We start from the raw sequence: 57,201 nt of genomic DNA on the forward strand, positions 1-57,201 counted from the left end.
CGTCCTCCAGGTCGAGGATGACCGCGTCGGCTCCCGAGGCGACCGCCTTGGCGAACCGGTCCGGACGGTCACCTGGCACGTAGAGCAAGCTCAGCAGCATCACAGCACCCCCCGCTCGCGCAGCGCGGCCAACTCCTCGTCGGTCACGCCGAGCGCCCCTAACACCGCGTCGGTGTCCTGACCGTGCCGCCGTCCGGCGTGCCGGATCTCGCCCGGCGTCTCGGTGAGCCGGAACGGCACGTTCTGCATCCGTACCTCACCCAACTCCTCGTCCGGCACGGTGCGTACGGTGCCGAGTGCCGCGTACTGCGGATCGGCGAGGATGTCCCGCACGTCGTAGACGGGCGCGACCGCAGCCTGCGCCTCCTCGAACGCGGCCACCACCTCGTCGCGGTCCCGCTGTGCCACCCAGGCGCTCACCGCGGCGTCCAACTCGTCGGCGTGCGCGGCCCGGCCACTGCCGGTGGCGAACCACGGCTCGTCGACCAGCTCGGGTCTGCCCACCAGCCGCAGCACCCGTTCGGCGATGCTCTGCGCGCTGGTGGAGACCGCCACCCAGCGCCCGTCCGCGCACCGGTAGGTGTTGCGCGGGGCATTGTTGTTGGACCGGTTGCCCAGCCGGGGCTGGACGTAGCCGAGCTGGTCGTACCAGGTGATCTGCGGCCCGAGCATCGCCATGATCGGCTCGATGATGGCGAGGTCCACCACCTGCCCGGTTCCGGTGGCGTCCCGGGCCCGCAGCGCCAGCATCACCGCGTACGCGGCGGCGAGCGCGGTCACCGAGTCGGCCAGCCCGAACGGCGGCAGCGTGGGTGGGCCGTCCGGTTCGCCGGTGGCCGCCGCGAAGCCGCTCATCGCCTCGGCGAGCGTGCCGAAGCCGGGCCGGCGCGAGTACGGGCCGACCTGCCCGAACCCGCTGATCCGGGCGATCACCAGCCGTGGGTTGACGGCGTGCAGCTCGGCCGGGCCGAGCCCCCACCGCTCCAGGGTGCCGGGGCGGAAGTTCTCCACCAGCACGTCGGCGTCGGCGAGCAGCCGGCGCAGCAACGCGGCACCGTCCGGGTCGGACAGGTTGAGGGTGACGGTGCGCTTGTTGCGGCCGAGGACCTTCCACCAGAGCCCCACACCGTCCCGGGCCGGGCCGTGCCCCCGTGACGGGTCCGGCTTGACCGGATGCTCCACCTTGATCACGTCGGCGCCGAAGTCGCCGAGGAACGCCGCCGCGAGTGGCCCGGCGAAGAGGGTGGCCAGGTCGACGACTTTGACCCCGTCCAGCGGCGCGGTCACCGGGTCACCTCCGGCTCGTCCACCAGATCCGCCGCGCAGCGGAAACCGACCTGGTCGGAGCGGGTGAGACCGGCGCCGGTGAGCAGCAACTTCACCGAGACGTCCGCCGGTTGGGGGCCGCCGTCGAGATACCAGTCGGAGCCCTCGGCCCGATAGGCGGCACCGCCCTTGAGGATGGCGAAACGGGTACGCCCGTCGGAGTGCTCGCTGTCGGTCAGGTTCCACACCAACGGCTCACGCCGTACGAGCAGCCCCGCCTCGGCGGCGACCTGCCACTCGTCCTCGGTGGGCAGACGCAACCCTGCCCACTCCGCGTACGCCCTCGCGTCGGCCAGCTCCACCCCGGTCACCGGGGCGTCGGCCGGTCCGCACCCGGCCGTGAACCGCTCCGGACGCATCGGCCGGTAGCGCGAGGCTCGCAGGAACTCGGCGTACTCGCCGTGGGTTACCTCGTGGGTGGCGATGGCGAACCGGCCGAGTCGCACGCTGCGGCGCAGCGTGCCGGGGTGGTGCAGCCGGGGCGGCAACGGCTTCCACTCGTCGACGTAGGGTGCCTCGCCGTACAGCCCGGTCTCCCGCACCCGGTGCCGGACGACGAGGTCCCGTCGGCCGCCGTCGACGGCGACCATGCCCGGCGGCAACTCCGGCCGGGGCGCCCACGGCGTGCGGACGCGTACCGCCTCGCGGGCCGGGAAGGCCGGGTCGCCGGTCGGCGGCTCGTGCTGGTGCGCGGCGGCGGCACCGGGCGCCACGGCCGCGATCGCGCCGGCCGGGAGCGGGCCGCCCACCGCCAACCGACCGTCGGCGGTCTCGGTGACGGTCAACTCGGCACCGGTGACCAGGTCGACGAAGCGTCGCCCGGCGTTCGGGTCGGTGAGCAGCCACGGGCCGTCGTGGTCCGCGCCCCGGTTCACCACCGTCCACAGCGGCTGGTCGTCGTGCGTCCAGCGGGACGCGTACACCTGGCCCTGGCCGGGGTGGTCGGCGAGCGGCACCCAGTCCTCGGCGCGCAACCACGCGGCGTGACTGTGCTGCACCCGGCGCATCGCCCGCAGCACCGCCCGGTCCCGCTCGTTCCAGCCGACCCAGACGCCGAAGACACTCTCCCAGACCAGTACGCCGACGCCGTTGAGCCAGGCGGAGTGCAGCTCGTCGAGGTGGTCGCGGTGCCAGCGCCGGGTGTGGTGCAGCACGTGCCGCCGCTCGAACCACTTGGCCCGCAGCACACCGGGCACCTCGGAGTCGGCGAACCACTGCGCCCAGGACATGGCGTGGTCGGCGATGCGGGCCAACGGAACCCTGCTCTCGCCTTCCAGGACCATGCCGGGGCGCACCGCGTCCAGCGCGGCGCGCAGCTCCCCGGCGCCCTCCTTGAGGGTGTCCAGGAAGACCCCGTCGACGCCGAGATTGCCGGCCAGCGCGGCGACCTCCTCGGCGTCGGTGCCCGCCTCGCGCCGGGTTCCGGTGTCCCACGGGTTGTAGTCGACGAAGACCCGCACCCCGCGTTCCTGGAACGCGCGCACCACCTCGGGCAGCTCCGGCACGTCCCGGTACCAGTCGAACTGGTTGCGGTCGTCCAGGCCGATCACCGGGTACGCGTGCCAGAGCACCACCCCGTCGAAGCCGCCGAAGTCCCGCCCGGCCGCGTCGAGGAACCCGTCGACGGTGAAGACGCCGCGCTCGTGGTCGTAGAGCGCCTCGTCCCAGAGCCAGGCCAGGCAGACGCTGAAGCAGTCACCGGCGATCTCGTCGTAGTGCTCGCCGACGTAGCCGATCCGGTCCCGGGCGTCGGCCCGCCAGCGGGCGAGCTGCTCCCGCCAGGCCGGCCAGTCCGCCGGATCGCCCGGCGCGGCGAAGATCTTCGCCTCGTCCAGGGTGCTCAGGTCGGCGTGCCCGCCCAGCGGCACGTCGGTCGGCAGGTCGATCGGGCGCGGGACGTACGGGTTGAAGCTCACGGTGCACCTCGGTAGGTCGCGTCGTAGAGGGCGTCGATGGCCGGCCGGTCGGGCAGGGCGGTGGACGCTCCGGGCCGCTGGGCACAGGCCGCGCCGGCGGCACAGGCCCAGCGCAGGCTCGCCGTGACGGTGTCCTCGCTGATGGCGCCGCCACGCTCGGCCCAGCCCACGGCGAGCGCGCCGGTGAACGCGTCCCCCGAGGCGGTGGTGTCGACCGCGTCGATCTGCGGCGCCGGGACCGCGAGACGCAGGCCGCGCCGGTCGGCGTACGCGGCGCCGCGCGCGCCGAGGGTGAGAACCACCCGGGGCACCAGCTTCAGCAGCGCGTCGAGCAGCACCGGCGGGTCGTCGGAGGAGACTCCGGCCACGACGGCGGCCTCGTGTTCGTTGACCACCAGCACGTCGACCAGGTCGAGCAGTTCGGTGGGCAGCGCCGCGGCCGGAGCGGCGTTCAGCACCACTGTGGTGCCGTCGGCCCGGGCCCAGTCGGCCGCCTGGATCACGGCGGTCAGCGGCACCTCCAGTTGGAGCAGCAGCACGTCCGCCGCCGCGATGGTGGCCCGGTCGTCGGCGTCCAGCTCGGTCAACGTGCCGTTGGCACCGGGCGCGACCACGATGAAGTTCTCCGCCTCCCGGTCCACGCCGATCAGCGCGACACCGGAGGGACCGGCGACGGTCCGCAGGCCACGAACGTCCACGCCCGCGCCGACCAGGCTCGTCCGCAACTGCGTACCGAACTCGTCGTCGCCGACCGCGCCCACGAAGTCGCAGGCCGCCCCGGCCCGGGCGGCGGCGACCGCCTGGTTGGCGCCCTTACCGCCGGGCACGGTCCGGAAGTTCTCGCCGAGCACCGTCTCACCGGGGCGAGGCAGCCGCGACGCCGTGACCACCAGGTCCAGGTTGCTGCTGCCCACCACCGCCACGTGTGCGCTCATGCCACGTTCCCTTCCGTTCCGCCCTGCTTCGCCAGGGTGAGGGTCCGCTCGGCCAGCTCGTCGAAGCCGATCCCGTCGAAGCCGCCGATGCTGCTGGCCAGCTGGTTGCGCAGCGGGGCGACCCAGCGCGTCGGCAGCCCGGACGCACCGGTGAGCGCCCCGGTCACCGCACCGACCGTCGCGCCGGTCGAGTCGGTGTCCCAACCGCCGCTGACCACCGCGGTGATCGACCGCTCCAGGTCACCCCGGCCGTACGCGAGCGCGGCGGCCACCAGCGCGGCGTTGTTGCGCACGTGCACCCAGTGCAGGTGGCCGTGCCGGGCGTACAGCTCGTCGACCACGGCCTCCCAGTCGTCGGTCCCCGCGCCGAGGGCACGGGCCTCGCGGACCGTGGCCGCGAACCGGCTGCGCGGCGGCAGGACCGCTTCGGCAGCGTCCAGCACCTCGTCCACCGTGTCGGCGACCGGAGCGGCCGCGGCCAGGGCGGCGGCCCAGATCGCACCGTGCGCCCCGCCCCGGACGTGACTGACGGCCGCGTCGCGCAACGCCAGCTCGGCGGCGCGGTCCGGCCGACCGGGGTTGACCCAGCCGTACACGTCGGTGCGGATCTGCGCGCCGATCCACTCCCGGAACGGGTTGTGCCGGCGGGCGCTCTGCGGCGGCGCGTACCCGAGGAGCAGGTTGCGGTACGCGACCCGCTCGGCGGTGAAGACCCGCCCGCCGGGCAGCCAGTCCAGCCACGCCTGCGCCACGTCGGCGCTGGTGAAACCCCGACCGTGCGTCTCCAGCACCCGCAGGGCCAGCAGCGCGTAGTTCAGGTCGTCGTCCTCGGGCATGCCGTCGATGTTCTCGGCGAGGCTGGTCGGCGCGCTGCGGCGGTTCCACGGCCAACGCGCGGCGACCTCGGCCGGGAGTCCCTTCGCGGTGAACCAGTCGCGCAGTGGCCACCGGTCGGTCGCGGTGAGGATCTCCCGGATGCCCTCGCGGGGGATCTTCTCCACCGGCTTGCCGAGCAGGCAGCCGACCGCACGGCCGAGCCAGGCGCCGTGCAGCCGGTCGTACCTCACCTCGGTCGGCAGCGACCAGCCTGCCGGCCAGCCGGCGCGCACCGTGGCCAGGTCGTCCGGCTCGTCGGCGGCGTTGACGCTCGGCAGCGCGTCGGCGGCGTCCAGCAACTCCACCGCGAGCGCCCGCAGTTCCGGTGCCGCCGGGGTCGGCGACGCCCCGCTGACCGGCGGGGTCAGGTCCCCGCCGGCCGCCGTCCAGCGCGCGGCGAGCGCGGCGACGTCGCGTCCCTCGTCCCGGCTGGCCGCCAGTTCGTGCGGCAGCAGGTCCTCCGGCTGCACCCAGGTGATCCTCACCGGGTCGACTCCCGCGCCAGCGCGGCGAAGCGGTCGGCCCGCCGGGCGAACCGGGCCTGGTCGCGCTCGAAGACCTCGCCGGCCACCGCCGCGAGGACGCGGGCCGGCTCCACCAGGTCGGTCTTCGACGCGGTGGCGACCACGTCGGACCACTCCGCCGGCACCACCGCCGCGCCGCCGAGCGCCCCGGCGATGGCGGCGGCCATGGTGGCGGTGGAGTCGGCGTCCCGGCCGTAGTTGACCGACCCGAGCACCGCGGCCCGGAAGTCACCGCCGGCCACCACCAGCATGCCGAGGGCCACCGGCAGCTCCTCGATGGCGTGCAGGCGACTCGGCCGCCGCGCGCCCAGCCCGGGACTGCGGTACTCCTCCCCCACCGTGTCGTAGGGGGCGACCGCGGCACGCAGCGCCGGGATGGCCTGCTTCCAGTCGTGGTGGCCGCGGGCCTCCTTGACCACCGCGTCGATGGCCGCGCGGGTGCCGTCGCGGGCCAGGTCCAGGGCTGCGGCGACGACGTCGTCGACGCCCGCGCCGGGAGTCGCCGCCGCCGCGACCGAGGCCGCGAAGACGGCGGCGGCCTCCCGCCCGTAGCTGTGCTGGTGCGCGCCGGCGATCTCCACCGCCTCGGCGTACGCCCCGGCCGGGTCGCCCGCGTTGACGATGCCGACCGGGGCCATGTACATGGCCGCGCCACAGTTCACGATGTTGCCCACCCCGGCCTCACGCGGGTCAGCGTGGGCGTGGTGCAGCCGGGTGACCAGCCACCGCTCGGCGGCGGCGAGCCGGTGGAAGGTCACCCCGTCGCGCTCCAGGTCGGGGATGTACACCACCCGCTCGATCAGGTCGGGAACCAGCAGCTCCACCACGTCGTACGCGTCGAGGTGGTCCCGTTTGGCCGCGTACGCGCGGACCAGGGCGTGGGTCATCAACGTGTCGTCGGTGAGGTGCCCGTCGCCCTTGTGGTACGGCGCGAGCGGTCGCGCGGTGGCCCAGTCGGCGTGGTACGGGGGCACGATGCCCTCGACCCAGCCGCCGAAGCGCGCGCGGATCTGCTCGGGCAACGCCGTCTCGGTGGCGCCACCCAGGGCGTCTCCGACCGCGGCGCCGACCAGGCAACCGACCGATGTGTCGAGCAAGAGTGACATGTCGTTACCTCGAGACCTGCTTGCCACCGTCGACCAACTGCGTACCGAGCTGATCGATGGTGATCTTGTTGGCGAAGTACTGCTGGAGAGCCGGGGTGGCGTACTTGGTCTTCCACTCCGGGTAGCCGTCGGCCTGCTGGAACGGGGCGACGGTCAGTTCCTTGGCACTGGCTGCCGCAACGTCCCAGCCCTGCTTGCCGGCGGTGAGCTTGACCAGTTCCTCGTTGGCCTGCTTGCCGGTCGGCACCAGCCAGTCACCCTTGGCCAGCGCGGCCATGTTGGTCGGGTTCAGGAAGTACTCGAGGAACTGCGCGGCCTGCTTCTTGTGCTTGCTGTCGGCGGCGACGGACAGCGTCTGCGGGTTGGCGGCCTGCTTGGCGGAGAGCCCCTTCAGCGGCGGCAGCGTGACCCACTCGAAGCCGGCCGGCGCCTGCTCGACCATCTGCTGACGCAGCGACACCGAGCCGGGCAGCATCGCGTACTTGCCGCCGAAGAAGCCGGGCAGGGTGTCCGCGCCGCTCATGCCGAGCGCCTCCGGCGAGGCGGACTTGGCGGTGTAGAGCATGTCGTGGATCCGCTTCGGGATCTCCTTCTCCCCGTCACCGACCTTGACCTCGGCGCGCCGGCCGTCGCCGTAGAAGAACTTGCCGTCGTAGTTGAGCGCCAGGTTGAGCACCCGGTTGGTCGGCGACTTCAGCGCCCACGCCGCGCCGTACTGGCCGGGCTTGGTGAGCTTCTGGGCGTTGGTCTGGAACTCGTCCCAGGTCCATCCGCCGTCGGCCGGCGGCACCGCGACGCCGGCGGCGTCGAGCAGCTTCTTGTTGGCGATGACGACCTGCGACTCCAGCAGGAACGGCACGCCGGTGACCTTGCCGTCGACGGTGGCGGTGTCCCAGATGCCCTTGTCGATCTGGCCCTTCAGGTCGTCGGAGACCAGGTCGGACAGGTCGGCCAGGTAGCCCTGCTTGCTGAACTCGCCGATCGAGGACGCCTCGTAGTGCACGATGTCCGGCGCGTCGCCCCCCTCGAACGACGTGAGGAGCTGGTCGTGCACCGAGTTCCAGTCACCCTGGACGTACTCGACCTGGATGTCCGGGTGTTCGGCGTTCCATCTGGCGACGAGGTCCTTGTTGACCTGTAGCGACTCCTTCTGCCAGGCGAGGCTGAGGAAGCGCAGCTTGACCGGGCCGGACGTGGCCTCGTCGCCGCCGTCACCGCACGCGGTGAGCGCGCCGAGGCCGACGACCGCGACCGCGGCGGCCGCGGCGAGCCGACGGAATCGGGTACGGAGCATGGGGGTTACCTCCTTGGTGGTGGTTGGGGGAAGCGTCAGCCCTTGACCGCGCCCGCGAGCGACCCGGACGAGAGCCGGCGCTGCATGAACGCGAAGAAGATCAGGCTGGGAAGTGTGGCGAGCAGTGATCCGGCGGCCAGTGGCCCCAGTCGGGCGGTGCCCTCGATGCCGACGAACCGGGCCAGCGCCACCGGCAGGGTGGCCAGCTCCGGGGTCTTGATCAGCACCAGCGCGAAGAAGAACTCGTTCCAGGCCGAGATGAAGGAGAACAGCGCGGTCGCGACCAGGCCCGGGGCGAGCAGCGGGAAGACCACCCGCCGGAGGACCTGCACGCGGCTCGCCCCGTCGACCGAGGCGGCCTCCTCCAACTCCCGGGGAATGTTGCGGACGAAGCCCTGCAACATCCACAGCGCGAACGGCAGCGCCCAGACCACGTAGATCAGCACCAGTCCGGCGTGCGTGTTGGCCAGGCCGACCTGCCGCAGCACCAGGAAGATCGGGATGATCAGCAGCACGAACGGGAAGAGCTGGGACAGCAGCACCCAGCCCAGCGCGGCGGTGCCGAGCTTGGAACGGAACCGGGCCAGCGCGTACGACGCCGGCATGGCGACCAGCACGGTCAGCACCGCCGAGGCGAGCGAGACCTGGAGGCTGTTGAGCGCCGCCCGGCCCAGCTCCTGCTCGGTGAAGGCCTGGACGAAGTTCTGCAGGGTCGGGTTGTCCGGGATCAACGTCGGGTGCAGGCGGACCAGCTCACGTGGCGGTTTGAACGCCGTGGAGAGCAACCAGACCAGCGGGAACCCGAGGAAGATCAGGTAGCCGGCGAGCGCCAGGTACTGCAACGTCCGGCTGGTGCGGCTCGGTTTTCCGAACATGTCAGTTCGCCTCCCTGAGCCGGCGACGGAGATAGACGGCCAGCAGCGCGATGATGAGCACGACCATCACGTTGCCGAGCGCGGCCGCGTAGCCGTAGTTGCCGTAGCGGAACGCCTCCTCGTAGGCGAAGAGCATCGGCAGCATCGTCTTGCCGCCCGGCCCGCCGGCGGTCAGCACGTAGACCAGACCGAACGAGTTGAAGTTCCAGATGAAGTCCAGCGAGGTGATGGCCACGATCACCGGTGCCAGGGCGGGCAGCGTGACGTGCCGGAACCGGTGCCAGGTGCTGGCCCCGTCCACCGCCGCCGCCTCGTGCAGCTCACGGCCCACGCCCTGCAGACCGGCGAGCAGGACGACTGTGGTCTGCGGCATGCCCGCCCAGACCCCGACGATGATCACTGCGGGCAGCGCGGTGCTGAAGTCGCCGAGCCAGTTGGTGCGCAACCCGTCGGCGCCGATTCGGTGGAAGAACTCGTTGATCAGACCGGCGTCGGGGTGGTAGACGAGCTTCCAGAGGATGCCGACCACGACCGGCGGCATCGCCCACGGCACGACGGCCAGCACCCTGGCCACACCGCGGAACCGCAACTGCTGGTTGAGCAGCAGGGCCAGCCCGAGGGCGAGCAGGAACTGCAGGACGGTCACCCCGACCGCCCAGAGCAGGCCGATCTTGAACGAGTTCCAGAACAGCTCGTCGCCGAGCAGTTCCCGGTAGTTGGCGAGGCCGGTGAAGCTGACCTCGACGTTGCGCCCGGCCCGGGCGTCGGTGAAGCCGAGATAGATGCCGCGCAGCAGCGGAAACACCGACAGCACCAGGATCGGCAGCAGTGACGGCAGGAGCAGCAGGTAGATGGTGGTGCGGTCGGACCGGAACCGGTTCGGCCGGCGGGCCGGCTCGGCCCGCTCGACGTCCGGTCGTTCGGTCAGGGTGGTCATGCGGTCACCCCTTCGCTGGACGGGTGGGTGGTCGGTGGGCCAGGCGCGGCGGAGCGGGGTGCCGGCAGCGGCGCGGCGCTCGACGCCCGGACGGTGAGGCTCGGCGGCACCTGCTCGCGACGCGGCGGCAGGGTCGCGTCGGCCATGCGTTGCAGGAGGAGTTCGGCGGCGCGGCGACCTCGCTCGGCCGAACCGAGCGAGACGCTGGAGAGCTGGGGGAACATCATCCGGGCCAGTTCGGTGTCGTCCATGCCGACCACGGCGACGTCCTGCGGTACGCGGCGACCGGCAGCCAGCAGGGCGTGCAGCGCACCGACCGCGATCAGGTCGTTGGCGCAGACCAGGGCGTCTGGGTCGGTGCGGGCGAGAAGACGTTCGGTGGCTGCCCGGCCGGCCGCGTACTGGAAGTCGCCGACCTCGACCAACTCCTCGTCGAGCGCGATGCCGTGTCCGGCCAGGGCGGCCCGGAAACCAGCGTCCCGCGCGACGCCCGGGACAGTGTCGAGCGGGCCGTTGACGAAGCCGATGCGACGTCGGCCGGTGGCGACGAGATGGTCCACGGCCAGCGCGACGCCCTGCCGTGAGTCGGTACGCACGTTGTCCACCCCGGCGTCCGCGCCGAGCTGTCCGACGACCACCACCGGCACCGGGCTGTCCACCAGCGCGGTCAGGTGGTCGTCGGTGATCCGGATCGGCGAGACGATCATCCCGTCCACGTAGCGGTTGGCCAGCCGCCGCAGCAGGGCGGTCTCGTTGTCGATCCGCCCGCCGGTGGCGTGCACCAGCAGCTGCCGGCCGGAGGACGCGACCACGGCCTCGATGGCGCGCATCATCTCCACGTACACCGGGTTGCCGATGTCCTCGACGGCGAGCGCGATCAGGCCGGTGCGCTGCGACTGCAACGAGCGGGCGATCGCGTTGGGCACGTACCCCACCTCCGCCGCCGCCTCGCGGACCTTGCGGATCGTCTCGGGGCTGCCGCCGACGCCGTTGAGCACCCGCGAGGCGGACGCGATGGACACACCGGCGCGGGCGGCAACGGTGTGCACCGTGGGCCGGCCGTCAGCCGGTTCCTGTAAACGTTTACGACCCACGTCCGGCACCTCCACCCGATAGCTGTAAACGTTTCCGGGAGTCTGCTCCGCAGATGGCGGAGAGGTCAAGGGTCCGTTACGAAAACGTTTCCAACCCCCCACCAGCGGACCTGCTGCGGCCCTGCCCCGCCCCGCCCTGCCCGCAGGCTCCGGTGATCAAGAGGTTTGCGTCACGACACGCCGGACAGGATGACGCAAACCTCTTGATCATCGAGGCGGGGTTGCGGAGGGCGGGGGTGGGTTGGGGGTCAGGGCGAGCTGTCGGCCTCGCCAGCGGGAGCGGAGTCTGCGGTCGTGGCTGGCCACGACGATGGCGCCTGGGCCGGTGTTCAGTGCCTCCTCCAGCTCGTCGCAGAGGGTCGGCGAGAGGTGGTTGGTGGGCTCGTCGAGCAGGAGCAGATCCGGCGGGTCGGCGACGAGCACCGCGAGAGCGAGCCGACGGCGCTGCCCGACCGACAGGTCGGCCACCGGGCGGCCGAGGTCCGCCGGGGCGAGCAGTCCGAGGGACGACAGCGGTACGACCTCGGCCCGCTCCACGCCGACGGCCGCGTCGAAGACCTGCCGGGCCGTCCGCCGCGCATCCGCGAAGACGCTGTCCTGGGCGAGCAGACCGACCCGCAGACCCGGACGCCGCCAGAGCGCTCCGGCACCGCTCAGATGGCCGACGAGCACGGCGAGCAGAGTGGACTTGCCCGCGCCGTTGGGGCCGGTCACCAGAAGCCGGTCGCGGGCCTTGATCTCCAGGTGTGCCACCCGCAGTCGGCCGGGAACCTCCAGCCGGTCCGCCGTGACGATGACCTCGCCGCTGTCACCGGTGGCGAGCATGGGCGCGTGGAAGCGCAACGGCTCCGACGGCACGGGTACGGGGTCGCGCTCGATCGTCTCCAGTCGGCGGGCGGCGTCGCGGACGCGACGGGAGATCTGGTTCTGGACGCGCCCGGCGGTGTGCCCGTACCCCATCTTCTCGCTGTCGCGTGGGCCACGGCCGTGGGCGACCTGATGCCCGGTCACGGCCGCGGCCTCGCGCAGGTCGGCAAGGAGCGCCTGCTCGTCCTCGTAGCGCCGACGCCACCGTTGCGCCTCGGCGCGCTTCGCCGTCAGGTACGCGGTGTAGCCGCCTCCGAAGCGGACCGGCCCGTCGACCGCCGGATCCAGGTCGATGAGATCCGTGCAGACCGCGTCCAGGAAGGCCCGGTCGTGACTGGCCACCACGACCACCCCGGGCATTGCACGGAGTTGTTCCTCGCAGAACGCCGCCGCCGCGTCGTCGAGGTGGTTGGTGGGCTCGTCGAGCAGCAGCGCGCTCGGCCGGCGGATCAGCATCGCCGCGAGCGCGAGCCGGCCACGTTGACCGCCGGAGAGGACGCCCAGCGTCCGATCGTGGGGCAGCCCGCCGAGGCCGAGCCCGTCGAGGACCGTCCGGGCACGCCGGTCGGCGTCCCAGGCGTCGCGGTCCTGCGCCCGCTCCAGAACCTCGCCGTACCCGGCCAGCAGCCGGTCGTGCTGCTCGGTGCCCTGCGGCGAATCGGCGAGCGCGGTGCCGATCCGGTCCAGCTCGGCGAGGTCGGCACGGGCCTCGCGCAGCGCGTCATCGAGGACCGCGGCGATGGTCGTGGATGGACGGAAGGGCAGCTCCTGGTGCAGGAAGCCGACGTCCGGTGGGCGCGTGACGCCGCCGGAATCGGGTACGTCGACGCCGGCCAGGACCCGCAGCAGGGTCGTCTTGCCGGTGCCGTTCTCACCGATCAGGCCGATCCGGTGGCCGGGCGCGGCGGTCAGCGAGACGCCGTCGAGCACCCGCCGGTCGCCGCGGACCCGCACGAGGTCATGGGCGATGAGAGCAGGTCGAACAGACATGGGGAACCTCGGAGAACGATGATCCGGGTCGCGCACGGGCACCCGGCGGGAGCAGGGCATGACGACAGCGGCCGCGGCGACTGCGGCGCGATCACGCGCCCGTCGGCGGCCGGTCCGGGTGCTCACCCGGAGATGTCGTCGTCACCTGCCACGCCTGCTCCGATCTCCGGCAACTCGGGCGCAAGAATAACTCGCCGGCCGAGGGTCCAGCCTCCGCTGCCCTCGTTCCCGCCGACGTGCTCGACCGACCGCTCTCAGCCGGTCGCCAGCAGCCGGGCGATCGTCGCCGGCTCGGCCAGGTGCGGGAAGTGGCTGCCGGGCAGCAGGGTCACCTCAACCTCCGGCAGGGTCCCGGTCAGCCAGGCCAGGTAGCGGGCCGGCGGCTCGGACGAGGTCACCCAGCGGTAGGGGGTCGCCCGCTCGCCGATGGATCGCAGATCGCGGTGCCGCGCCGCGGCGATCTCCTCGTCAGATCCGCGCAGGATCTCGCCCCAGTAACCGAGCAACAGATCCGGCCGGGGATCGGTGGCGGTCGTCACGATCTCACGCGCCTCGGCCGGCAACGACTCGATGCCCATCCCGGCCAGCATGCCGTCCCACACCCGCCGCCAGTCCGGGCCGCGCAGTGTCGGCTCGGACTGGCGTACGGCAGCACCGAATGGGCCGGGCAGCAGGATCTGGTCCAGGTTCACCACGCCACGGACCGGGTAGCGGGCCGCGTACGTGGTGGCGACCACCGCGCCCACCGAGTGCCCCACCACGACCGGCTCGGCGAGACCCGCCTCGGTCACCTGGTCGTGCACGACCTCGGCGACCTCGGCCATCCGGTACGAGGTCCTCCTCGGTGAATCGCCGTGACCGGGCAGGTCGAGAGCGAGCACCTGCCGGGCCGGATCGATCACCGCAAGCGCACGCCGGACCGGATCCCACTGTCGCCGGTCGAACGTGAGGCCGTGCAGCAGCACCAACGGTGGGCGGTGCTCGTCGTCATTCATCTACGTGCCTTTCCTGCGTCCCGGTCTCCCGGTACCGCCCGAAGGTGAGGTGGCGGCGGAAGGTGAAGCCCATCGCCTCGTACAGTCGGATCGCGCTCGTGTTGACCGTGGCCGCGTGCAGGAAGGCTGTCTCGCCGCGCTCCTGGACACCGGCCGCGACGGCGCGGATCAGCCGGGTCGCGAGGCCGTGGCCCCGGTACGACGGATCCGTGCAGACCGCGCTGATCTCGGTCCACCCGGGCGGATGCATGCGCTCCCCCGCCATGGCAACGAGCGCACCGTCGCGCCGGATGCCCAGGTAGGGGCCGAGTTCGATGGTGCGGGTCAGGAACGGCCCCGGCTCGGTCCGGCGGACGAGGTCCAGCATCTCCGGTACGTCCGCGCGGGTCAGCACCACGGCCTCCGGGTCCGGTTCGGCGCGCAGACCGTCGGCCACGAGTTGCACGCCCAGAATCGCACCGGTCATCTCCCACCCGGGCGGAGCGCTGTCCGGGCCGCCCGGCAGCATGACCGACGCCCCCGGCCCGGCCAACGTCGCCAGATCCCCCCACGCCGACCGGTCGGCGGGATCGGCGAGCGCGTGGAACGGCGACACCTCGGACGGATACCGTGCGGCTTGTCCGCGTACCTCGGCGAAGGGTGCGTGTGGGCCGTTCAGCGAGGCCCAGGCCGGGTTGTCCAGCACGTCGACGTCAACGGTTTTCACGGTCTTCCCCTCGCTGAGAGACGGCACGAGTCAAGCTACCTCGGCACAACTCCGGTGTCGGTCGCCGGTGTGAGCGGCTCCACAACGGCCAGGGTTCACCCCAGGGAGTCTCCCTGGGGTGAGGATCGTCGACCCCGGGCGAGGGTGACAGGCATGAGAAGACGACTGATCATGTTGATGGCGGCTGCCGTGCCGCTGTCGGCCGTACTGCTGCCGATGGCCGCCGACGCGCGTGACGGCGGCACCGCCGCCGCGACGACGTGCGCGGCCGTGCCGGTCGCCCCGCCCGCAGGCGCCAGGGTCGAGTCGGTGACGGCGGTCGCGAACGCAGGCGGAACGGTCACGTTCCCCGCCGTACCCCCGCTCGACGCACCGCCGCCGATCACCGATGTGCCGGCCTGGTGTGACATCACGGTCACCCTGGCCCACCCCGGCGCCGACGACCACGTCCAGGTCAAGATCTCGCTGCCGCAGGATCCTCGACGGTGGACCGGTCGGTTCCAGGCCACCGGGGGTAGCGCCTACCTCGCCGGTGACTTCGGCGCCCCGCTGGTCAGCGCGGTGAAGAACGGCTATGTCGCCGCCGCCACCGACGCCGGCATCGGCCAGAATCCGGCCGACGTCAGCGGTTGGGCGCTCACCCCGGCCGGCACGGTCAACAAGCCTCTGCTGAAGAACTTCGCCTCCCGCTCGCTGCACGAGATGGCCGTCGTCGGCAAGGACGTCGCCAAGAAGTTCTACGGCAGCCCGGTGCGCTACGCGTACTGGAACGGTTGCTCGACCGGCGGCCGCCAGGGCTACCTGGAGGCCCAGGAGCACCCCAACGACTTCCAGGGCATCCTGGCCGACGCGCCGGCGGTCAACTGGGACCGGTTCGCGGTCGCGACGCTGTGGCCGCAGGTCGTCTTCAACGAGGAGAAGGTCCAGCCCACCCAGTGTGAGCTGGAGGCGTTCAACACCGCGGCGACCAAGGCCTGCGACACTCTCGACGGGGTCGCCGACGGCATCATCGACAACCCGCAGGACTGCCACTGGGACGCCCGGCGGCTGATCGGCACCACTGTCGTCTGCGAGGGCAGGGAGATCACGATCTCCGCCGCCACCGCCGACGCGGTCCGCAAGATCTGGGCCGGACCGGTCTCCCCCACCGGCAAGAAGCTCTGGTACGGCCCGAACAAGGGCGCGACCTTCGACTGGTTGGCGAAGGCGGGCGTGCCGTTCACCGTCGCCGACACCTGGGTCAAGTACTTCGTGCAGCGGGATCCCTCGTTCGACACGACGAAGCTGACCTACCAGCGGTTCGCGCAGATCTTCCGCGAGTCCCAGCAGCGGTACAACGACGTCATCGGCACCGACGATCCCGACCTGTCCGCGTTCGCCCGAGCCGGGGGCAAGCTGCTCAGCTGGCACGGCCAGGCCGATCAGCTGGTGCCCACCCAGGGCACCGTCGACTACCGCGAGCGGGTCAACCGGGTGTCCGGCGGCAACCGCCGGGTCGACGACTTCTACCGGCTGTTCCTGCTGCCCGGCGTGGCCCACTGCGGCGGCGGCCCCGGCCCGCAGCCGACCGGTGAGCTGGACGCCCTGGTCAACTGGGTGGAGAAGGGACAGGCTCCGGCCACCCTCGCCACGTCGAGCGCCGACGGCAGCGTCACCCGCAACGCCTGTCGGTACCCGCAGGTGGCCCGCTTCACCGGTCAGGGCGACCCGAAGGCGGCGGCGAGCTACCGCTGCGTCACGGCCTGAGCACAGCTGAGGTCGGCGGCCCGGAGCGATCCCGCTCCGGGCCGCCGCCGACCGGGCCGTCAGGCGGTGCGGGCGCTCGCTCGCAGGCGTTCGATGGTGAGGTCGAGGGCCGCCTCGAGGTGATCGATCTTCCCGGTGGAGAGCAGCAGCAGTACGCCTCCCTGGATGCCGGCCAGCAGCGCCGCCGAGGCGCGCTCGGCGTCCACGTCCGGGGCGATGTCCCCGGTCGACTGCATCTGCCGGATGCCCTCGGTGATCGCCGCCTGCCAGCGCCACATGAGACCGGTCACGATCGCCTGCGCGCCGGGCGCCCGCCGGCCGGTCTGGCCGAGCAGGCCGTTGAGCGGGCACTTCACCCCCTGCGCGAGGTAGCGCTCGACGAGCCGGTCGCGCCACGCCTGCCAGGCCGGCCAGGACGTCAGGTTGCTGAGCATCGGCTCCTGGTCGACGAGCACCTGGTCGGCCTCGTGCTGGGCGACCGCGAGCAGCAACTCCTCCTTGCCGTCGGGAAAGTAGTGGAAGAGCTGGCCCTTGCTGGTGCCGGTGTGGGCCATCACATCCTCCAGGCGCACGTCGTCGACGCCGCGCTCACGGATCTCGGCGGCGGCACCGGCGACGATCCGCGCCCGGGTCGCCTCGCCCTTGCGGGTCAACGCGCGTGTCATGAGACCTCCGTCACCGGCAGCCGCCCTCGACTGCCGGTCCAACCCTAGCCGCAGGTTTGGACTTGCAGGTCCATTTTTGCCGAGCAAAGGTCTGGAGCGCGGTCCGACACGGGCCGACACCACGATCGGGAGGACGCAACGATGAACCACTACTACCTGCTCGGGCGGTCCGGTCTGCGGGTGAGCCGACTGGCGCTGGGCACCATGAACTTCGGCGTCGACGGGTTCCACGCCGCGTACGGCAAGACCGAGCAGGAGTCGGAGCCGATCTTCCGCCAATACCTGGAGTCGGGCGGAAACTTCATCGACACGGCGGACTTCTACACCGCCGGGGAGAGCGAGAAGATCCTCGGCCGGCTGATCGAGCGGGCCGGTGTCCGCGAACGGCTCGTGCTCACCAGCAAGTTCACCAACACCGTCGACCCGAGCGACCCGAACGCCAGCGGCAACGGTCGCAAGCACATCATGCGGGCCGTGGAGGCGTCGCTGCGCCGGCTCGGCACCGACTACATCGACCTGTACCTGCTGCACACCTGGGACCGGATCACCCCGGTCGAGGAGGTCGTGCACACCCTCGACGACCTGGTCCGCGCCGGCAAGATCCGCTACGCCGGTCTCTCCGACGTACCGGCCTGGTACGCGGCCCGGGCGCAGAGCTACGCCGAGGCGCACGGACTGGCCCCGATGATCAACCTTCAGTTGCCGTACTCCCTGGTCAGCCGGGGCATCGAGGCGGAGTTCGTGGCGATGGCCCAGACCATGGGCATGGGCCTCACCGCGTGGAGCCCGATCGCCAGCGGCCTGCTCAGCGGCAAGTACCGGCGCACCGATGACGGCCTGAGCGGCACCGGCCGGTTGACCAACCCGGACGCCGGAGGTCGCCAGGTCAGCGCCAGCGAGTGGAAGGTCATCGAGGCTCTGCAGAGTGTCGCCGCCGACCTCGACCGCAGCATGGCGCAGGTCGCGATCAACTGGGTCGCCACCCAGCCCGCCGTCGCCTCGGTGATCATCGGGGCGAGCAGCGCCGAACAGGTCGGCAGCAACTTCGCGGCGCTCGACTTCGAGATCCCGGCCGACGCCCGTCGCCGGCTCGACGAGGCCAGCGCGCCGGAACTCGGGGTGCCCTACGTGATGTTCACCCCGCAGTACCAGTCCTGGGTGGTGAGCCCCGGCCTCGGCATCGGCGACAAGCCGGCCGGCTACACCCCGCCGGTGTTCAACGCCGCCACCCAGCCCACCAAGTGAAGGAACCTCAGATGACATCGAGCAACGACACCCTGGTACGTGAGTTCGTCGAGGCGTTCAACACCAAGGACGCCGACCGTCTCGTGCCCTACCTGCACCCCGACGTCGTGTTCCACGCGTACGGCGACCAGCAGGTGCGCGGCCGGGACGCGGTCGTGGAGGTGTGGCGCGGCGTCTTCGGGACGTTCGCGGAGATTCAGTTCGCGACCGTGCACCAGGCGGTCGACGGCGACGTCGTGATCGCCGAGCAGGTCCACGGCCTCGGCCTGCCGGGCCGACCGGTCGCGCCGGTCATGAACATGGCGATCTACGAGATCCGCGACGGCAAGATCGCCGCCTGGCGTGACTACACCAACCCCGAGTACGCCCAGAAGCTCGTCACCGGCTGACCCGCCCGCGTGCCCGCGGCCACGAACCCGCAGCCGCGGGTCATGGCCGCGGGCACCTCTTTTGCCGCAATCCCCAGTGGAGGAAGACATGCACGCCATCCGAATGCACGAGTACGGCGGACCAGAGGTACTCCGCTACGAGAAGGCACCCGTGCCCACCCCCGGTTCCGGCGAGGTTCTGATCAAGGTCGCGGGCACGTCGTTCAACCCGGCGGACGCCGTCATCCGAGCCGGTGTCCTGCACCATTCCCATCCCGTCCGGATGCCGCACATCCCCGGCACCGACGTCGCTGGCACGATCGTCGAACTCGGTCCGGGTGTCACCGACCACGCGGTCGGCGACCGGGTCATCGCGGCCCTGCCACGACCGGCGGACGGGGCCACCGGGGAGTTCACCCTCGCTCCGGCGGCGATGGTGGTCCCCGCGCCGACGAGCATCCCGCTCGCCGACGCCGCCGCCCTGCCGATCGCCGGGCTCACCGCCTGGCAGGGCATTCACGACCACCTGCGGGTCCGGCCCGGCCAGCGCATCCTGGTCAACGGCGCGGGCGGTGGCGTCGGTCGGTTGGCCGTGCAGTTCGCCAAGCTGGCCGGCGCCACCGTTCTGGCGGTGGCCGGCCCGGCCAGCATCAGGGCAGCCCGGTCGGCCGGTCCCGACCAGATCCTGGATTACGCGGTCGACCGGCTGACCGAGCCGGTCGACGCCGTGTTCAACACGGCACCCGTCGACGGGTCCAACCTGAATCGGCTCGTCGCCCTCATCGAGCCGGGTGGTCGTCTGGTCTCCATCACCTCGTCCCCGGCGACGGACCACCGACAGGCGGTACGCGCGATGGTCATGACCGTCCGCTGGGATCCCGCCCACCTCAACGAGATTGCCCGCCGGGTGGACGCCGACGGGGTCTCGCCAGGCGTCAGCGAACGCCTCCCGATGACAGAGATCGTCGAGGTGCACCGCCGGCACGCCGCCGGCCGCCTGTCGGGCAAGGTGGTGCTCAGTCACTGAACGAGGGGGCCTGTTACCTGCGGTCAGCGGTCGCGCAGGGCCGCCGCCAGCTCCCTGCGCGACCCGATGCCGAGCTTGGTGAAGACCTTGCGCAGGTGCCACTCGACGGTACGCGGGCTGAGGAACAGCGCGGCACCGATCTCCGGATTGGTCTGCCCGGCCACCGCGAGTCGGGCGATCTGCGCCTCCTGCGGGGTGAGCGCGACCGGCTCACCGAGGGTCCGCTTGCGGACGGTCTCACCGGTGGCGAGCAGTTCCCGGCTCGCCCGCTCGGCGAAGCCCTCCGCGCCCATCGTGGCGAATGCCTCGTGCGCGGCACGCAGCTGGATCCGGGCGTCGGCGCGGCGATTCTCCCGGCGCAGCCACTCGCCGTACAGCAGTCGGGCCCGGGCCAGTTGCAGACCGAGCTGGCCACCGGTGAGCCGATCGATCGCCTCCCGGTACCGGTCCTCGGCCCTCCCCGACGCTCCCGCCAGGGCGTCGGCGAGGGCCTGCACGCCGAGCGCCCACTCCGTGCCGGCGGCGCCGGTACGCTCCGCGAGGCGCTCGCGGGCCTCGGCGGCCACCTCGGCCTCTCCGGCGCGGACGGCGGCCTCGATCAGCTCACCGAGCGTCCAGTTGAACACGGCGAGGTCCACGTACTCGGTCGCCTGACGCGCGGCATGCAGCGCGGCCGGATACTGGCCGAGCCCGTTGGCCAGCACCGCTCTGGCGTAGCCGGCCAGGCCGAGCAGGCGACCCTCGCCACGCGCGTCGGCGTCCTTGACGGTGGCGTCGATCAGCTCCATCGCGGGCAACTCCCGGCCACGGTGGGCGGCCAGGGTGAGCGAGGCGGACGGATGCACGGCCATTCCGGTGGCCTGGCCGAGGGCGTCGGCCTCGTCGAGCAGGCCGGCCGCGTCGACGAACCGACCCGCGAACACCAGCGCGCCGGAGCGGAACGCCAACGCTGTGGGCAGCAGCGACAGCGCACCGGTGGCGCGGGCGAAGCCGACCGCCCGCTCCGTGAGCCGGAACCAGGCGGCGTCGTCCCACACCTCGTGCGCGACCGGCCCGGCCAGCCAGAGCAGGTGCAGGTTCTCGTCCGCCGTCATCGTTTCGAGAGCCCGGCGGAGATACGGGACGGCGTGCGCGTACCCGTCGAGGGTCCATGCCGTGAGGCCGGTCAGGAACAGGCCGGCCGGCTCGTCGCCAGCCGGCACGCCGCGGGCCGCCTCCGCCGCCCGGCGCAGGTCGCCGCCGGCAAGCCGGCCCGCGTGCACGGCGGCACCCACCGCCGAGAGGTACGTGGTGCGTGCCGAGGCGCAATCCAGTTCCCGGAGACGGCCAGCGGCAGCGAGCAGCGGCGGGCCGGCGGCTCGCCCGGGATCGAGCGCGAACGCGACCTGGGCCCGCAGACGCTCCACCCCGGCCCGCTGCAACGGTTCGAGTGGACCCAACTCGGCGGCTGCCAGCAGGTCCGGAACCTGACTCAGCTCTCCCGCGTCGAATCGAGCCCGCGCGGCGCCCAGGGCGCGTGCGGCACGCGACTTCGGGTCCGGGGTGAGCGCGACGGCGCGCTCGAGGAAGGACGCGGCGGCGGACCGACCGCCCCGGGCGAGCGCCCGACCGGCCGAACACTCCAGTTCAGCGGCGACCTCCTCGTCCGGGCCGACGGCGGCGTGCGCCCGGTGCCAGGCACGGCGGTCGGGATCCTGATCCGGATCGGTCGCCTCGGCGAGCACACGGTGCACCTCACGCAGCTCGTCGGCCTCGGCCAACCGCCAGGCCGCCGAACGCACCAGCGGGTGCCGGAACCGCACCCTCGCCCCGAACTCGACCAGCCCGGCGGCCTCGGCCGGCGCGGCGGCGTCAGGTTTGACCCCCAACCGCTGCAGGGCGCGCCACAGCAGCGTCACGTCGCCGACCGGCTCGACCGCCGCGGCGAGCAGGAGTTGGCGGGTGTCCGCCGGAAGCGCCGTGATGCGCCGCCGGAAGCCCTCCTCCATCCGACTCGCCAGGGGTGCTGCGGCCTGTCCGCCGAACCCGAACGCCAGCTCCGCCGGTGTCAGGCCGCGTGGCAGCTCGAGCAGGGCGAGCGGGTTGCCGCGCGTCTCGGCGACGATCCGGTCGCGGACCCGGTCGTCGACCGGCCCGGGTAGCACCGAATCCAGCAGCGCCCGCGCCTCCGCGGCCGGCAACCCGTCGACCCGCAGCTCCGGCAGGCTGCCGAGGATCTGTTCGTCCCCCGGGCTGCGGGAGGCGAAGACCAGCGCGATCGACTCCTCGTCCAGCCGACGGGCGACGAAGGTGAGGATGACCTCCGACATGCGGTCCATCCACTGCACGTCGTCCACGATGCAGACCAGTGGCTGTTCCGCCGCGGCCTCGGCGAGCAGCCCGAGGACGGCGAGACCGATGAGCAGCCCTTCCGGCGGGTCGCCGGGGCTCAGCCCGAAGGCGGTGGCGAGGGCGACCCGTTGTGGCTCCGGCAACCCGTCGAGGTGACCGAGCAACGGCGCGCAGAGTTGCTGGAGCGCCGAGTACGCGATCTCGGACTCCGGCTCCACCCCGGCGGCCCGGGTCACCCGACCGGGCGACGCATGCTCGCTGAGGTAGTCCAGGAGTGCGCTCTTACCGGCACCCGCCTCGCCGCGGAGTACCAGCACCCGGCTGTGCCCGGCGCGAACGTCACGCAGGAGTCGGTCGAGCATTTCCCGCTCGCGTCGGCGTCCCCGCAGCGCGGAACCCTCGGTGTAACTCGGCACGTCATCCTCCCCGGCGGAGGGTACACCGAGTGACATCACCGATCCCGAGTCCGGCCAGCTCAGAGGGCGGTCCCCCGCGCGTCGCCTGGGCGAGGGACCGCCGGGAGGTCAGGCGCCGAGACCGGCGGTCCGGGCCATGTAGTCGGCGTACCAGATCGGCCAGTCCGCATCCTCGTGACCGAGTTCCGCCTCGTGCCGGCCGTGCGCCGCAGCGGCGTCGCGAAGGGCCTGCTCCACCTCGGGCACCGAGCCGTAGACGACGTGGGCGATCCGACCCGGTTGCCGCACGGTGACCTCCTGGAGGACGAAGCCGTTGCCGTCCGGGTCGGTGAACGACGCGAACGAGCTGTACGACAGTCGCTCCGGCTGCGGGCCGGTCACCCGGTCGCGCGTGCCGGCGTGGTGGAACACGCCCCCGGCGTCGTGGAAGACCTCGCTCACCTCGATCCCACGGGCGACCAGTTCCGCGCGGGCGGCGACCACGTCGTCCACCACGAGGTGGATGCCCTGCACCGATCCCGGCGCGGCGTCGGACACCCCGTCACCGATGATGATCGAGGACGCCGAGCCGGGCGGGGTGAAGTGCACGACGCGGTAGCCGTCCGGGGCGACGTAGTCGACGTCCTGCCGGAAGCCGACCTTCTGGTAGAAGTCCCGGGCCCGGTCCACGTCCGAGACCGGCAGGACGACGACCTCGAGCTTGAAATCCACGATCTTCACTCCTTTGTGGCAACGGACGCCGTTCGCCGTCCGGTGTTCACCGTCGCGCGTCGAGCCCACCGGTCGCCCCAGGGAGAACCCCTGGCCGGTGCCCTGGGTCACCGGGCGGGGCCAGGTCGGTCGGACGGAGGCCAGTGCCTCGGCCAGGGTGTCTCCCTGGGGCCGTCGGCCCGCACGGCCGGCAGAGTTGCCCGGGTAATCGACACGACCGGCAGAAAGCTGACCCTCGGATGTCTCCCCTCTTTCGCATCTACCTCGTCCGTGGCCTCGTGGCGATCGCCTGGGCCGCCGGATTCTCGACCGTCAGCGACTCGCTCACTGCCATCACCGTGGTCCTCCTGATCGCGTATCCACTCATCGACGTGGTGGCCTCGCTGCTCGACGCCCGGGAGGACCCCGGCACCCCGGCCCGCACGCTGCAGATCTTCAACACCACGCTCAGCGGCCTGGCGGCACTCGCCCTGGGGCTGGCGGCGAGCAGCGGGATCGGCGCCGTGCTCTTCACCTTCGGCGTCTGGGCGATCGTCTCCGGCGTGGCCCAGTTCACCGTCGCCATCCGCCGCAACAGCCCCGAACTCGGCCGCCAGTGGCCGATGCTGATCGCCGGCGCGCTCTCGGTCATCGCCGGCGCGACCTACCTGCCCGCCGCCCTCGGCGCGGAGCCGAGCCTCAGCATGCTGATCGTCTACACCGCGGCTGGCGGTGTCTTCTTCGTCCTGCAAGCCGCGAGCCTCGCCTGGCGGCAGCGCCGACAGACCGTCCGGGTCTGACCGACCGACGCCGTGGGGGCAGGGCTCACCTGCCGCCACGGCGTCGTCGACGGTCACTGGCCGGCGCTGGTCCTGCCGGCGAGTCCGGATGTCGGCGCAGTCTCACCCTCGTACAGCGCGACGTACCGCCGGCGCCACTCGTCGCCGTCGGTGCCGAGGTTGAGGGTGTTGTGTTCGATGCCCAACGTCTCGGGCAGGGTGCAGACGCGCAGCGGCACCGCGTTCGCGTCGGCGATCCGGCGCGGCACGTCGACCGCCGCCCTCAGGTCCACCACACGGTCGAGCGGGCTGATCGCGACCGCCACGCTCCGCAGACCGGTCCGCCGGGGCGGATTCGGCAACGTACGGGCGATCGTCAGGTACTGGGTGACGGCAGCGAGGGAGTATCCGCGCGACGTGACGCGGTCCCGGAGGACGCGACGCCCGTACAGCACGATGAGCGGTCTGACCGCGTACGCCGGCGCCTGTCGCGGGTTCGGGCCGAAGAACGGCGACAGCAACAGCAGCCGCCGTACGGCGTTGCCGGGCACCTGGGCCAGCCAGGTGGCGAGCACGGCGCCGCCGGAGATCCCCACGACGCCGACCTCGTCTCCCAGGGCCACCGCGATGGCCCATGCCTGCGCGGCGTACGTCGTCAGCTCCTCGGCCTCGACCCGGTGGTGGGCCGTCCGGTCGACGGTCCCGTGCTGCGGGGCCCGGGGAACCCAGACGTTGTAGCCACGGTCGAAGAACGCCTGGGCCAGTTCGTCGTACTGCTCCGGCGCGAGGGTGTAACCGTGCAGCAGCAGGACGGCCCGGTCGGTACGGGAGCCATGGCTGAGCAGACGGCTTCGCGACTCCGGCCGGATCTCCGGGTCCGCCGCCTCGTCCGCGACGTGGGCCTCGGCGGCACGGACGGCGTCGTCGAAGTCGAGCGGTTGCGCCGGCGCGAGGCGGCGGCCCGGACGGCGCACCGGCCAGAGCCAGAGCCCGGCGACCGACGCCACGACCAGCGCCAATCCGCCGACGACGAGCGCAGTGATCTCCGGCATGGGCAGATGGTGGCAGGGACGGCGGCCGACGCTGGCTGAGGGGTGCGCCCCGGTGACAGGGCGCACCCCGCGCGGCTATTCCCGGGAGCTCGGCGGTGCGAAGGTCACCCGGGTACGCAACTGCCGGAACCCGGTCCGTTCCAGCTCCGCCAGCACCGCCACCCGGTGCGCCTCGACGTCGGCGATCACCTCCCGGGCGCCTCCGGCGACGAGCACCCGGACCGCCTCGGCCAGTAGTTCGGGCCGGGCCGCCTCGTCGAGCAGACCGAGGTAGGCGAGCAGGGGGAAGCAGGCGTCCCCGGCGGTGCCGGCCAGGCCCACCGGCCGGCCAGCCTCCCACGCGACCCGCCACCCCTGCACCGCGTCCCCCAACCAACCGAGGGGGTCGGTGGCCAGGTCGACGCCACCGACCGCTCGCGCGGTCTCGACGCCGGTCAGCACGTCGGGCTCGGCGATCCGAGCGACCAGGGCGTTGATCTCCGCCGCGTCGACCGGCGCCCGGAAGTCGTAGCGCCCGGAGGACGCCGGCAGGGGTGTGCCCGTCCAGGAGCACCGGAGCCGCTCCCCCCGCTCGACCAGCCCGGCGAGCCGGGCGGCCGCCATCGGCGCTCGTACCACGGCCAGCACCTCGGGTCGACGCCGCCAGTGCGCCGGCAGAGCGGCGTAGTAGAGACCGGGCCCGCCCAGCGCCTCGTGGGCGGCCTGCAGCAGCTCGGCACCGACCTCCGGCTCGGCGTCCAGGTCGAACCGTTCCAGCCACGGGGCACCGATGGCCCCCGGCGGGAGGACCCAGGCGGCCCGACCGACCACCCGGCCGGCACGCAGGGCGACCCAGGTGTTCTCGGGACGGTAGCCGCCGCCGGCGATCCCGTCGGCGTACGCGACCTGGCGTAGTTGGGGCAGCGGATCGGGCATGGAGTCGAACAGGTTTTCCTCGCCCGCGACGAGCGGACGGATGACGAGACCAGTCATGGCTGGGTCCTCCGGGAAGCGAGCGCCCCGGGTCAGATCCGCGCGGACGCCGGAGCGCGGAGGGGGCGCAGAACATCGGACATTGTTCTGACCTCCTTCCAGCTCGACGGCGTGCCCGACGACCATACGCGGAGCGGTCGCCGGCTCGCAATGGTTCGTCACAGCGTCGGGTTGGTCTCCGCCCCATGCCCATGCTTGTGGGCTCGCTGGTCGAACACGGTGATGCCGGCCAGGGTCACCGCCGCTACGGCCGCCACGGCGACCGGCGGGAACAGCACCATCGGCGGGGCAGCCACGACCAGCGCCGCCGCGCCGAGGAACAGCGCCCGACAGCGCGGTGCGTTTCGACTCTCCCGCTCCAGGAAGCTCCGCCCGATCAGGAACAACACCGGGCCGCCGAAGACGATGGCCACCAGGGCCCAGTCGATCGGCGGATGCGGATCTTCGATGATCTGCCCGAAGCCGACGGCGGTGCAGATGATGCCACCGACGATCAACAGCAGGCTGTAGCTCGCCCACCGGGACAGCTGGATCCCCTCCCCGCTCGGGGTCGGGGCACGACCGGACCCGACGTGGTAGAAGTAGATCCGCCAGAACGATACGACCGTCACGAACGCGGCGACGAGGGTGATGGTCCCCCCGGTGGTGAACCCCGGGAAGCTGACCGCCGCGCCGGCTTCGAGCACCACCTCGGCGAGCGCGATCATGAAGAACTGGTTGTACCGCTCGGCGAGATGCTCCTGGGAGACGGTTACCTCCGAGTTGGTGAGCTGTCTCCCGCCCTTGCGGGGAAGGGGGTAGGTGGTGGCCGCGCCGATCAGCTCGAGGGCGAGGGCGAGGGTCCAGAAGACGCCCCGACCGAGACCACCGCTGATGCCGCCACTGATCCAGAGGACGCCGGACGCCGCGTGCCAGGTCAGCACCCGCAGCGCGAATGCCCGACCCGGGTGGCCGCGCAGGGCGAGCACCAGGAAGAGCGGTCGGCCGACCTGGATGACAACGTAGGTGCAGGCGAATATCACGCCACGTTGGCCGAATGCCTGTGGCAGCGTGACAGCCAGCACCAGCGTGCCGAACATCGTCGCCAGCAGGACGGCCTGCAGATCGGGGCGCCGGGGGTCGTAGGTGCTCGACAGCAGGGCGTTGAGCGACCAGATCATCCACATCGCCGTGAAGAACAGGACGGTCTGGCCCGCCTCGGACAGCAGCGTGTGTCGGACGATGGTCAGGTCGTCCGCGACCCGCCCGGCCAGGCGGGCGAGCGCGAAGACGTAGACGATGTCGAACAGCAGTTCCAGGACGGTTGCCGAACTCGTGCTCCGGCTGTCCCCGAGCCCACGAAAGAACCCGGTGCGGGTCAGCACGGACGGCGGGTCAGCTCAGCCGGCCAGGGCCGCCGGCACGGGCGCGCCGAGGTGACTGAGAAGCGCGGCGACCTCGTGGTCCAGCTCAACGCCCACTGGGGTGATGTCGTCGCGGCTGAAGGAGGCGAAGGCGTGGCTCGGCTTCTCGATGTGAAAGCGCGTGCCGCTGCCGTCGTCGTTGCTGGTGATGGCCGTACGCAAGGGGGCGTACAACATGATCGCCGGGTCGTGCCGGAACATCCGTTCGGCGGTGGTGTGGTTGCCCATCAGGTACTCGACGCAGTGCCCCGAGTCCCCGGCGAGCCGCATCAACGGCTGGACGTCGCCGCTGCTCCAATAGATCAGGAAGTTGTACGGAGCCTGCCTCCTCGCCAGGTCGAGTACGTCGGACCAGGGCGCCTGGCGGGCCACCAGCGCGTGGTACGCGTCGCGGTCATAGGGCGGCACCGCCTCCTCGTAGCGCCGACGGAAGTCGGTGAAGGGCTCGTCGACGGGGATGTCCAGTCGCAGGGCCTGGTAATGGTGTTCGGCGACCTGCCCCGCTGCCATCGTCCCCGAGCCTCCTCGCCGTTCGGTCCCGCCCTCATCCCCGTGGGCGTACTTTATCCGGCAGTTTGATGGCTTTGGCCGATTATGGCGGCATACCGCCGCCACGGCGTATCGGCAACGTGAAAACCCGCACGTCGGGTGTCTAGAGCGCGTGAAGATTCTTGCCGCAGGCTGACCGGGTGCGATGTGCTGAACGACGTCGGGGTGAAGGACCACCCCGAGCGAGGTGAGAAGGACGACGGTGGCGAGGTCCAAGCGGCGCAACCCGGCGGGCATGTGCGAGCCCGGCCGTGTACGGACGGTCGGTGCGGCCCAGACAGCGCCCGAGCGTCCCCCGCACCCGGGCTGCGTCCGCCCGTAGCCCTGTCGCTCTCACCGCGTCGCGCGCGCGGGCCGGGTCGGTTCGACCTGGCCCGCCGCGCCCCCATCGGCGGTTCGCCGGATCATGGCTGCCGTCACCCTGCGGCACTAGGCAGTGTCTTCAAAGGTTCACAACCATTGGAGTAGCGCGGCGATAGTGACTGTGGCCTGGAACGAGGTCGCGGTCTTGTCGTAACGGGTCGCGACGCTGCGGCACTGCTTGAGCCGGTTGAAGCACCGTTCGACGAGGTTGCGCCGTTTGTAGAGCTGCTTGTCGAACACCGGTGGCCGGCCGCCACGGCTGCCGCGTCGGCGGCGGTTGGCCTGCTGGTCGGCGCGCTCAGGGATCGTGTGCCCGATACCGCGCCGGCGCAGGTCAGCCCGGATGGCCTTGGAGCTGTAGCCCTTGTCGGCGATGACATGGTCGGGCCGGACCCGAGGTCGGCCGGGTCCGGACCGCTCGACCCGGATCGCTGCCATGACGTGCGTGAATCGGGTGCAGTCGTTGACGTTGCCGCCGGTGAGCACGAACGCCAGGGTCCGACCCAGGCCGTCGCAGGCGAGGTGAATCTTGGTGGTCAGTCCACCTCGACTTCGACCGAGGGCGTGATCTTGTGGTTCGTCCGATTCGCAGGCCCCCCTTTAGCGCCCGCGGCGTGCTGATGGGCGCGCACGATCGTGGAGTCCACCGACACCAGCCAGTCAATGTCCCCAGCGGCGTCCGCGTCGGCCTGGACCCCGGCGAGCATCCGCTCGAACGTGCCATCAAGAGCCCACCTGCGGAAACGGGTATAGATCGACTGCCACGACCCGTAGCGGACGGGCACATCCCGCCACGCCGCCCCGGCCCGGATCTTCCACACGATCCCGTTGAGGACCCGCCGGTCATCGACCCGAGGCCGACCACCAGTCACCACCGACGGCAGACACCGCGACAACGCATCCCACTCAACGTCAGACAACTCATAGCGACGACCCACGCCCTACATCATCCGACACCATGATCCTTTGAAGACACTGCCTAGCGCGGGTCGACGGGGAACAGCCACGGCCTGGCCCGGGTCAGCGGGCCGACGTTGAGCCCCAACTCGTCGAGCACCTCGTCGACGTGGTGCATCGAGAACGGGATGATGTTCGTGCCGCGAGCGTGCCGTCCGTTGGTCCGCGCCGTCATCCGGAACAGCCGGGCGCGCATCCGGACCTCGGTCGGCAGCGGGTGGTCGTACCGCTCCACCGTCAGTGGGTCCTGGGCGCCCGCCGGCCGCGAGGTGACCAGCCCTGGGTCGGTGACGAGCGGTCAGGCCGCCCGCGCGACGCAGATCCTGGCGCCCAGGCGCGGACCCGCCTCGTAGATCATGTAGCTCACGCCGCCGTCGGTGCCGAAGCTGGGCGACGCGACCCGACCGTTGTCGGAGGCGATCGGGCTGTGGAACACCCCGAGGTGCACCTCCCGGTCGAAGGCATTGCCGACCTCGGTGAGGTGCATCCGCCCGTCGCCGCCGTGGTAGACGACGTACGCGGTGCCGTTGCGGGTGAGCAGGTGTGGCGCGGAGATGTCGCTGAGCCCGTCGCCGGCCGGTGAGATCAGCGGCTCCGGTGCGAACTGCCACTGGTCCCAGCCGTTCGGCGACCATCCCCAGAAGATCTTCCGGGTGCCGGGCCGGACGGTGTGCGCACCCATGTAGAGCATCACGTACTTGTTGTTCAGCCCGGTCACCCGGTGCTCGAACACCCGGGCGTACGACGTCTCGGTCGTGTTCGGCACGAGCCTGGTGCTCAGGATCGGCGTCTCGTCGCTGAAGCTGATGCCGTCTCGGGACCGAGCCACCCGGGTGGTGGTGTTCTCGCCGTGGAAGTAGAGGAAGAACTCCCTGCTGGAGGCGTTCCAGACGACGTGCGGCGACGAGACGTGGCTGACCGTCGTGGTCGGCAGCACCCGGTCGACGATGGGGTTGCCGGGGTGTTCGGTGTAGGGGCCTTCGAGCCGGTCGGCGTAGGCCAGGCAGATCCCGCCGGGCGCGTCGTGCGGGGCGTAGTAGAGGTAGTAGCGGCCCCGCGCGCCGCTGATCTTGTCGTAGACCCCGCGTACGCAGGGAAAGATCGTCTCTCCGGTGGGGTTGTAGGCCAGCGGGCGGTCGAACGCGTCGCGGACGTACCGGTAGCTGGGGAAACCGGCCGGCCCGGCCAGGGCCGGCGTGCCCGGAAGCAGGGCGCCGACACCGCCGGCGGCAGAGGCGGCGCCGAGCAGCGCCGCACCGCGCAACAGCCCACGCCGGCTGAGCTCCGTGGGTCGGTCGAAGGGCGGATCCGGGTACGCGTGTGCCATCTGGTTCTCCGATCGTGAGAGGACGCTCGTCGACCGCGGAGCGTGGTGGGTGGCGATGCGGCGGCGGCTCGGGAAGACACGGACGAGGGCGCGGCCAGCGTCACTGTCGGTGATCTGGCTGCCAGGCCGGAAACCCGGGTCGTCATCGACGAGTCTGGCGGCGTCCTCAGTCGAGCGTCAAGGTGCTAATACGAATTATCGAGCGGCATTCGGTGACCGAACTTCTCCGCCCGAGGGTCTTGACGACAGCCTCGGGTGGGCCGCACCATTTCACCTCACCGACGCTAATGCGTATTACCCCGGTAACGATTGGACACAGAACGTGACTGGTTCGCGCAGGCGAGTCACCCAGCACGACATCGCCCGGATGACCGGCGTCAGCCAGGCGACCGTCTCGCTGGTGCTCAACGGCCGCGACGACGGCAACGTCAGGATCGCCCCGGAAACCCGGGAGCGGGTCCTGCACGCCATCCGCACCACCGGTTACGTCGCCGACCCGGTCGCCCGTCGGCTCGCCGCGCGGCACAACCGCATCCTCGGCGTGTTCACCTACGAACCGGTCTTCCCGACCGGGACCGGCGACTTCTACCACCCGTTCCTGGTCGGCATCGAGGAGTGCGCCGAGCGGCTCGGCTGTGACCTGCTGTTGCTCACCAGCGCCCCGGTGTCGGGCGGCCGACGGCGGATCTTCCACGACGACAACCGGCTCCGGCTGGCCGACGGCTGCGTCCTGCTCGGACGCTCGCTGGACCGCGACGAGTTGACCCGGCTGGTCACCGAGGGCCAGCCGTTCGTCTCGGTCGGCCGCCGCGACGACGCGGGTGGGCCGGTGCCGTACGTCGGCGCCGACTACCCGACCGCCACCGCCACCGTGGTACGCCGCGCGCTGGCCGCGGGTCACACCGCGCTGGCCTACCTGGGCCAGGGCGCCGGCCCCGAGTCGCACGCCGACCGGATGCGCGGCTTCCGGACCCCGCTCGACGAGGCCGGACGCACGCCGCGGCACCTGCCGACCACCGACCGCTCCCCCGCCGAGTTGCTCGACGCCCTGCTCGCGGCGGGCGTCACCGCGGCGGTGGTGGAGGAGTACGCCGACGGCGTGGCCATCGCCCAACTCGCCCGCGAACGTGGGCTGGACATCCCGGCTGACCTGTCCATCCTGGCGCTCGGTGACCCCACCCGACCGGCCAGCACGGACATCGACTTCACCGGCTTCCGCATCCCCCGCCGGGAGATGGGGTGGCAGTCCGTCGAGGTGCTGACCGGGCTGCTGGAGGCGGACCCGGACACCGTGCCGCAGCGGTTGGTGCCCTGCCAACCCGTCGACGGCGCCACCCTCGCGCCCCCAAAGGTGACCCCGTGAAAGGACAGCTCTTGCCAGACATTCAGGCCGAAGTACTGATCGTCGGCGGTGGACTCGGTGGCGTCGCGGCAGCCCTCGCCGCGCTGCGCGCCGGCCGTTCGGTGGTGCTCACCGAGGAGTTCGACTGGCTCGGCGGCCAGCTCACCAGTCAGGCCGTACCACCCGACGAGCACTCCTGGGTCGAACAGTTCGGTGTCACCGCCAGCTACCGGAGGCTGCGTGACGGCATCCGGGACTACTACCGCGCCTACTACCCGCTGACCGACCGGGCGCGGCAGGCCACCACGCTCAACCCGGGGGCCGGGCACGTCAGCCGGCTCTGTCACGAGCCACGGGTCGCGGTCGCGGTGCTGGAGGCGATGCTCGCGCCGTACCGGGGCGCCGGTCGGCTGCGGCTGCTCCAGCCGTACCTGCCGGTCGGGGCCGACACCGACGGCGACCGGGTGACCGGGGTGACCCTGGCGCACCGGGACAGCGGCGAACAGGTGCACGTCGTCGCGCCGTACGTGCTGGACGCCACCGAGACCGGCGAGTTGCTGCCGTTGACCGGCACCGAGTACGTCACCGGCTTCGAGTCGTGCGGCGAGACCGGGGAGCCGAGCGCGCCGGACGAGGCGCAGCCGACGAACATGCAGGCGTTCTCGGTCTGCTTCGCGGTCGACCACGTCGACGGCGACCACACCATCGACCGACCGGCCCGGTACGACTTCTGGCGGACGTACCAGCCGCCGTTCTGGGGCGACCGGATGCTCTCCTTCCGATCCCCCAACCCGCGCACCCTGGAGATCTCCGAGCGCAGCTTCACCCCCAACCCCGACGACGACCCGTGGTTGGTGATGGCCGACCAACGGCTGAGCCCTGGCGACGGCAACCTGTGGACGTTCCGTCGGATCGCCGCTCGGCGCAACTTCCTCCCGGGCAGCTACGACAGCGACATCTGCCTGGTCAACTGGCCGATGATCGACTATTTCGAGCATCCGCTGATCGACGCGCCGGACCCCGCCCACCACATCGCGGCGGCCCGCGAGCTCTCCCTGTCGGTGCTCTACTGGCTGCAGACCGAAGCGCCCCGCGCCGACGGTGGCACCGGCTTCCCCGGGCTGCGTCTGCGTGGCGACGTCACCGGCACCGGCGGCATCAGCACCGGTGGCGACGTCACGCACAGCGGGCTGGCCCAGGCCCCCTACATCCGTGAGGCGCGACGCATCCGCGCCGAGTACACAGTCGTCGAGCAGGACCTCTCCCTGGCGGTACGCGGCGACAAGGGCGCGGTCAGCTACCCGGACGCGGTGGGCGTCGGCATGTACCGCATCGACCTGCACCCGTCCACGGGTGGGGACAACTACGTCGACGTGGCCTCGTGTCCCTTCGAGATCCCGCTCGGCGCCCTGATCCCCCGGCGGGTGGAGAACCTGCTGCCCGCGGGGAAGAACATCGGCACCACCCACATCACCAACGGTTCGTACCGCCTGCACCCCGTGGAGTGGAACGTCGGCGAGGTCGCCGGTCTGCTCGCGGACTTCTGCCTGGCCCGCCGGGTCACTCCCCGCGCGGTGCGCTACACCCCCGGCCTGCTGGCCGACTTCCAGAACCGCCTCGCCGACGAGGGCGTCGAGCTGCGCTGGCCCGACATCGCCGGCTACTGAGGGAGAACCCTGATGAGGAAACGGTTGACGGCCGTCGTCGCGCTCACCGCGATGCTCGGCCTGAGCGCGTGCGGCGGCGGCGACAGTGCCGGCTCCGACGGCCCGGTCTCGCTGCGGATGACCACCTGGTCGGCGAACGAGGCACACCTGAAGCTGTTCAACGAGATCGCCGCGGAGTACCGGAGCAGCCACCCCAACGTCGCGGAGATCAAGTTCGACCCGATCCCGTTCGAGAGTTACACCACCACGTTGACCACCCAGATCGCCGGCGGCAACCCGCCCGACCTGGCCTGGGTCCTGGAGAACGCGGCGCCGGACTTCGTCTCCTCGGGCGCGCTGCTGCCGCTTGACGAGACCCTGCGCAAGACCGACGGGTACGCCTACGACGAGTTGGCGCCGGCTGCGACGAAGCTGTGGCAGTCCGAGGGGAAGCTCTACGGCTATCCGTTCTCCACCTCTCCGTTCGGCATCTTCGTCAACACCGACCTGGTCAAGGCCGCCGGTGCGAAGAGCCCGGCCGAACTGATCGCCGCCAACTCCTGGACCTGGGAGAACGCCGTGACCACGGCCTCGGCGGTGGCGACCAGGACCGGCAAGGCCGGCCTGGTGGTACGGGACTTCGACTACAAGGGCTGGGACAACCTCTCCACCATCTGGACCGGTTGGGGCGCCCAGGCGTGGAGCGCGGATGGCAGGACCTGCGGCTTCAACGCCAGCGAGATGGTCGACGCGATGACGTTCCTGCACAAGGCGATCTTCACCGCGAAGGCGCTGCCCGGTCCGGGTACCTCGGCCGACTTCTTCGCCGGTGAGGCCGGCATGACGATCACCCAGATCTCCCGGGCCTCGCTGTTGGAGAAGCAGAAGTTCGGCTGGGACCTGGTGCCGTTGCCGGCTGGCCCGAAGGGTGGCTACTCGGTGATCGGCCAGGGTGGCATGGGCGTGCTGAAGAAGGGCAAGCACGCCGATGTCGCCGCCGACTTCCTGGCCTTCCTCACCAACCCCGCCAATTCCGCCAAGCTGGCGCAGTTCTTCCCGCCGCCGCGTACCCCGCTGCTGACCGCCGCGACGCTGGCCAAGACCAATCCCCTGCTCAAGCCGGAGCAGTTGCAGAGCGTGGTCATCGACGGGATCGCCAACGGTGTGGTGAAGCCCAACCACACCGGGCAGGCCGAGCTGAGCCAGGCCGTACGGTCCGCGCTGGACCCGATGTGGAAGCCCGACACGGACGTGCGGGCCGTCCTCGACGGGGTCTGCTCCGCGATCAACCCGCTGTTGGCGAAGTAGAGGATCAGCGATGCCGGTCCTCGTGGACGACGTGGCGGGCCGGGCCCAATCCCGGCCCGCCCCGGGCGGCGCAGCGGCGCCCCGACGACGCGGATGGTGGACGAGTCGCCGGCGTGACCAGTTGGCTGGCCTGCTCTTCGTGACACCGCAACTGGTGGGCACGGCCCTGTTCGTGCTGCTGCCGCTCGGCCTGGTGGTCTGGTACAGCCTGCACGAGTGGAACGTGCTCGCGGACACCTTCGACTTCGTCGGCACGGACAACTACCGCGAGTTGGTCGACGACCCGAAGCTGCCGGGCGTACTCCGGACCACGCTGTTCTTCTCCGTCGGCCTGGTCGTCTTCAACCTCGCGCTGGCCCTGCTGCTCGCCGTGCTGCTCAACCAACGGCTACGCGGCACCGTGGTGTTCCGGACGTTGTTCTTCTCCCCGGTGGTGGTCTCGCTCGTCGCCTGGACGATCGTCTGGGGTTTCCTGCTCCAGGACAACGGCGGCGTCAACGGGGTGGCGGGCGCGGTCGGCCTGGACGGCCCCAACTGGCTGCGCGGCGAGTGGACCGCGCTGCTGTCGGTGATCGTCGTCCAGGTGGTCAAGAACGTCGGCCTCAACATGGTGCTGTTCCTCGCCGCGTTGCAGGGCGTCCCGGCCGAGTTGTACGAGGCGGCCCGCGTCGAGGGAGCGAGCCGGTGGACCCAGTTCCGTCGGATCACCGTGCCGCTGATCAGCCCGACCATCCTGCTGACCTCGATCATCACCGTGGTCGGCGCACTGCAGGTCTTCGCCCAGATCGCGGTGCTCACCCAGGGCGGACCGGGCACCTCGACCACCGTGCTCGTCTACTACCTCTACCAGCAGGCGTTCCAGTTCCACCAGTTCGGCTACGGCTCGACGCTGTCGGTGCTGCTGTTTCTGATCGTGCTGACGCTGACCGTCGTGCAGTGGCGGATGCGCAGGAAGTGGGTCTTCCATGAACAATAGGCTGCCGTTGCGGGCCCGGGTGGCGATCTACGGGCTGATCTGCCTGCTGGCCGTGCCGTTCGTCTTCCCGACCTGGTGGATGGTCACCTCGTCGTTCAAACCGGTCGGTGACATCTTCGCGTTCCCCCCGTCGCTGATCCCCACCGACCTGAGCTTCTCGGCGTACCAGCGGGTGTTCGAACTGCAACCGTTCGCCCAGCAGTACGCCAACAGCGCGTACATCGCCGTGGTGGTCACCATCGGCACCCTCGCCGTGTCGTCGCTGGCCGGCTACGCGTTCGCGCGGATCCGGTTCCGAGGACAGCACGCGCTCTTCCTGGTGGTGCTGGTCGGCCTGCTGATCCCGAGCGAGGTGACCATCGTGCCGCTGTTCCAGATGTTCAACTCGGTCGGCCTGATCGACACCCACTGGCCGTTGATCCTGGTGCCGATGCTCGGCGCGCCGAGTGTGCTGGCCACCTTCATCATGCGGCAGTTCTTCGTCACCCTCCCCGGCGAGTTGGAGGAGGCGGCGCGGGTGGACGGCCTGGGACGGCTGGCGACCTTCTGGCGGATCGCGCTGCCCCTGGCCCGCCCAGCCCTCGGCGCGGTGGCGATCTTCACCTTCCTGCACAGTTGGAACCTGTACCTGGAACCGATCGTCTTCCTGTCCACCCCGGAGAAGTTCACCCTCCCGCAGGCGCTGACCCAGTTCGTCGACGCGTACGGCGGCCCGATGTGGGACGTACAACTCTCGGCGGCCTCGATGACCGCGCTGCCGGTCCTGGTCGTGTTCGTCATCGCGCAGCGGCAGTTCATCGAGGGCCTCGCCCACACCGGCCTGAAGGGGTGACCCCATCGGGCGTGTGTCCGCTGCTCGCCCGTGCATCCGACGATCGTGTCGCCGCTACCCGAAAGTGCGCCGGAGCCAGTCGTCGTGTGCCAGGGGCAGGATGAGCAGGCTCAGATAGACGGTGAACGCCGCGAGCAGGATCAGCAGCACCGTGGTGGCGACTGTCCCGAGCGCCCCGGTCTGCCGGGGGGTGGGGACGATCCGCGGCACTCGACGCCGGTAGGCAGCGCCGAGTGCCGCAGCCAGGATCATGACGGGTATCGCGAGGATGATGCCCTGCACGATGATCTCGTGGGCGACCCGGGAGAACGACTGGGCGTACACCACGCCGAAGCATCTCCTCGGCGCGGGCGAGAAGTCCCAGACGTTGACGTGGCAGGCGATCGGGTCGGTCACGAAGAAGATCACCAGAGTGGACAGCACCGCCGTCGTCGAGCCGGCCAGGGCCGCCAGTGCCGGCCGGTCCGGGCCGGGTCGGCCCACGATCACAGCCATCACGACCGCGACGGCGACTGCGGCGATGGTGACGCCCGCGGCATCGTAGATCGCGAAGAACGCCACGCCGTCGACCACCTCCTGCTGGCGAGCCCAGACCGGTAGCGCGGCCTTGGCCGCGAAGGGCAGCACGGCTCCGATCACCAGCACGCCGGCCGCACCGATGGCGCCGACGGTGAGCGCGGCCCCCAGCCTCAGCGGCTGGAGATCCGGTACTCCACGGTTCCGGCCCCTGCGGATGATCGCCGGAACGAGCCAGAGCACCGTCACGAAGAGCAGCGTGAACGGGTTGAACACCAACCGGAGCGCGGGGTCGAACCGCACATCCGCCCACCTCGCGATGCCGCTGTACCAGCCGATGTCCGCGCCGATCGCCGGAGGCTCACCCCAGCGGATGGCGAAGCCGCTCGGCACCGCGCTGGCGGGTAGCCAGACGGCGAAGAGGAGGCCGCCGAGGAGGGCCGCGACCGCCACCACGGTTGGCATGGCCCACGGCGCAGTTTCCGGCGCAATGAGCACGCCGCGGGCCGTCGACGTGATCCAGCCGGCGATCAGCACGCCGGCCGTCATCAACAGCAGCGTCGAGACGACCCAGGCCGACGGGCCGACCAGGCCACCCGGCACCTGCACGGTCGCGGCCACCTGAAGGGACAGGAACGAGCCGGCGCCACACCCGGCGGCGAGCACGACAGGACCGACCAGCCAGGTCAGCGCCGACGGCACCCGGGCGGGATCTCTCGCGACGGCCCGCCAGATCGCCACCGCGAGCAACGCGACGGCGACCACACCGACGAGGAAGCCAACCGCCGCGAGCGCCAGTCGAGGATCGCTCAACACGTTGATGCCCACCAGGAAGCCGGCGTTGGCGCAGACCAGCCCGGTCGCGATGCCGACGCCTGCCAGCTCCCACAGACCGACGGTGGACAGCAACCGGTGGTCTGCCACGGTGGCGAGCCGCCGACGCGGATGCGGGTGGGTGCCCCACCTGCTCCACCAGTACCGGGACGTCGGCAGGCGCTCCAGGACGGATCGCAGTGCGTCCCCGCTGCCCTGTGTTGCGGCAGCGACGTCGGCGTGGGTCTCGCGCACGCGCAGGATCGCGTTGCGGGTCAGGTAGACCACGGCGGTCAGCACCAGCAGTGAGCCGAGGCGGTAGACGGTCGGGCCCGGATCCTCCACGAGTTGGACGTCGCGCCAGTGCCAGTCGAGCGGCGTGCGGAACAGCTCAGGGTGCACGGCCAGGACAAGGTAGGGCAGGAGCGCGACGGCGACGAACGATCGCCAGATGCCGATGGTCAGGTAGGTCCGATCCACGTCCTCATGACGCAGGTGTGCCAGCTCGTGCAGCACCACCGCCCGAAAGGCGGGCCGGTCAGTGGTGTGGAGCAGCAGCAGCCCGGCGTCGAGTTGCACGTATCGGTGCCAGGGCAGGCCGAATGCCTGGCCACCGGTGGTACGGGCGAAGGGCGCGAAGCGCCAGTCCGGTGGGGTGCCGAGGCCGATCTCGCGGCTGAGCTGCTCCAGCTCACCCCACAACCGCGGTGAGGTGCTCTCGGACAACCGCTTCAACCTGCGTCGACGCACGATCCACCAGGGGTGCGACAGGTACGACGCCAGCGCCACAGCAATCAGCAGGGCGACGCCGCCGGCGACGAAGGCCACCTGGTCGACGAGCACGGGGGTGAGGCACTCGCTCAGCCGGCGGTGCGCGGCGTCCGACCTCTGGGCGTCCTCCTCGGTGACGATCGGGGTGTCGGACCAACCGGGTGCTGCCGATCGCTCCGCCTCACACAACTCGATGGCGGTCGACAGACGGTGCAGCCGGTCCGGAAGAAACGTGTAGACACTCAGGAAGGCGAACCCGCTGGTGGCCAGGACGACCGCGGCCAGAAGCGCGAACCGGAGGGTGGACGCCGCCGGTGTGGCAATCGGACGGGCCGGTCGGGGCATGGCCGACCCGGCCCCGTCGTGCCGGGGAGCGGCAGTCCAGGTCACGCCGGCCCACCACCGACCTGACCTTGGCCTACCACCGCGTCGGCGATGAGCTTCGCCTGGTCGGCGGGGACGCCACCCTGACGGGCCACGCGCTCAACGATTCGGCGGACCTCCCTCCACTGCTCGGCGGTCAGCGTCAGCGGCGCAGTCTCGTCGGGGGCGGGATTCGGACGACGACCGATTCCGAACAGGCGTCGAATGCCGTCGGCCGTCGCCTTCACGCCCTTCAACGCCGCTTCGGTGGCCACGTACCGGACCACCTCGCTCATCGCGGCCAGGAGAGCTGGCGTCACGATCACAGCGAGCTCGGGCAGCCCGAACGCGAGCGGCCCGCCGACAGCGCCGTTACGGGCGAAGGCTTTCGGATCGGCAAAATAGGCCGCGCTCAGCAGCGGGAACAGTTCGTCTCGCTCGGCTGGTGAGAACTCCCGCACCAACGGCCACACGAGATCACGTAGCAGGGCCTCATCCGGGTCAGCGCTCATGAGATCCTTCCCGACCCCGGCGATCATCGATCCGGGCAGCGTCGAGCATAGTGGACGCGGTCTATCACTGACGGTGACCGGAAGGCGATCGAAGCACCGGGCGGGCGTTCCGCTCGGTGCTCGCGCCGACGAAACCGTTATCCCCGTACGGCCGGCAAGTCTCCTGAGGGGAGGAGTTGGTGGCGATCAACCACCACCTCATCGCTCGTCAGCAGTGCGACCACGTGAAGGAGTGGAATCGATGCGCGCAACCGGCCAGGGTGAAGCGGACGCCGCGAGGGGAAACCGGGGTGCCCACGCGGAACCCCGACGCGGGTTGCTCGGCCGCCTTCCGCTCGGTGCGCGACGTCTGCTGTGGCCGCTCGTCGTGGCCGCCGTGGTCGCCGTACTGGTGACCGGTGTGATCGTCGTGGTGCAGCCGACCGGGCCGACGCCCGTCCCGGCGGCGACGCAGGCGCTCGACGCGCCGCCGCCCACCGGCCCGGAGCCCGGCACACCCACCGCGACCCCGCCCACCGGCACGGCGAGCCCGACGGCAGTGACTCCCTCGGCGACGCCGACGACGAAGCCGACAACGGGGCGTCCGGTCGTCCCGGCGGCACCGACGGTGACCTCGAAGCGCAAGGGTGTCGGGGTGTGGACCTTTGACGGCGTCAACCAGGCGCTGGCGAACTCCGGGGCGAGTTGGTACTACACCTGGGACGTGGCGCACCAGGGCGTCTCCAGCCCTAAGGGCGCCGAGTTCGTCCCGATGATCTGGGGGGCGAAGAGCGTCACCGCCACCAACCTGCAACAGGCCAAGAAGAACGGCAACTACCTGCTCGGGTTCAACGAGCCGGACCTGAAGGGCCAGGCGGAGATGACCGTCGAGCAGGCGTTGGACCTGTGGCCGCAGTTGCAGGCCACCGGCCTTCCGTTGGGCAGCCCGGCGGTGGCCTGGGGCGGTGACCGGCCCGGCGAGTGGCTCGACCGCTTCATGGCCGGCGCGAAGCAGCGCGGCTACCGCGTCGACTTCATCGCCCTGCACTGGTACGGCGGCGACTTCACCGCCGCCAACGCGGTCAACCAACTCAAGTCGTACCTGCAGGCCGTGCACGACCGGTACAAGCTGCCGATCTGGCTCACCGAGTTCGCCCTGATCGACTTCTCCAACGGCGTCCGCTTCCCCAGCCAGGCGCAGCAGGCCGCGTTCCTCACCGCGGCGACGCGGATGCTGGGCGGGCTGTCCTGGCTACAGCGGTACGCGTGGTTCGGCCTGCCCGCCACGGACAAGGACCAGACCGGGCTGTTCCGTACCGGCAGCGAGGCGACCGCCGTCGGCCGCGCCTACCAGGCGGCGCGCTGACCTACAGCACGTCGACGTGGTCCCGCCAGGAGTGCTGCGGCTCGTAGCCCAGCACCCGGCGGGCCTTGTCGATGCTGAGCAGGGTCTCGTGCTCGCCGAGTTCCTTACGGATCTCGACGCCCGGGTAGACCTCGGCCATCAGGCTGGCGCTGGACCTGCTCATCACGGTGTCGGCGTTGGCGATGACGAAGACGTCCGCGCCGGGCTGGTCGTGGACGAGCGCCCGCTCGACCGCCTGCGCGCCGTCGCGGGCGTCGATGTAGCCCCACAAATTCCACCGGCGCAGCGACGGGTCGGCGTCGAACGAGGGGAACGGGGCGTAGTCCTCGACGTCCATCACGTTGGAGAACCGCAGACCCACCATGACCAGCTCCGGATCCCAGCGGCAGAAGTGCCGGGCCATCTCCTCCTCGAGTGCCTTGTTCAGGGAGTACGTCGACTCGGGGCGCGGCGCGTACTCCTCGTCGACGGGCGCGTACGGCGGCGGGGTGTCGAACGGCAACCCGAGCACCGTCTCGCTCGACGCCCAGACGACCCGCTTGATCCCGGCCGCCCGGGCCGCGGCGAACACGTTGTACGTCGCGGCGGAGTTGTTCGCGAAGGTGGTCGCGTTCGACATCAGGCCGGGTGCCGGCACCGCCGCCAGGTGCACGATCGCGTCGACCCCACCGGCGTGTTCGTCGGCGCCCCCGGTGAACGCCTCCACCACCTGCCCGTAGTCGGTCAGGTCGACCAGCAGGAACTCGCCGTCCACGTCGCGCGGGTCGCGGCCACCGGCCCGGTCCACCGCCAGCACGTCGACGCCCACGGCGCGCAGGTGCGCGACCACGGCACGGCCGAGTTTGCCGGTGGCACCGGTGACGACGACGCGCCTGGGGAGTGCGGATTCGCTCATGCTGACATCTTCTCCGGCGAGGCGCGACGCCCCGGACGCGGGTCCGGACACCGCCGTTCACGCCGTGGGCAGCCAGCCGAGGGTCTTCATCGTGGAGAGGCTGGTCGCCTTGAGACCTTCGGCGGAGACGGTCCAGAGCACTCCGTCGACCACCAGTGACCGGCGGATCGGCGTCAGACCCTCGGGACCTCCCGTGTCCGGCGTGTGGTCGACCGTGCCGACCTCGGTGAACCCGCCGTCGCCGGCTCGCAGGGCCACAGCCACGTTGCTCGGCCGGCCCGTGCCGTGGACGGTCAGTGGGACCACGACCAGGCGTTCTGCCGGCCAGTAGAGGAACGCGTGCGGGTCGAACTCCGCCTCGGAGTGCCCCTGCCTGACGTGATACTGGGCGACCCGGGTCGGCTTGGCCGGGGAGGAGACGTCGAAGAGCGAGAGCTGGGTGCCCTGGATACGGCCCTGGCCGGACGCCTCCTGCCCGACACCGAGCAGCCGTCCTTCGCCGGCCGGATGCAGATACGCCGAATACCCGTTGATCTTCAGTTCGCCGGTCACCTTCGGCGCCCCCGGATCACGCAGATCGACGGTGTAGAGCGGGTCGGTCTGCCGGAAGGTGACGACGTACCCGGTGCCACCGACGAACCGTACCGCGTATATCCGTTCCCCCTTGCCCAGCCCGGCGACCTTTCCGACCTGGGTCAGCGCCGTGCCGTCGGCACGCAGGACATACACGCTGGACGTTGAGTTCGGCCTGTCGCCCCAGGTACGGCCACTGGTGGTGGCCACTCTCAAATGCCCGTCCCACTCGGACATGGCGTACTGGTTGACGAGCCAGCCCGGTACGGACGCGGCGGCGACGTACCGCGGGGCACCGGTGCCAGTGATGTCGAACTGGTAGATCTCGGTGGTCTCGTCCCTGGGATCCGGTGCGATGTTCCGCGAGGTCAGAATCGGCAGCACCCGCCAGCGCTGATCGTTGGCGACGTACAGCCGGGGTCCGTTGCTGTAGACGGTGTCGCCGTCGGCGATCACGGTGACCGGGTCGCCAGCACCGAGCGCGGCCGCACCGAGGTCGAAGCTGAGCACGGTCACCAGCGACGTGCCGGAGTAGACGGCCGGCCGGCTCACCCGTTCGCAGCCGACCCGTCCGGCGCTGGTTCGCCCGCCGGAGGTGACCTCGTACCGGGGCAGCCAGTCGTCGGCGGTGGCGTTGTCGATGATCTCGCGGTTGGCGGTGGTGCGCTGCTCGTCGGTGGCCCGTTCCCGATGCGGGAAGTTCAGTCGGGGCGCGGAGCGGACCACGACCCGGACCGTTGTCCCGACCTGGCGGGCGTCCACCAGATCGCCGTCGATCCGGTATTCGCCGATGATCTTCGGCTGGCCGGACAGGTCGACCATGATCAGCTGAGGGCCGACGATGCCGTCCGGCGCCGGGGCGTCCACGACCCGCCCTCCCTCGGGGACGGCCGGTTTCGCCCTCCCGGCCCACCCGTCGCGGCGCAGCACCAGTGCCCGGTCACCGTGCAGCAGCAGGGCGTCCTCGGCCCCGCCGAACTGATCGGCGCCTGGTGCCAGTTCCAGCTCTCCGGTCAGCCGGCGGGTGGCCGGGTCGACCACGTACAGCGTGCCGTGCTGCACGGTGACGATCCGCCTGCCGTCGGTCTTGACCAGGTCCGGTTCATCGGCCCCGGCCTCGTGTGTGTTGGTGCCGGAGTAACCGGGGGCGGCGGCTTTGGACGCCGTATCCGCCGCCCCCGCCACGGCGGGCGCCGCAACCCGTTCGGCGCTACCGAGGGAACGCGCGTCCCCGCTCAACCCGAACCCCCAGGGCCCGACGTACGCCCGGGCAGCCGCCTTCAGCTGCCGCAGCGCCTCCGGGCAGGAGTCGAACGCGACGAGCCGGAATCCCCCGGCCGGCACTCCCCGGTCACGCGGCGGCGCGGGGACCGGCTCCGCCGTACAACCGGTGACCAGCGCCAGGCCGGCGACCAGGGCCAGTCCGATGACGCGAGCTGGAGTCATCACTCGGACGGCGCCGTTGGCGGCCGTTGGCTGGGGTACGTGGGCGCTGCTACGCGTCATGCCCCCTACGACGTGGCTGCCCCGGGCTGGGTTCCCGGCATCTCCCGCGCCACCCCGGAGGTGAGTTGACGAGCTGCTCAGTTGTTCTGTGGGAAGCCGAGGTTCACACCGCCGTGCGACGGATCGAGCCACCTGCTGGTGACGACCTTGGCCCTGGTGAAAAAGTGCACGCCTTGCGGCCCGTACGCGTGCGAGTCACCGAACAGCGAGTCCTTCCAACCCCCGAACGAGTAGTACGAGACCGGAACCGGGATCGCCACGTTGACGCCGACCATGCCGACCTCGATCTCACTCTGGTACCGCCGTGCGGCGCCACCGTCGTTGGTGAAGATGGCGGTGCCGTTCCCGTACGGGTTGGCGTTCACCACGTCGACCGCCGCGTCGTAGCTGGGGACCCGCACCACCGAGAGCACCGGACCGAAGATCTCGTCCGTGTAGATGGACATGTCCACGTCCACGTGGTCGAAGAGTGTCGGCCCCAGCCAGAAGCCGGCGTCGTCACCGTCGATCGAATGGCCGCGGCCGTCGACCACCAGCTTCGCGCCCGCGGACCGGCCGGCTTCCAGATACGACCGCACCCTGTCCCGGTGCGCCCCGGTGACCAGCGGTCCCATCTCACAGCCCAGGCGGCGACCGTCGCCGACATGCACTCCGGCGATCCGCTCGCTGATCTTGCCGACCAGCTCATCGCCGACCGGATCCACCGCCACGACGACGGAGATCGCCATGCAGCGCTCACCGGCCGAGCCGAATCCGGCCGAGACGGCCGCGTCCGCGGCGAGGTCGAGGTCGGCGTCGGGCAGCACGACCATGTGGTTCTTCGCGCCGCCGAGCGCCTGCACCCGCTTGCCGGCACGCGTTCCGGTTTCGTAGACGTACCGGGCAATCGGCGTCGACCCGACGAACGAGACCGCCTTGACCTCCGGATGCTCAAGGATCCGGTCGACCGCCTCCTTGTCGCCGTGCACGACGTTGAACACGCCATCCGGTAGCCCGGCCTCGGCGAAGAGCTCCGCCAGGAAGTTCGCCGCGGACGGGTCCTTCTCGCTCGGCTTCAGCACCACGGTGTTGCCGCAGGCGATGGCGTTGGGCACGAACCACAGCGGCACCATCGCCGGGAAGTTGAACGGGGAGATCACCCCGACCACGCCGAGCGGCTGCTGGATCGAGTACACGTCGACCTTGGTCGAGGCGTTCTCGCTGAACCCGCCCTTGAGCAACTGCGGGATGCCGCAGGCGAACTCCACCGCCTCCAGCGCACGCTGTATCTCGCCCGCCGCGTCGGAGAGCACCTTGCCGTGCTCGGCGGTAATGATCTCGGCGAGGTCGGACTTCCGGGCGTTGAGCAGTTCACGGAACGCGAACATCACGTTCGCGCGTTGGGCGAGCGAGGCGTTGCGCCACCGGGAGAAGGCTTCCCGGGCGGCGGTGACCGCCTCGTCGACGTCCGAGGCGTTGGCGAAATCGACCTGCCCGCCGACCCGGCCCGTCGCGGGGTCGTACACGTCACCCGTGCGCTGGGCGATGCCGTTCCATGCCTTGCCGCCGATCCAGTGCGTGATCCTCATGCCGACACCGCCTCGATCGCCTCGGCGAGGATGCCCAGCGCCTCGTCGGCCTCGTCCTCGGTGAGCGTCATCGGCGGCGCCAGCCGGATCACGTTGCCGTGCAGGCCGCCCTTGCCGACCAGCAGTCCGCGACTGCGCGCCTCCTCCAGAAGGGCGGTTGCGGCCGCGGGGTTCGGTTCGCCGGCCGGGCCGACGAGCTCGAGGGCGAGCATCAGACCCTTGCCGCGTACGTCGCCGACCACCGGATGCGTCGCGGCGACCGAGCGAAGGCCATGGATCAGGCGGTTTCCCAGCTTTGCGGCGTTCGCCTGCAGGTCGTGGTCGAGGAGGTAGTTGAGGGTGGCGAGGGCCCCCGCGGTGGAGATCGGGTTGCCACCGAAGGTGGAGATCGAGTTGGCCCGCAGGCAGTCCATGAGTTCGGCACGCGCGACGACCCCGCCGATCGCCAGACCATTGCCGAGTCCTTTGGCGAAGGTCATCGCGTCCGGCACGACGCCGTGCGCCTGGATGCCCCAGAAGTGCTCGCCGGTACGGCCCCAACCGGTCTGGACCTCGTCGGAGACGAGCAGGATGCCGTACTCGTCGAGCACCTTCTTGAACTCGCGGAACAGGCCGTCGGGCGGGGAGGCGAACCCGCCCACGCCCTGGATCGGCTCGACGATCATGCACGCCACGTCGCCGGCGGTCGCGGTCTCGATCACCTCGCGCAGGTCGGCGACGCACGCCTTGACGTAATCGGCGTCCGACAGGTCCTTGAAGGGGCTGCGGTACCGGTAGCCACCGTGCACCCAGCTCACCTTGATCGGGCTGAGCTCACTGGCCGACCAGCCGCGGATGCCGGTGATCGCGACCGTGGCGAACGCGCGCCCGTGGTACGAGTTGCGCAGCGCGAGCACCTGCCCGCTGCGCCGGTACTGCGTGGCGAGCATCAACGCGGTCTCGTTGGCCTCCGTACCCGAGTTCGTGAAGAACACCTTCGCGTCCGGGATCCCGGACAGCTGCGCGATCTTCTCGGCGAGCTCGACCTGCGACTCGATCAGGTACAGCGTCGAGGAGTGCAGCACGCCGGTGTCGATCTGCGAGCGGACCGCGTCGCTGATCTCGGCCACGTCGTAGCCGACCGAGTTGGTGAGAATGCCGCCGAAGAAGTCGAGGTACGTGCGGCCCTCGCGATCGGTCACCCGGCGACCGCGCGCGCTGGCGATCTCGATCGGCTCCTCGTAGTAGAGGGCCAGCCACTTCGGCAGCACGGACCGGTGTCGATGCAGCAACTCCCGATGCGCCATCGCGTCCTCCGTTTCTCGTACCTCAGCCGAGTGTCCCGAGACTTCAGTGCTCGCCGCCACCGACAACCTGTACGGGTCGGCATTGATGGCGCTACGTTGTGTGCATTCCCCGCACGGGAGGGCGCATGTACCCGACGGTCGCCGAAGCCATAGCGCTGCCCGTAATCCGGCGCGGTCGGCCACGCGTCGTCGCGGGGTCCGTCGGCATGCAGCGGCCCGTCCGGTGGGTTCATGCGGCGGAGGTCGCCGACATCGCACATCTGCTGCGCGGCGGCGAGCTCGTGCTGACCACCGGCATCGCGCTGCCGGACGAGGAAGCGGCACTGACGGCGTACATGGACGACCTGGCCGCGGTCGGCGTGGCGGGGCTCGTGGTGGAGTTGGTCCGGCGCTGGAGCGACCACGTGCCGGACGCGCTGGTGGCGGCTGCGGAACGACACCGGCTGCCATTGATCACGCTGGCGCGGGAGACCCAGTTCGTGTCCGTCACGGAGGCGGTCGTGGCGTTGATCGTGGACGCGCAGCTCGCCGAGCTGCGGGCGGCTGAGCAGGTGCACGAGACGTTCACCGCGCTCACCGTCGCCGGGGCGGAGCCGGCCGAGGTGTTGCGCGAGGTCGCGAGGATCTCCGGGCTGCCGGTCGTCCTGGAGACGCTGGGGCACGACGTGCTCGCGTACGACACGGCCGGGCAGGACCCGATCGAGCTGCTGACCGACTGGGGGCAGCGATCCCGCTCCGTGGCGGTGTCCCAACGGACCGCCTACGACGAGGAAGCCGGCTGGCTCATCACCGCGGTCGGCGCGCAGGGCGCCGACTGGGGACGGCTGGTTCTGCTCTCGCCAGCCCCTCCCCCGCACAGGCACGTGGTGGTCGCGGAGCGGGCCGCGTCGGCACTGGCGGTGCACCGGCTGGTGGCGCGGGATCGGGAGAGCCTGGAGCGGCAGACGCACCGGATGCTGCTCGCGCAACTGCTCGGCCAGGCCCTGCCTCCTCCCGATCTGACCACCCGGGCGGCCGCGTTGGGCGTTGCGCTGGAGCGGCGGAAACTGGTCGGGGTGGCGATCCGACCGGGGAGCATCACGCCGCGCGCCCCCGCACTAGCCACGCAGGAGGTGTTGCGGGACCTCGCGGAGGCCACCGCGTTGGCCGCGCGACGGGCGAGTGTGCCGGCACTGGTGGGCGTCGTGGACGACACCAGCGTGCGCGCGTTGTTGTCGTTGCCAGCGCAGGCGGAGGTCGATGCGATCCTGCGGCGCCTGGCCAGAGAAGTTCACCGCTCGGCGGCCAGTGCCGTGGTGGTGGCCGTCGGCACGACGGTGTCGCAGCTGTCCGATGTGCGGCGCAGCCTTGGCGAGGCCGCACACGTCGCCGGTGCCGCGCTACGCTCCCCCGGCGTCCAGGTCTACCACCGCCTGGACGACGTGCGACTGCGTGGCCTGCTGCACCTGCTGCGCGAGGACGAGCGCGTCCGGGCCTTCGCTCACCGGGAGCTCGGACCCCTGTTGGCGCGCGACGACAGCCAGGGCAGCCGGCTCGTGGAGCTACTGCGCTGCTTCTGCGAGCAGGGCGGGAACAAGTCGGCGGCGGCCGGCGCCGCGCACCTGTCACGTACGGCCTACTACCAGCAGCTGTCGCGGATCGCGCAGGTGCTCGGGGTGTCGCTGGAGGACCCGGAATCGATGTTGTCGTTGTACGTGGCGCTGCTGGTGCACGAACTCGACGACGCGTGACGGGTCAAGGGCAGAAGGCCCGAATCCATCCACCGAGGCGATTGACAGCTCCGCGCGGGCATGCTTGTGGACAGAGTGTGCCCCGATCATGGCAAGCGTGGACACTTTGCCGCTGCCCGTAGCGGGTCCGGCACACCCACCATTCCGAGATAAAGATCGTGCTGATCCGCCCCCACCCGCAGCACGCGCCGGTTGGACGGCCACTGTTGCGGCAGCGTGACAGGGAGGTGACCGATGGCCGTTGAACCCCTGCCCCCCGCCGAGACCACCGCGGTCGAGCCGGGCACACAGATCACCCATCCGGATGGCCGAGTCGAGTTGCGTGACTTCTCGACGATCGCTGACAGCCGCTACTTCAACGAAGAACTCGCCCCGGTGCCGATCGAGAAGCGCACCTGGACCACGTACAACTTCGCGGCGCTGTGGATCGGCATGGCGCACAACATCCCCACCTACCTGCTCGCCGCCGGGCTCATCCAGCTCGGCATGAACTGGGTGCAGGCGTTCCTCACGATCACGCTGGGCAATCTGCTCGTCCTGATCCCGATGCTGTTGAACAGCCACGCGGGCACGAAGTACGGCATCCCCTTCCCGGTGTTCGCCCGCGCGTTCTACGGAGTCCGCGGCGCGAACCTTCCGGCCCTGCTCCGCGCGTTCATCGCGTGCGGCTGGTTCGGCATCCAGACCTGGATCGGCGGCGAGGCGATCTACGCGATCGCCGGTAAGCTGCTCGGCTCCTGGTGGGTCGATGCGGCGACGGTGATGGACTACCCGTGGACGCTGTGGGCCTCCTTCTTCCTGTTCTGGGCGATCGAGATGGCGATCATCTGGCGGGGCATGGACACCCTGCGGCGCTTCGAGAACTGGGCCGCACCGTTCGTCATCGTGGTCGCCGTCGCCCTGCTGATCTGGGTGCTGGTCGAGGCGGGCGGGCTCGGCCCGATCCTGTCCGAGCCGTCGAAGGTGGGTTGGGGCGCCGACTTCTGGAAGCTGTTCGCGCCGTCATTGATGGGGATGATCGCCTTCTGGGCGACGCTGTCGCTGAACATCCCCGACTTCACCCGGTTCGGCGGCAGTCAGCGGCAGCAGGCGTACGGCCAGATCCTCGGCCTGCCGACCACGATGTCGTTCTTCGCCATCCTGTCGATCATGATCACCTCGGGGACGGCCGTGATCTACGGTGAGGCGATCTGGGACCCCATCCAGCTCGCGGCCAAGTTCGAGAACCCGCTGGTCGTCGCACTCGGCCTGTTCACCGTCGTGGTCGCCACGCTGTCGGTGAACGTCGCGGCGAACACGGTCAGCCCGGCGTACGACTTCTCCAACGCCGCACCCCGACTGGTGAACTTCCGGACCGGCGGCCTGATCACCGGCGTGCTCGGCATCCTGATCCAGCCGTGGCGCCTGGTGCAGGACCCCAATATCTACATCTTCGTCTGGCTCGGGTTCTACGGCGGCCTGCTCGGCGCGGTCGCCGGCGTACTCATCGCCGGGTACTGGATCCGACACCGCACCAGGCTCCAACTGCCGGCCCTCTACCGCCCTGAGGGCAGGTACTGGTTCTCCGGCGGATGGAACTGGCCCGCCGTCGTCGCCACCGTCGTCGGCGCGGTCCTCGCGGTGGGTGGCGCCTACTCCGCACCCGGCACGGGGCCGTTCCCGTCCGACGGGCTCATTCCGTTCCTCAAGCCGCTCTACGACTACAGCTGGGTGGTCGGTCTGGTCGCCGGGTTCCTCGTCTACCTGGCGTTGTCGATGCCGCGCACCGCGCACACGCACGGGAAGGGGAAGCAATGAGCAACATCATCCGAGCCGGGCTGGTGCAGCAGAAGTGGACCGGCGACAAGGAGTCGATGATCGCAGGAGCGGTCGAGGCCATCCGCAGCGCTGCCTCGCAGGGCGCACAGGTGGTCTGCCTGCAGGAGTTGTTCTACGGCCCGTACTTCTGCCAGATCCAGGACGCTGACTACTACTCGTACACCGAGGCCATCCCGGACGGGCCGACGACCGCGCTCATGCGCGAGGTCGCCGAGCAGTACGGCGTGGTGCTGATCGTGCCGATGTACGAGCAGGAGCAGCCCGGTGTCTACTACAACACCGCAGCGGTGATCGACGCCGACGGCACCTACCTCGGCAAGCATCGCAAGAACCACATTCCGCAGGTGAAGGGGTTCTGGGAGAAGTTCTACTTCCGGCCGGGGAACCTCGGCTATCCGGTGTTCGACACCGCCGTGGGACGCATCGGCGTCTACATCTGCTACGAGCGGCACTTCCCCGAGGGCTGGCGGGCGCTCGGCCTGGCCGGCGCGAAGATCGTGTTCAACCCGTCGGCGACCAGCCGCGGCCTGTCGGAGTACCTGTGGCGGCTGGAGCAGCCCGCGGCGGCGGTCGCCAACGAGTACTACGTCGGCGCGATCAACCGGGTCGGCGTGGAACCGTTGGGCGACAACGACTTCTACGGCCAGTCGTACTTCGTGGACCCGCGCGGGCAACTGGTCGGCGAGGCGGCGTCGGACACCGAGGAGGAGGTCGTCGTCCGCGACCTGGACATGGACAAGCTGGCCGAGGTCCGTGACCTGTGGGCCTTCTACCGCGACCGCCGTCCCGACACGTACGAAGCGCTGGTGACGCCGTGAGCATCGTCATCCGCAACGGAACAGTCGTCAACGCCACCGGGGCGTACCCGGCGGACGTGCTGGTCGAGGGCGAGCGGATCGCTGCGCTCGCCGCGCCCGACTCGGGTCTGGCGCAGCAGTGGGCGTCCGGTGCCGAGCGCGTGATCGACGCCGCCGGGAAGTACGTGGTGCCGGGCGGTATCGACGGCCACACCCACATGGAGATGCCGTTCGGTGGCACGTTCTCGGCGGACGATTTCGAGACCGGGACAGTCGCGGCAGCCTGGGGCGGCACGACGACCATCGTCGACTTCGCCGTGCAGGGCAAGGGCACGTCGGTGCTGTCCGCGCTGGACAAGTGGCACAGCAAGGCCGACGGCAAGTGCGCGATCGACTACGGGTTCCACATGATCATCTCGGACGTCAACGACACGTCTCTGAAGGAGATGGAGGCCTGCATCGACGCGGGCGTCAACACGTTCAAGATGTTCATGGCCTATCCGGGCGTCTTCTACGCCACCGACGGGGAGATCCTGCGGGCGATGCAGAAGGCCCGGAACACCGGGTCGATGATCATGATGCACGCGGAGAACGGCATCGCCATCGACCAGCTCGTCCTCCAGGCGCTGGCCAACGGTCAGACCGACCCGGTGCAGCACGGCCTGACCCGGCCGCCCGAGCTGGAGGGCGAGGCGACCTCGCGGGCGATCGCGCTGGCCAAGGTCACCGGCGCGCCGCTGTACATCGTGCACCTCTCCGCCGCGCACGCCCTGGACGCGGTCACCCAGGCCCGCGACACCGGGCAGAACGTGTTCGCCGAGACCTGCCCGCAGTACCTGTTCCTGTCGCTGGAGGATCTGGCCAAGCCCGACTTCGAGGGCGCGAAGTACGTCGCCTCTCCCCCGTTGCGCCCCAGGGAGCACCAGGCGGAACTGTGGCGGGGCCTGCGCACCAACGACCTGTCGCTGGTGTCCACCGACCACTGCCCCTTCTGCTTCAAGGACCAGAAGGAACTGGGCCGGGGAGACTTCTCCAAGATCCCGAACGGGATGCCGGGCGTCGAGCACCGGATGGACCTGCTCTATCAGGGCGTCGTGAAAGGCGAGATCACCCTGGCGCGCTGGGTGGAGATCAGCTCGACCACGCCCGCCCGGATGTTCGGCCTCTACCCGCGTAAGGGCGTCATCGCGCCGGGCGCCGACGCGGACATCACGGTGTACGACCCCACGGCCCAGCAGACCATCTCGGCCAGCACCCACCACATGAACGTGGACTACTCCGCGTACGAGGGCATGGAGCTGACCGGAAAGGTCTGCACCGTGCTGTCCCGTGGTCGGGTCGTGGTCGACGACAACGCCTTCCACGGCGCGGCCGGGCACGGCAGGTTCCTGAAGCGCGATCTCAGTCAGTACCTGGTGTGAAGAGGAGAAGCGATGGACTTCGGTGTCGTACTCCAGACCGACCCGCCGGCACGCGACGTCGTTGCCGGCCTCACCGCCGCCGAGGACAACGGGTTCCGCTACGGGTGGACATTCGACTCCTGCGTGCTGTGGCAGGAGCCGTTCGTCATCTACTCGCAGGTCCTCGCCGCAACCAAGCACCTCATCGTCGGGCCGATGGTGACCAACCCGAGCACCCGCGACTGGTCGGTCACCGCGTCGCTCTTCGCCACGCTCAACGACATGTTCGGCAACCGCACGGTGTGCGGAATCGGCCGCGGCGACTCGGCCCGGCGGGTCATCGGCCAGCCGCCGGCGAGCCTGGCCACGCTGAAAGAAGCGATGCACGTGATCAAGGAGCTGGCCGAAGGCAACGAGGTCGAACACCACGGCACGCCGGTGCGTATCCCGTGGGTGCGTGACGGCAGGCTGGAGATCTGGATGGCCGCCTACGGCCCGAAAGCGCTGCGGCTGGTCGGTGAGCAGGCCGACGGCTTCATCCTGCAGACGGCCGATCCCGACATCGCCCGCTGGACGATCGGCTCGGTACGCGATGCGGCCACCGCGGCAGGTCGAGATCCCGACTCGATCACGATGTGCGTGGCCGCGCCGGCTTACGTCGGCACCAATCTCGCGCACCAACGGGATCAGCTGCGCTGGTTCGGCGGCATGGTCGGCAACCACGTGGCCGACCTGCTCGCCCGCTACGGTGATTCCGGGGTCGTGCCGAAGGCGCTCACCGACTACATCGAGGGGCGCGAGGGCTACGACTACGCACACCACGGCCGCGCCGGCAATCCGTCCACCGACTTCGTGCCCGATGAGATCGTCGACCGGTTCTGCCTCGTCGGCCCCGAGTCAGCCCATGTCGACCGACTGCAGGAGCTCAAGGAGATCGGGGTGCACAACTTCGCCCTCTACCTCATGCATGACGACAAGGAGAAGACCCTCTCCTCGTACGGCAAGAACGTCATCACGCAGGTCTGATCCGGAGCACCGACGGGTGCCGAGTCGATCTCGTACCCGGGTGCGACGGTGCCTGCCGTCAGGCTCAGGCAGTGGCTGCCCGACCCATTTCGGTGAGGATTCCGGTCCCCTGACCGAGCTCGATCAGGTAGCCGTCCGGATCACGCAGGTAGCACCGGATCTCGACGCCATGGTCCTTCGGCTCGGTCAGGAACTCCCCACCCCGTGACCGCCACTGCTCGTAGACCGCCCGGACGTCGGTGACCCGGACGTTCATCGCGCTGCTGAGCGTCCGCGAATCCGGCGGCGCCTGCGCCTGCACGCCCGGCTTGTCATCGGTCGGACCACCCTCGTCGTTGATCACGATGTAGCTGTTGTGGAACTGCAGGATCGCCGGCTGGCGTTCCCGCACCACCGTCGCCCCCATCACCCGCTGGTAGAACTCCCGTGAACGGTCCACATCCCGCACGATCAGCAGGTGCGTGAGCACCAGCCCAGCCTCCGGCCGGAAGTAGTCGGGCGCCTCGCTCGCCATCACGCCTCCCCCGCGTCCAATCGTCGCGGGGTACCCGGATGCGCCGCAGGCACACCCGCTCGACCGCTGCTCACCCCAGCCGGGCCGACGACGGCCGCCCCACTGTCCCGCCACGATCCTCATCCACCGGCGATCGGGCGGGCACCTGCGTAACGTGCAGGGGTAACCCCCTGACGCGAAGAGGAGACTTCATGTCCAAGCCACCGCTCCCCGAGGCCGCGGTCGCCATGCTGCAGAAGCCGAACCCGGCGGTCATGACCACCCTTCGCAACGGTGGTCAGCCGGTGTCCGCCGCCACCTGGTACCTGTGGGAGGACGGTCGGATCCTGGTGAACATGGACGAGAGCCGCCGCCGGCTGGAGCACGTCCGCAACGACCCGCGGGTGTCGCTCACCGTGCTCGACGAGGCCGGCTGGTACACCCACGTCAGCATCATCGGGCACGTCGCCGAGCTGCGCCCCGACGCGGACTTCACCGACATCGACCGGTTGTCCCGGCACTACACAGGCAACGCGTATCCCCGGCGTGATCGTGGTCGGGTCAGTGCCCTCATCGAGATCGACCGCTGGCACGGCTGGGGCTCGCTCAAGGACAACGACCAGGTCGGCTGACGGAGGTCGACCAGCGGAACCGCCAACTGCCACCTCCGCCGCGACGCACCCCGGGCCGCATTCGGCCCGGGGGCGTCACGTCGTGACCCCAGCCTCCGCCCAGGCCCGCAGGTAGTCCTTGATCGCCCGACGGTTGCGCTGCAACACGTCGATGCGCCGCTCGATGCTGACGAGCTGGCGTCGCAGCCCGTCCAGGTCCTTGGGGGCCGGGCACTGGCCGGGATCCGGCCGCTGTGCCTCGGGCCCCAGGCACGGCAGGACCTCGCGGATCATCTCTGTCGTCAGGCCCGCTTCGAGAAGCTCGCGGATCTGCAGCACGCGATCGACGGCCGGCTCCCCGTACGTCCGATAGCCGTTGCTGGATCGGAACGGGTGCAGGATGCCGACCTCTTCGTAGTAGCGCAGTAGCCGCGGTGCGACCCCGTCCGCGCTGCCAGGTCTCCGATCTTCACCGACGCCCCCAGTCCTGTGGGTGATCGGAAACGACGGGTCTCGTTTCCGCTTGACCTTCACATTAGTGGCAAGGTTTACCGTTTCCCAGTTCGCGGCCGGCCCGCTCAGGCCGGTCCACGTCACGACGAGGACGAGGGTGACGACGTTTCCATGACAGGTCCCACGATGAACCGCAGTACGTCCGCCGCGCCCGGGTGGACCACCGACCGTATGGCCAGCCAGAAGGGGCGCACCTTCGTGGTCACCGGGGCCACCAGCGGCCTCGGTCTGGTCACCGCACGAGAGTTGGCCGCACATGGAGGGCGGGTGCTGCTGGCAGTGCGCGACGTCACCCGTGGCGAGACGGTCGCGTCGTCGCTGCGACGGGCCAATCCCGGCGCGCAGGTCGAGGTACACCAGGTCGACCTACTGGACCTCGACTCGATCCGTCGGGCCGCCGAGCAGATCGGGCAGGAGGCAGCCGTCGACGTTCTGATCAACAACGCGGGGATTTCGGCGGTCGGTCACTCCGTCACTCCGCAGGGTGCCGAACATCACCTGATGGCCAATCATCTCGGCCACTTCGCGCTGACCGCGTTGCTCGAACCGGCGTTGCGTCGGTCGACCGCGCCCCGAGTCGTCACGGTGACGTCCTACCTGCACGCGAAGGGCGTTCTCGATCTGGACGACATCGGTTGGCGACGGCGGAAGTACGCGCCACTGGCCGCCTATTCGGCCTCCAAGCTGGCGAACGCCGTCTTCGGAGTGGAACTCGCTCGACGTGAGCAGACGTCGCCGAGGCCGATCACGAGCGTCCTCGCCCACCCGGGCTACAGCAACACACCCATGCAGCGGAAGGGAACCGGACTGATGGGCGTCGCCATGCGCGTCTCCGGCAGGCTCTTCGCCCAGGGCGTGGAGATGGGGGCACTCCCTCAGCTCTTCGCGGCAACCGAGACCGAGCTGGCGCCCGCGGCCTACGTCGGCCCGGATGGCAAGGGTGGGCGATCCGGCTACCCGCACCTCGCGACGTTGTCGTCAGAGGCACAGGACCGAACACTCGGACGTCGGCTCTGGGAGCGCTCGGAGGAGATCACCGGTGTTCGGTGGCCCGGTGCGCCACGCTGACGGCCGCGCCACGAGAGTCGGACAGCTGGCCCGGTCAGCCGTACGGCTGACCGGGCCAGCACCACGCCCGTCAGGGCGTCGACGTCGCGGTGGACCGGGCGCCGACCCGGGTCACCAGGTAGCCGAAGGCCGCCGCGGTGAAGAACATGACGATGCCGTAGACGGCTCCCGGGATCGCCATCTGGGTGCTGTCGAGCAGCGCCGGGCTGAGCGCGATCGTGATGGCCAGGGTGCTGTTGTGGATGCCGATCTCGAATCCGGCAGCCGTCGCGGCGCTCCGGTCGACTCCGGCGAGTCGCGGCACCCCGTACCCGATGGCGAGGCTCAGCAGGTTGAACGCGAGCACCGCCAGGCCCACCGCGACGAAGTAGTCGGCGATGTTCTCCCGTTCACCGAGCACCGCGCCGGCGATGACGGCGACGAGCACGACGACGGAGAGGATCCGGACCGGGCGGTTCAGGCGCTCGGCGACGTGTGGCGCCCGGGCGCGGATCAGCATGCCGATCGCGACCGGGACGAGCACGATGGCGAAGACCTGGAGCACCTTGTCGAACTGCAGCCCGAGGCTCCGTCCGTCGGGCAGGAAGTACGCCGCCGACAGGTTGACCAGGATCGGCAGGGTGAACACGGCGAGCACCGAGTTGATCGCGGTCAGGGTGATGTTCAGGGCGACGTGCCCACCGAAGAGGTGACTGTAGAGGTTGGCCGTGGTGCCGCCCGGTGATGCGGCCAGCAGCATCATGCCGACGGCCAGTTCCGGTGCCAGGTCGAAGGCGAGGACGAGGCAGAAGCAGATCGCCGGCAGCACCAGCACCTGACACACCAGGGCGATGACGGCGGCCCGCGGGTGCTGGGCCACCCGGCGGAAGTCCGCGATGGTCAGTCCGAGACCCAGACCGAGCATGATGACGCCGAGGGCGATGGGCAGTCCGATCAAAGTCAAGGCGGAGTCCATGGCACAACATCGTTACCACCGGGTAACGCCGTCACAATCCCCCATGTGGCTGGACGGCTCTTGACCGTGGACGGTGACCGGCTTAACTTCATCGATCAGATAAGTCTCTTAACTAATTCTGCTTGATGTCTCGTGGGAGTGTGCCGATGCGACCATTCCGTCACCGCCGTCTCACCGCCGTCGTCACCCTGGCGACCCTGCTGATCA

50 protein-coding genes and 1 pseudogene (2 of these 51 only partly in view) are annotated in these 57,201 nt (G+C 70.6%); 19 read left to right on the plus strand and 32 right to left on the minus strand.

The genetic code is table 11. From position 1 onward, the window contains the following. The 13 genes from ABGB10_RS01510 to ABGB10_RS01570 form a co-directional block, all read right to left on the minus strand. Window positions 1–100 carry the beginning of a CoA ester lyase gene (locus tag ABGB10_RS01510; RefSeq protein WP_347658988.1) on the minus strand. Its footprint begins 722 nt before the window's first position, so only the first 100 of its 822 coding nucleotides appear in the window; the start codon lies at window positions 98–100; its stop codon lies beyond the left edge, outside the window. Next, window positions 100–1,287, minus strand: coding sequence for a CoA transferase (locus ABGB10_RS01515; protein ID WP_347658989.1), 1,188 nt, complete (start codon window positions 1,285–1,287; stop codon window positions 100–102). Before ABGB10_RS01515 ends, ABGB10_RS01510 begins: the two co-directional genes overlap by 1 nt. Next, window positions 1,284–3,242 carry an SUMF1/EgtB/PvdO family nonheme iron enzyme gene (locus tag ABGB10_RS01520; protein ID WP_347658990.1) on the minus strand — a complete coding sequence of 653 codons (1,959 nt, stop codon included), beginning with the start codon at window positions 3,240–3,242 and terminating at the stop codon, window positions 1,284–1,286. The genes ABGB10_RS01515 and ABGB10_RS01520 overlap by 4 nt, the downstream gene beginning before the upstream one ends. Then, entirely contained in the window at window positions 3,239–4,177 is a 939-nt protein-coding gene (locus tag ABGB10_RS01525; protein WP_347658991.1) for a ribokinase, read from the minus strand. The genes ABGB10_RS01520 and ABGB10_RS01525 overlap by 4 nt, the downstream gene beginning before the upstream one ends. After that, a complete protein-coding gene (locus tag ABGB10_RS01530) occupies window positions 4,174–5,538 on the minus strand; it encodes an ADP-ribosylglycohydrolase family protein (RefSeq protein WP_347658992.1) in 1,365 nt (454 codons plus the stop codon). The genes ABGB10_RS01525 and ABGB10_RS01530 overlap by 4 nt, the downstream gene beginning before the upstream one ends. Next, window positions 5,535–6,683 carry an ADP-ribosylglycohydrolase family protein gene (locus ABGB10_RS01535; RefSeq protein WP_347658993.1) on the minus strand — a complete coding sequence of 383 codons (1,149 nt, stop codon included), beginning with the start codon at window positions 6,681–6,683 and terminating at the stop codon, window positions 5,535–5,537. The genes ABGB10_RS01530 and ABGB10_RS01535 overlap by 4 nt, the downstream gene beginning before the upstream one ends. A gap of 4 nt (window positions 6,684–6,687) precedes the next feature. Beyond that, window positions 6,688–7,977, minus strand: a complete 1,290-nt coding sequence (locus ABGB10_RS01540) for a sugar ABC transporter substrate-binding protein (RefSeq protein WP_347658994.1) — start codon at window positions 7,975–7,977, stop codon at window positions 6,688–6,690. A 35-nt stretch (window positions 7,978–8,012) separates the two neighbouring features. After that, window positions 8,013–8,852, minus strand: coding sequence for a carbohydrate ABC transporter permease (locus ABGB10_RS01545; protein WP_088989072.1), 840 nt, complete (start codon window positions 8,850–8,852; stop codon window positions 8,013–8,015). Window position 8,853: 1 nt separating this feature from the next. Beyond that, window positions 8,854–9,789: a sugar ABC transporter permease gene (locus ABGB10_RS01550; protein WP_347658995.1), complete on the minus strand. Its 936-nt coding sequence runs from the start codon at window positions 9,787–9,789 to the stop codon at window positions 8,854–8,856. Beyond that, entirely contained in the window at window positions 9,786–10,883 is a 1,098-nt protein-coding gene (locus ABGB10_RS01555) for a LacI family DNA-binding transcriptional regulator (RefSeq protein ID WP_347658996.1), read from the minus strand. Before ABGB10_RS01555 ends, ABGB10_RS01550 begins: the two co-directional genes overlap by 4 nt. 207 nt (window positions 10,884–11,090) lie before the next feature. After that, entirely contained in the window at window positions 11,091–12,740 is a 1,650-nt protein-coding gene (locus ABGB10_RS01560) for an ABC-F family ATP-binding cassette domain-containing protein (protein WP_347658997.1), read from the minus strand. Window positions 12,741–12,994: 254 nt separating this feature from the next. Then, window positions 12,995–13,735, minus strand: coding sequence for an alpha/beta fold hydrolase (locus tag ABGB10_RS01565; protein ID WP_347658998.1), 741 nt, complete (start codon window positions 13,733–13,735; stop codon window positions 12,995–12,997). Beyond that, entirely contained in the window at window positions 13,728–14,441 is a 714-nt protein-coding gene (locus tag ABGB10_RS01570) for a GNAT family N-acetyltransferase (RefSeq protein WP_347658999.1), read from the minus strand. The genes ABGB10_RS01565 and ABGB10_RS01570 overlap by 8 nt, the downstream gene beginning before the upstream one ends. A 153-nt stretch (window positions 14,442–14,594) precedes the next feature. Here ABGB10_RS01570 and ABGB10_RS01575 point away from each other — a divergent pair, with 153 nt between their 5' ends. Next, window positions 14,595–16,187, plus strand: coding sequence for a tannase/feruloyl esterase family alpha/beta hydrolase (locus ABGB10_RS01575; RefSeq protein ID WP_347659000.1), 1,593 nt, complete (start codon window positions 14,595–14,597; stop codon window positions 16,185–16,187). A gap of 59 nt (window positions 16,188–16,246) precedes the next feature. Here ABGB10_RS01575 and ABGB10_RS01580 read toward each other — a convergent pair whose 3' ends face one another. Further along, window positions 16,247–16,852 carry a TetR/AcrR family transcriptional regulator gene (locus tag ABGB10_RS01580; protein WP_347659001.1) on the minus strand — a complete coding sequence of 202 codons (606 nt, stop codon included), beginning with the start codon at window positions 16,850–16,852 and terminating at the stop codon, window positions 16,247–16,249. A 141-nt stretch (window positions 16,853–16,993) separates the two neighbouring features. Between ABGB10_RS01580 and ABGB10_RS01585 the strand changes: the two genes are divergently transcribed. The 3 genes from ABGB10_RS01585 (at window position 16,994) to ABGB10_RS01595 (ending at window position 19,492) form a co-directional block, all read left to right on the plus strand. Continuing rightward, a complete protein-coding gene (locus ABGB10_RS01585; protein WP_347659002.1) occupies window positions 16,994–18,097 on the plus strand; it encodes an aldo/keto reductase in 1,104 nt (367 codons plus the stop codon). Window positions 18,098–18,108: 11 nt separating this feature from the next. Continuing rightward, the gene (locus tag ABGB10_RS01590; RefSeq protein ID WP_347659003.1) at window positions 18,109–18,486 is read left to right on the plus strand and encodes a nuclear transport factor 2 family protein; all 378 of its coding nucleotides are present in this window, start codon (window positions 18,109–18,111) and stop codon (window positions 18,484–18,486) included. 88 nt (window positions 18,487–18,574) lie between these two features. After that, a complete protein-coding gene (locus tag ABGB10_RS01595) occupies window positions 18,575–19,492 on the plus strand; it encodes an NADP-dependent oxidoreductase (protein WP_347659004.1) in 918 nt (305 codons plus the stop codon). Between the two features lie 23 nt (window positions 19,493–19,515). Here ABGB10_RS01595 and ABGB10_RS01600 read toward each other — a convergent pair whose 3' ends face one another. Together ABGB10_RS01600 and ABGB10_RS01605 are read right to left on the minus strand one after the other, a co-directional pair. Further along, the gene (locus ABGB10_RS01600; RefSeq protein ID WP_347659005.1) at window positions 19,516–22,239 is read right to left on the minus strand and encodes an AAA family ATPase; all 2,724 of its coding nucleotides are present in this window, start codon (window positions 22,237–22,239) and stop codon (window positions 19,516–19,518) included. A gap of 108 nt (window positions 22,240–22,347) precedes the next feature. Then, the gene (locus ABGB10_RS01605) at window positions 22,348–22,950 is read right to left on the minus strand and encodes a VOC family protein (protein WP_347659006.1); all 603 of its coding nucleotides are present in this window, start codon (window positions 22,948–22,950) and stop codon (window positions 22,348–22,350) included. Between the two features lie 239 nt (window positions 22,951–23,189). Between ABGB10_RS01605 and ABGB10_RS01610 the strand changes: the two genes are divergently transcribed. Continuing rightward, window positions 23,190–23,729, plus strand: coding sequence for a DUF308 domain-containing protein (locus ABGB10_RS01610; RefSeq protein WP_347659007.1), 540 nt, complete (start codon window positions 23,190–23,192; stop codon window positions 23,727–23,729). A gap of 53 nt (window positions 23,730–23,782) precedes the next feature. Here ABGB10_RS01610 and ABGB10_RS01615 read toward each other — a convergent pair whose 3' ends face one another. The 7 genes and pseudogenes from ABGB10_RS01615 to ABGB10_RS01645 form a co-directional block, all read right to left on the minus strand. After that, complete coding sequence (locus ABGB10_RS01615; protein ID WP_347659008.1) at window positions 23,783–24,760, minus strand: alpha/beta fold hydrolase; 978 nt, start codon at window positions 24,758–24,760, stop codon at window positions 23,783–23,785. A gap of 75 nt (window positions 24,761–24,835) precedes the next feature. Further along, entirely contained in the window at window positions 24,836–25,732 is an 897-nt protein-coding gene (locus ABGB10_RS01620) for an acetyltransferase (RefSeq protein WP_347659009.1), read from the minus strand. Window positions 25,733–25,890: 158 nt separating this feature from the next. After that, the gene (locus ABGB10_RS01625) at window positions 25,891–27,096 is read right to left on the minus strand and encodes a low temperature requirement protein A (protein WP_347659010.1); all 1,206 of its coding nucleotides are present in this window, start codon (window positions 27,094–27,096) and stop codon (window positions 25,891–25,893) included. A gap of 15 nt (window positions 27,097–27,111) precedes the next feature. Continuing rightward, window positions 27,112–27,645, minus strand: coding sequence for a hypothetical protein (locus tag ABGB10_RS01630; RefSeq protein ID WP_347659011.1), 534 nt, complete (start codon window positions 27,643–27,645; stop codon window positions 27,112–27,114). Between the two features lie 489 nt (window positions 27,646–28,134). After that, window positions 28,135–28,985: pseudogene (locus ABGB10_RS01635) on the minus strand (IS5 family transposase). 41 nt (window positions 28,986–29,026) lie between these two features. Next, the gene (locus tag ABGB10_RS01640; protein WP_347659012.1) at window positions 29,027–29,239 is read right to left on the minus strand and encodes a hypothetical protein; all 213 of its coding nucleotides are present in this window, start codon (window positions 29,237–29,239) and stop codon (window positions 29,027–29,029) included. A 63-nt stretch (window positions 29,240–29,302) separates the two neighbouring features. Next, the gene (locus tag ABGB10_RS01645; protein ID WP_347659013.1) at window positions 29,303–30,331 is read right to left on the minus strand and encodes a hypothetical protein; all 1,029 of its coding nucleotides are present in this window, start codon (window positions 30,329–30,331) and stop codon (window positions 29,303–29,305) included. 322 nt (window positions 30,332–30,653) lie between these two features. Between ABGB10_RS01645 and ABGB10_RS01650 the strand changes: the two genes are divergently transcribed. The 5 genes from ABGB10_RS01650 to ABGB10_RS01670 are packed head-to-tail and all read left to right on the plus strand — an operon-like array spanning window position 30,654 to window position 36,435. Beyond that, window positions 30,654–31,694 (plus strand): LacI family DNA-binding transcriptional regulator, encoded by a 1,041-nt coding sequence (locus ABGB10_RS01650; RefSeq protein WP_347659014.1) that lies wholly within the window; start codon window positions 30,654–30,656, stop codon window positions 31,692–31,694. 11 nt (window positions 31,695–31,705) lie between these two features. Continuing rightward, window positions 31,706–33,340 (plus strand): FAD-dependent oxidoreductase, encoded by a 1,635-nt coding sequence (locus tag ABGB10_RS01655; protein ID WP_347659015.1) that lies wholly within the window; start codon window positions 31,706–31,708, stop codon window positions 33,338–33,340. A gap of 12 nt (window positions 33,341–33,352) precedes the next feature. Next, window positions 33,353–34,627, plus strand: coding sequence for a sugar ABC transporter substrate-binding protein (locus tag ABGB10_RS01660; protein ID WP_347659016.1), 1,275 nt, complete (start codon window positions 33,353–33,355; stop codon window positions 34,625–34,627). Window positions 34,628–34,637: 10 nt separating this feature from the next. After that, window positions 34,638–35,603: a sugar ABC transporter permease gene (locus ABGB10_RS01665; protein WP_347659017.1), complete on the plus strand. Its 966-nt coding sequence runs from the start codon at window positions 34,638–34,640 to the stop codon at window positions 35,601–35,603. Beyond that, a complete protein-coding gene (locus ABGB10_RS01670) occupies window positions 35,593–36,435 on the plus strand; it encodes a carbohydrate ABC transporter permease (RefSeq protein ID WP_347659018.1) in 843 nt (280 codons plus the stop codon). Before ABGB10_RS01665 ends, ABGB10_RS01670 begins: the two co-directional genes overlap by 11 nt. Window positions 36,436–36,489: 54 nt before the next feature. Here the strand turns inward: ABGB10_RS01670 and ABGB10_RS01675 are convergent, their stop codons facing one another. Together ABGB10_RS01675 and ABGB10_RS01680 are read right to left on the minus strand one after the other, a co-directional pair. Next, on the minus strand, window positions 36,490–38,925 hold the full coding sequence (locus ABGB10_RS01675; protein ID WP_347659019.1) for a M48 family metalloprotease: 2,436 nt from the start codon (window positions 38,923–38,925) through the stop codon (window positions 36,490–36,492). Further along, window positions 38,922–39,410: a hypothetical protein gene (locus ABGB10_RS01680; protein WP_347659020.1), complete on the minus strand. Its 489-nt coding sequence runs from the start codon at window positions 39,408–39,410 to the stop codon at window positions 38,922–38,924. Before ABGB10_RS01680 ends, ABGB10_RS01675 begins: the two co-directional genes overlap by 4 nt. 241 nt (window positions 39,411–39,651) lie before the next feature. Between ABGB10_RS01680 and ABGB10_RS01685 the strand changes: the two genes are divergently transcribed. Next, window positions 39,652–40,755, plus strand: a complete 1,104-nt coding sequence (locus ABGB10_RS01685) for a glycoside hydrolase family protein (protein WP_347659021.1) — start codon at window positions 39,652–39,654, stop codon at window positions 40,753–40,755. Window position 40,756: 1 nt separating this feature from the next. Here the strand turns inward: ABGB10_RS01685 and ABGB10_RS01690 are convergent, their stop codons facing one another. From ABGB10_RS01690 to ABGB10_RS01705, 4 genes are all read right to left on the minus strand, one after another. Beyond that, a complete protein-coding gene (locus ABGB10_RS01690) occupies window positions 40,757–41,650 on the minus strand; it encodes an NAD(P)-dependent oxidoreductase (protein ID WP_347659022.1) in 894 nt (297 codons plus the stop codon). A 57-nt stretch (window positions 41,651–41,707) separates the two neighbouring features. Further along, a complete protein-coding gene (locus ABGB10_RS01695; protein ID WP_347659023.1) occupies window positions 41,708–43,669 on the minus strand; it encodes a beta-propeller domain-containing protein in 1,962 nt (653 codons plus the stop codon). A gap of 137 nt (window positions 43,670–43,806) precedes the next feature. Continuing rightward, window positions 43,807–45,297 carry a CoA-acylating methylmalonate-semialdehyde dehydrogenase gene (locus ABGB10_RS01700; protein ID WP_347659024.1) on the minus strand — a complete coding sequence of 497 codons (1,491 nt, stop codon included), beginning with the start codon at window positions 45,295–45,297 and terminating at the stop codon, window positions 43,807–43,809. Beyond that, window positions 45,294–46,583 carry an aspartate aminotransferase family protein gene (locus ABGB10_RS01705; protein WP_347659025.1) on the minus strand — a complete coding sequence of 430 codons (1,290 nt, stop codon included), beginning with the start codon at window positions 46,581–46,583 and terminating at the stop codon, window positions 45,294–45,296. The genes ABGB10_RS01700 and ABGB10_RS01705 overlap by 4 nt, the downstream gene beginning before the upstream one ends. A 125-nt stretch (window positions 46,584–46,708) precedes the next feature. On the opposite strand from ABGB10_RS01705, the gene ABGB10_RS01710 reads away from it, so the two are divergent. The 5 genes from ABGB10_RS01710 to ABGB10_RS01730 all read left to right on the plus strand — a co-directional run bounded on the left by ABGB10_RS01710 (window position 46,709) and on the right by ABGB10_RS01730 (window position 53,354). Continuing rightward, window positions 46,709–48,313 carry a PucR family transcriptional regulator gene (locus ABGB10_RS01710; protein ID WP_347659026.1) on the plus strand — a complete coding sequence of 535 codons (1,605 nt, stop codon included), beginning with the start codon at window positions 46,709–46,711 and terminating at the stop codon, window positions 48,311–48,313. A 234-nt stretch (window positions 48,314–48,547) separates the two neighbouring features. Further along, the gene (locus ABGB10_RS01715; protein WP_347659027.1) at window positions 48,548–50,110 is read left to right on the plus strand and encodes an NCS1 family nucleobase:cation symporter-1; all 1,563 of its coding nucleotides are present in this window, start codon (window positions 48,548–48,550) and stop codon (window positions 50,108–50,110) included. Continuing rightward, complete coding sequence (locus ABGB10_RS01720; protein ID WP_347659028.1) at window positions 50,107–50,949, plus strand: nitrilase-related carbon-nitrogen hydrolase; 843 nt, start codon at window positions 50,107–50,109, stop codon at window positions 50,947–50,949. Before ABGB10_RS01715 ends, ABGB10_RS01720 begins: the two co-directional genes overlap by 4 nt. Continuing rightward, entirely contained in the window at window positions 50,946–52,349 is a 1,404-nt protein-coding gene (gene hydA, locus ABGB10_RS01725; protein WP_347659029.1) for a dihydropyrimidinase, read from the plus strand. Before ABGB10_RS01720 ends, hydA begins: the two co-directional genes overlap by 4 nt. Before the next feature lie 12 nt (window positions 52,350–52,361). Next, the gene (locus tag ABGB10_RS01730; protein ID WP_347659030.1) at window positions 52,362–53,354 is read left to right on the plus strand and encodes a TIGR03842 family LLM class F420-dependent oxidoreductase; all 993 of its coding nucleotides are present in this window, start codon (window positions 52,362–52,364) and stop codon (window positions 53,352–53,354) included. A gap of 64 nt (window positions 53,355–53,418) precedes the next feature. Here the strand turns inward: ABGB10_RS01730 and ABGB10_RS01735 are convergent, their stop codons facing one another. Then, the gene (locus ABGB10_RS01735) at window positions 53,419–53,868 is read right to left on the minus strand and encodes a VOC family protein (protein WP_347659031.1); all 450 of its coding nucleotides are present in this window, start codon (window positions 53,866–53,868) and stop codon (window positions 53,419–53,421) included. 191 nt (window positions 53,869–54,059) lie between these two features. Here ABGB10_RS01735 and ABGB10_RS01740 point away from each other — a divergent pair, with 191 nt between their 5' ends. Then, a complete protein-coding gene (locus ABGB10_RS01740) occupies window positions 54,060–54,479 on the plus strand; it encodes a PPOX class F420-dependent oxidoreductase (protein WP_347659032.1) in 420 nt (139 codons plus the stop codon). A gap of 75 nt (window positions 54,480–54,554) precedes the next feature. Here the strand turns inward: ABGB10_RS01740 and ABGB10_RS01745 are convergent, their stop codons facing one another. Beyond that, complete coding sequence (locus ABGB10_RS01745; protein ID WP_347659033.1) at window positions 54,555–55,055, minus strand: MerR family transcriptional regulator; 501 nt, start codon at window positions 55,053–55,055, stop codon at window positions 54,555–54,557. Window positions 55,056–55,097: 42 nt separating this feature from the next. On the opposite strand from ABGB10_RS01745, the gene ABGB10_RS01750 reads away from it, so the two are divergent. Beyond that, complete coding sequence (locus ABGB10_RS01750) at window positions 55,098–56,039, plus strand: oxidoreductase (RefSeq protein ID WP_347659034.1); 942 nt, start codon at window positions 55,098–55,100, stop codon at window positions 56,037–56,039. Between the two features lie 70 nt (window positions 56,040–56,109). On the opposite strand, the gene ABGB10_RS01755 is transcribed toward ABGB10_RS01750, so the two are convergent. Beyond that, window positions 56,110–56,994, minus strand: a complete 885-nt coding sequence (locus ABGB10_RS01755) for a bile acid:sodium symporter family protein (RefSeq protein WP_347659035.1) — start codon at window positions 56,992–56,994, stop codon at window positions 56,110–56,112. Between the two features lie 146 nt (window positions 56,995–57,140). Here ABGB10_RS01755 and ABGB10_RS01760 point away from each other — a divergent pair, with 146 nt between their 5' ends. Continuing rightward, window positions 57,141–57,201 carry the 5' end (the start) of a glycoside hydrolase family 18 protein gene (locus tag ABGB10_RS01760; RefSeq protein WP_347659036.1) on the plus strand. The gene runs 1,265 nt beyond the window's last position, so only the first 61 of its 1,326 coding nucleotides appear in the window; the start codon lies at window positions 57,141–57,143; its stop codon lies beyond the right edge, outside the window.

It is taken from the genome of Micromonospora sp. B9E7 (genome assembly GCF_039871815.1).
GTDB lineage: Bacteria > Actinomycetota > Actinomycetes > Mycobacteriales > Micromonosporaceae > Micromonospora.

Excerpts from the sequence above, each read along its gene's own strand:
- ABGB10_RS01540 (WP_347658994.1), bottom strand. The coding sequence starts at position 7,977 with ATGCTCCGTACCCGATTCCGTCGGCTCGCCGCGGCCGCCGCGGTCGCG.
- ABGB10_RS01740 (WP_347659032.1), top strand. The coding sequence starts at position 54,060 with ATGTCCAAGCCACCGCTCCCCGAGGCCGCGGTCGCCATGCTGCAGAAG.
- ABGB10_RS01720 (WP_347659028.1), top strand. The coding sequence starts at position 50,107 with ATGAGCAACATCATCCGAGCCGGGCTGGTGCAGCAGAAGTGGACCGGC.
- ABGB10_RS01595 (WP_347659004.1), top strand. The coding sequence starts at position 18,575 with ATGCACGCCATCCGAATGCACGAGTACGGCGGACCAGAGGTACTCCGC.
- ABGB10_RS01690 (WP_347659022.1), bottom strand. The coding sequence starts at position 41,650 with ATGAGCGAATCCGCACTCCCCAGGCGCGTCGTCGTCACCGGTGCCACC.
- ABGB10_RS01695 (WP_347659023.1), bottom strand. The coding sequence starts at position 43,669 with ATGACTCCAGCTCGCGTCATCGGACTGGCCCTGGTCGCCGGCCTGGCG.
- ABGB10_RS01660 (WP_347659016.1), top strand. The coding sequence starts at position 33,353 with ATGAGGAAACGGTTGACGGCCGTCGTCGCGCTCACCGCGATGCTCGGC.
- ABGB10_RS01585 (WP_347659002.1), top strand. The coding sequence starts at position 16,994 with ATGAACCACTACTACCTGCTCGGGCGGTCCGGTCTGCGGGTGAGCCGA.
- ABGB10_RS01590 (WP_347659003.1), top strand. The coding sequence starts at position 18,109 with ATGACATCGAGCAACGACACCCTGGTACGTGAGTTCGTCGAGGCGTTC.
- ABGB10_RS01565 (WP_347658998.1), bottom strand. The coding sequence starts at position 13,735 with ATGAATGACGACGAGCACCGCCCACCGTTGGTGCTGCTGCACGGCCTC.
- ABGB10_RS01580 (WP_347659001.1), bottom strand. The coding sequence starts at position 16,852 with ATGACACGCGCGTTGACCCGCAAGGGCGAGGCGACCCGGGCGCGGATC.
- ABGB10_RS01755 (WP_347659035.1), bottom strand. The coding sequence starts at position 56,994 with ATGGACTCCGCCTTGACTTTGATCGGACTGCCCATCGCCCTCGGCGTC.
- ABGB10_RS01715 (WP_347659027.1), top strand. The coding sequence starts at position 48,548 with ATGGCCGTTGAACCCCTGCCCCCCGCCGAGACCACCGCGGTCGAGCCG.
- ABGB10_RS01620 (WP_347659009.1), bottom strand. The coding sequence starts at position 25,732 with ATGACTGGTCTCGTCATCCGTCCGCTCGTCGCGGGCGAGGAAAACCTG.
- ABGB10_RS01680 (WP_347659020.1), bottom strand. The coding sequence starts at position 39,410 with ATGAGCGCTGACCCGGATGAGGCCCTGCTACGTGATCTCGTGTGGCCG.
- ABGB10_RS01630 (WP_347659011.1), bottom strand. The coding sequence starts at position 27,645 with ATGGCAGCGGGGCAGGTCGCCGAACACCATTACCAGGCCCTGCGACTG.
- ABGB10_RS01610 (WP_347659007.1), top strand. The coding sequence starts at position 23,190 with ATGTCTCCCCTCTTTCGCATCTACCTCGTCCGTGGCCTCGTGGCGATC.
- ABGB10_RS01615 (WP_347659008.1), bottom strand. The coding sequence starts at position 24,760 with ATGCCGGAGATCACTGCGCTCGTCGTCGGCGGATTGGCGCTGGTCGTG.
- ABGB10_RS01560 (WP_347658997.1), bottom strand. The coding sequence starts at position 12,740 with ATGTCTGTTCGACCTGCTCTCATCGCCCATGACCTCGTGCGGGTCCGC.
- ABGB10_RS01670 (WP_347659018.1), top strand. The coding sequence starts at position 35,593 with ATGAACAATAGGCTGCCGTTGCGGGCCCGGGTGGCGATCTACGGGCTG.
- ABGB10_RS01665 (WP_347659017.1), top strand. The coding sequence starts at position 34,638 with ATGCCGGTCCTCGTGGACGACGTGGCGGGCCGGGCCCAATCCCGGCCC.
- ABGB10_RS01535 (WP_347658993.1), bottom strand. The coding sequence starts at position 6,683 with ATGTCACTCTTGCTCGACACATCGGTCGGTTGCCTGGTCGGCGCCGCG.
- ABGB10_RS01700 (WP_347659024.1), bottom strand. The coding sequence starts at position 45,297 with ATGAGGATCACGCACTGGATCGGCGGCAAGGCATGGAACGGCATCGCC.
- ABGB10_RS01525 (WP_347658991.1), bottom strand. The coding sequence starts at position 4,177 with ATGAGCGCACACGTGGCGGTGGTGGGCAGCAGCAACCTGGACCTGGTG.
- ABGB10_RS01735 (WP_347659031.1), bottom strand. The coding sequence starts at position 53,868 with ATGGCGAGCGAGGCGCCCGACTACTTCCGGCCGGAGGCTGGGCTGGTG.
- ABGB10_RS01750 (WP_347659034.1), top strand. The coding sequence starts at position 55,098 with ATGAACCGCAGTACGTCCGCCGCGCCCGGGTGGACCACCGACCGTATG.
- ABGB10_RS01545 (WP_088989072.1), bottom strand. The coding sequence starts at position 8,852 with ATGTTCGGAAAACCGAGCCGCACCAGCCGGACGTTGCAGTACCTGGCG.
- ABGB10_RS01710 (WP_347659026.1), top strand. The coding sequence starts at position 46,709 with ATGTACCCGACGGTCGCCGAAGCCATAGCGCTGCCCGTAATCCGGCGC.
- ABGB10_RS01705 (WP_347659025.1), bottom strand. The coding sequence starts at position 46,583 with ATGGCGCATCGGGAGTTGCTGCATCGACACCGGTCCGTGCTGCCGAAG.
- ABGB10_RS01645 (WP_347659013.1), bottom strand. The coding sequence starts at position 30,331 with ATGGCACACGCGTACCCGGATCCGCCCTTCGACCGACCCACGGAGCTC.
- ABGB10_RS01575 (WP_347659000.1), top strand. The coding sequence starts at position 14,595 with ATGAGAAGACGACTGATCATGTTGATGGCGGCTGCCGTGCCGCTGTCG.
- ABGB10_RS01730 (WP_347659030.1), top strand. The coding sequence starts at position 52,362 with ATGGACTTCGGTGTCGTACTCCAGACCGACCCGCCGGCACGCGACGTC.
- ABGB10_RS01550 (WP_347658995.1), bottom strand. The coding sequence starts at position 9,789 with ATGACCACCCTGACCGAACGACCGGACGTCGAGCGGGCCGAGCCGGCC.
- ABGB10_RS01685 (WP_347659021.1), top strand. The coding sequence starts at position 39,652 with ATGCGCGCAACCGGCCAGGGTGAAGCGGACGCCGCGAGGGGAAACCGG.